General features: G+C 75.1%; 33 protein-coding genes. 24 read left to right on the forward strand and 9 right to left on the reverse strand.

From position 1 onward, the window contains the following. Positions 1-56 precede the first annotated feature (56 nt). The 3 genes from ACFWDO_RS12270 to rfbB form a co-directional block, all read right to left on the reverse strand. A complete protein-coding gene (locus tag ACFWDO_RS12270; protein ID WP_380324504.1) occupies positions 57-1,439 on the reverse strand; it encodes an LCP family protein in 1,383 nt (460 codons plus the stop codon). Positions 1,440-1,452: 13 nt separating this feature from the next. Continuing rightward, entirely contained in the window at positions 1,453-2,793 is a 1,341-nt protein-coding gene (locus tag ACFWDO_RS12275) for an LCP family protein (RefSeq protein WP_380324507.1), read from the reverse strand. A gap of 114 nt (positions 2,794-2,907) precedes the next feature. Next, positions 2,908-3,903, reverse strand: a complete 996-nt coding sequence (gene rfbB, locus ACFWDO_RS12280; protein WP_380324510.1) for a dTDP-glucose 4,6-dehydratase — start codon at positions 3,901-3,903, stop codon at positions 2,908-2,910. A 129-nt stretch (positions 3,904-4,032) separates the two neighbouring features. Between rfbB and ACFWDO_RS12285 the strand changes: the two genes are divergently transcribed. From ACFWDO_RS12285 to ACFWDO_RS12300, 4 genes are read left to right on the forward strand one after another with little or no spacing between them, the layout of a single operon-like run. Then, positions 4,033-5,712 carry a DUF2142 domain-containing protein gene (locus ACFWDO_RS12285; protein ID WP_380324513.1) on the forward strand — a complete coding sequence of 560 codons (1,680 nt, stop codon included), beginning with the start codon at positions 4,033-4,035 and terminating at the stop codon, positions 5,710-5,712. Further along, positions 5,709-6,776 (forward strand): glycosyltransferase family 2 protein, encoded by a 1,068-nt coding sequence (locus ACFWDO_RS12290; protein WP_380324516.1) that lies wholly within the window; start codon positions 5,709-5,711, stop codon positions 6,774-6,776. Before ACFWDO_RS12285 ends, ACFWDO_RS12290 begins: the two co-directional genes overlap by 4 nt. Further along, complete coding sequence (locus ACFWDO_RS12295; RefSeq protein ID WP_380324519.1) at positions 6,773-7,927, forward strand: glycosyltransferase; 1,155 nt, start codon at positions 6,773-6,775, stop codon at positions 7,925-7,927. The genes ACFWDO_RS12290 and ACFWDO_RS12295 overlap by 4 nt, the downstream gene beginning before the upstream one ends. Then, on the forward strand, positions 7,924-8,865 hold the full coding sequence (locus ACFWDO_RS12300; protein ID WP_380324522.1) for a lysylphosphatidylglycerol synthase domain-containing protein: 942 nt from the start codon (positions 7,924-7,926) through the stop codon (positions 8,863-8,865). Before ACFWDO_RS12295 ends, ACFWDO_RS12300 begins: the two co-directional genes overlap by 4 nt. Positions 8,866-8,938: 73 nt before the next feature. On the opposite strand, the gene ACFWDO_RS12305 is transcribed toward ACFWDO_RS12300, so the two are convergent. After that, complete coding sequence (locus ACFWDO_RS12305; protein WP_380324527.1) at positions 8,939-9,556, reverse strand: dTDP-4-dehydrorhamnose 3,5-epimerase family protein; 618 nt, start codon at positions 9,554-9,556, stop codon at positions 8,939-8,941. A 132-nt stretch (positions 9,557-9,688) separates the two neighbouring features. On the opposite strand from ACFWDO_RS12305, the gene rfbD reads away from it, so the two are divergent. Continuing rightward, positions 9,689-10,561 (forward strand): dTDP-4-dehydrorhamnose reductase, encoded by an 873-nt coding sequence (gene rfbD, locus ACFWDO_RS12310; protein WP_380324533.1) that lies wholly within the window; start codon positions 9,689-9,691, stop codon positions 10,559-10,561. A 35-nt stretch (positions 10,562-10,596) separates the two neighbouring features. Further along, a complete protein-coding gene (locus ACFWDO_RS12315) occupies positions 10,597-11,355 on the forward strand; it encodes a class I SAM-dependent methyltransferase (RefSeq protein WP_380324530.1) in 759 nt (252 codons plus the stop codon). A gap of 226 nt (positions 11,356-11,581) precedes the next feature. On the opposite strand, the gene rfbA is transcribed toward ACFWDO_RS12315, so the two are convergent. Together rfbA and ACFWDO_RS12325 are read right to left on the reverse strand one after the other, a co-directional pair. Further along, entirely contained in the window at positions 11,582-12,445 is an 864-nt protein-coding gene (gene rfbA, locus ACFWDO_RS12320) for a glucose-1-phosphate thymidylyltransferase RfbA (protein WP_380317807.1), read from the reverse strand. A 54-nt stretch (positions 12,446-12,499) separates the two neighbouring features. After that, positions 12,500-13,264, reverse strand: a complete 765-nt coding sequence (locus ACFWDO_RS12325) for a TIGR03089 family protein (RefSeq protein WP_380317810.1) — start codon at positions 13,262-13,264, stop codon at positions 12,500-12,502. A gap of 163 nt (positions 13,265-13,427) precedes the next feature. Here ACFWDO_RS12325 and ACFWDO_RS12330 point away from each other — a divergent pair, with 163 nt between their 5' ends. From ACFWDO_RS12330 to ACFWDO_RS12340, 3 genes are all read left to right on the forward strand, one after another. After that, positions 13,428-13,763 (forward strand): WhiB family transcriptional regulator, encoded by a 336-nt coding sequence (locus ACFWDO_RS12330; RefSeq protein ID WP_380244291.1) that lies wholly within the window; start codon positions 13,428-13,430, stop codon positions 13,761-13,763. Positions 13,764-13,966: 203 nt separating this feature from the next. Next, the gene (locus tag ACFWDO_RS12335) at positions 13,967-17,251 is read left to right on the forward strand and encodes a glycosyltransferase (protein ID WP_380317813.1); all 3,285 of its coding nucleotides are present in this window, start codon (positions 13,967-13,969) and stop codon (positions 17,249-17,251) included. A gap of 44 nt (positions 17,252-17,295) precedes the next feature. After that, complete coding sequence (locus tag ACFWDO_RS12340; protein WP_380317816.1) at positions 17,296-18,924, forward strand: DUF5719 family protein; 1,629 nt, start codon at positions 17,296-17,298, stop codon at positions 18,922-18,924. A gap of 62 nt (positions 18,925-18,986) precedes the next feature. Here ACFWDO_RS12340 and ACFWDO_RS12345 read toward each other — a convergent pair whose 3' ends face one another. Continuing rightward, positions 18,987-19,457, reverse strand: a complete 471-nt coding sequence (locus tag ACFWDO_RS12345; protein WP_380317819.1) for a metallopeptidase family protein — start codon at positions 19,455-19,457, stop codon at positions 18,987-18,989. A gap of 162 nt (positions 19,458-19,619) precedes the next feature. Between ACFWDO_RS12345 and ACFWDO_RS12350 the strand changes: the two genes are divergently transcribed. The 5 genes from ACFWDO_RS12350 (at position 19,620) to ACFWDO_RS12370 (ending at position 27,957) form a co-directional block, all read left to right on the forward strand. After that, positions 19,620-19,976, forward strand: a complete 357-nt coding sequence (locus ACFWDO_RS12350; protein WP_380317822.1) for a DUF3499 domain-containing protein — start codon at positions 19,620-19,622, stop codon at positions 19,974-19,976. A 475-nt stretch (positions 19,977-20,451) separates the two neighbouring features. Further along, positions 20,452-22,224, forward strand: coding sequence for a hypothetical protein (locus tag ACFWDO_RS12355; protein ID WP_380317824.1), 1,773 nt, complete (start codon positions 20,452-20,454; stop codon positions 22,222-22,224). Continuing rightward, on the forward strand, positions 22,221-25,184 hold the full coding sequence (locus tag ACFWDO_RS12360) for a polysialyltransferase family glycosyltransferase (RefSeq protein WP_380317827.1): 2,964 nt from the start codon (positions 22,221-22,223) through the stop codon (positions 25,182-25,184). Before ACFWDO_RS12355 ends, ACFWDO_RS12360 begins: the two co-directional genes overlap by 4 nt. Positions 25,185-25,199: 15 nt before the next feature. Then, the gene (locus tag ACFWDO_RS12365; protein ID WP_380317830.1) at positions 25,200-26,702 is read left to right on the forward strand and encodes a polysaccharide pyruvyl transferase family protein; all 1,503 of its coding nucleotides are present in this window, start codon (positions 25,200-25,202) and stop codon (positions 26,700-26,702) included. A 13-nt stretch (positions 26,703-26,715) separates the two neighbouring features. Continuing rightward, the gene (locus ACFWDO_RS12370) at positions 26,716-27,957 is read left to right on the forward strand and encodes an FkbM family methyltransferase (RefSeq protein ID WP_380317833.1); all 1,242 of its coding nucleotides are present in this window, start codon (positions 26,716-26,718) and stop codon (positions 27,955-27,957) included. A 1-nt stretch (position 27,958) separates the two neighbouring features. Here ACFWDO_RS12370 and manA read toward each other — a convergent pair whose 3' ends face one another. Beyond that, positions 27,959-29,167, reverse strand: coding sequence for a mannose-6-phosphate isomerase, class I (manA, locus tag ACFWDO_RS12375; protein ID WP_380317836.1), 1,209 nt, complete (start codon positions 29,165-29,167; stop codon positions 27,959-27,961). A gap of 116 nt (positions 29,168-29,283) precedes the next feature. Between manA and ACFWDO_RS12380 the strand changes: the two genes are divergently transcribed. The 5 genes from ACFWDO_RS12380 to ACFWDO_RS12400 all read left to right on the forward strand — a co-directional run bounded on the left by ACFWDO_RS12380 (position 29,284) and on the right by ACFWDO_RS12400 (position 35,631). Further along, a complete protein-coding gene (locus tag ACFWDO_RS12380) occupies positions 29,284-30,717 on the forward strand; it encodes a phosphomannomutase/phosphoglucomutase (protein WP_380317839.1) in 1,434 nt (477 codons plus the stop codon). Further along, complete coding sequence (locus ACFWDO_RS12385; RefSeq protein WP_380317842.1) at positions 30,714-30,947, forward strand: Trm112 family protein; 234 nt, start codon at positions 30,714-30,716, stop codon at positions 30,945-30,947. The genes ACFWDO_RS12380 and ACFWDO_RS12385 overlap by 4 nt, the downstream gene beginning before the upstream one ends. Before the next feature lie 143 nt (positions 30,948-31,090). Next, positions 31,091-32,527 carry a polysaccharide pyruvyl transferase family protein gene (locus ACFWDO_RS12390; RefSeq protein WP_380317845.1) on the forward strand — a complete coding sequence of 479 codons (1,437 nt, stop codon included), beginning with the start codon at positions 31,091-31,093 and terminating at the stop codon, positions 32,525-32,527. A 58-nt stretch (positions 32,528-32,585) separates the two neighbouring features. Continuing rightward, positions 32,586-34,508 carry a glycosyltransferase gene (locus ACFWDO_RS12395; RefSeq protein WP_380317848.1) on the forward strand — a complete coding sequence of 641 codons (1,923 nt, stop codon included), beginning with the start codon at positions 32,586-32,588 and terminating at the stop codon, positions 34,506-34,508. A gap of 1 nt (position 34,509) precedes the next feature. Then, complete coding sequence (locus ACFWDO_RS12400; RefSeq protein ID WP_380317851.1) at positions 34,510-35,631, forward strand: sulfotransferase domain-containing protein; 1,122 nt, start codon at positions 34,510-34,512, stop codon at positions 35,629-35,631. A 35-nt stretch (positions 35,632-35,666) separates the two neighbouring features. Here the strand turns inward: ACFWDO_RS12400 and ACFWDO_RS12405 are convergent, their stop codons facing one another. After that, the gene (locus ACFWDO_RS12405) at positions 35,667-36,980 is read right to left on the reverse strand and encodes a SpoIID/LytB domain-containing protein (protein ID WP_380317854.1); all 1,314 of its coding nucleotides are present in this window, start codon (positions 36,978-36,980) and stop codon (positions 35,667-35,669) included. Between the two features lie 151 nt (positions 36,981-37,131). Between ACFWDO_RS12405 and ACFWDO_RS12410 the strand changes: the two genes are divergently transcribed. From ACFWDO_RS12410 to glf, 5 genes are all read left to right on the forward strand, one after another. Further along, positions 37,132-39,147 (forward strand): peptidoglycan recognition protein, encoded by a 2,016-nt coding sequence (locus ACFWDO_RS12410; protein ID WP_380317857.1) that lies wholly within the window; start codon positions 37,132-37,134, stop codon positions 39,145-39,147. 133 nt (positions 39,148-39,280) lie between these two features. Continuing rightward, positions 39,281-40,504 carry a hypothetical protein gene (locus tag ACFWDO_RS12415; RefSeq protein ID WP_380317860.1) on the forward strand — a complete coding sequence of 408 codons (1,224 nt, stop codon included), beginning with the start codon at positions 39,281-39,283 and terminating at the stop codon, positions 40,502-40,504. A 9-nt stretch (positions 40,505-40,513) separates the two neighbouring features. Next, the gene (locus ACFWDO_RS12420) at positions 40,514-42,349 is read left to right on the forward strand and encodes a glycosyltransferase (RefSeq protein WP_380317863.1); all 1,836 of its coding nucleotides are present in this window, start codon (positions 40,514-40,516) and stop codon (positions 42,347-42,349) included. Positions 42,350-42,359: 10 nt separating this feature from the next. Continuing rightward, a complete protein-coding gene (locus ACFWDO_RS12425) occupies positions 42,360-44,222 on the forward strand; it encodes a glycosyltransferase (RefSeq protein ID WP_380317866.1) in 1,863 nt (620 codons plus the stop codon). Between the two features lie 25 nt (positions 44,223-44,247). Further along, positions 44,248-45,384: a UDP-galactopyranose mutase gene (gene glf / locus ACFWDO_RS12430; protein ID WP_380317869.1), complete on the forward strand. Its 1,137-nt coding sequence runs from the start codon at positions 44,248-44,250 to the stop codon at positions 45,382-45,384. The last annotated feature ends 114 nt before the right edge of the window (positions 45,385-45,498 follow it).

Genomic DNA, 45,498 nt, shown 5'->3' on the forward strand with positions numbered 1-45,498 from the left:
GGCCTGGACCACTACCTCGGCAGGATCGGGACTACCTCGCGGAGCGGTGCGCGGGCTCAGCCCGGCATGCCGCCGACGGTGCTGCCCGGCTCGAGGTCGCCGTCGCGGACGTCGGCCCAGAACTTGTCGGTCTTGTCGGGGTCGAGCAGCACGGTGGACCCCACGCCGGTGCCCGGGTCGTAGCCGGGGTCTGCGATCGGCGGGGTGCCGGTGACGCCCTCAGGGCCGGTCGCGGCCTTGAAGGCGAGGCCCAGGCGGCCGAGGTCGACGATGCCGGTCTTCTCGTCCACGGTGAGGGCGTCGGTGCCGGCGTTGACCAGCTTGACCTGGTCGACCGGGTTGAGCAGGACGCTCGGCTTGACGACCTTCGCGGCGACGGCGGCGATGACCTGCTGCTGCCGCTCGGCGCGGCCGATGTCGCCCTTGGGGTCCGAGTAGCGCATGCGCGAGAACGCGAGCGCGGTCTCGCCGTCGGCCTGGTGGCAGCCGGCCTCCCAGTGCAGCTCGCTGCGCTTGTCGTCCACGTCCTTCGGGTAGCAGAGCTCGACGCCGCCGACGGCGTCGACGATCTCCTCGACGCTGCCGAACCCGACCTCCGCGTAGTGGTCGACCGTCAGGCCGGTGAGGCCCTCCACGGTCTCGACGAGCAGGGGCGCGCCGCCGAAGGCGTACGCGGCGTTGATCTTGTTCGCCTTGTGCCCCGGGATCTCCGTGTACGTGTCGCGGGGGATCGAGATGAGGGCCGCAGGGCCGCTGCGCGGCTTGTGCAGCACCATGATCGTGTCGGTGCGTGCGCCCGACGTCCCGTCCTCGGGCACCGTGCCGGTGCCGCGCTCGTCCGACCCCGCCAGCAGGTAGGTGGTGCCGGGCGTCCCCGCCGCGCCGGACAGTGCGTCGACGTGCTGGATCTTCCCGTTCGCCCAGAAGATCAGGCCGATCGGCCACGCGAGCAGGAGCACCAGCAGGAGGATGAGGACCAGGCCGGCGACCCGGCCCTTGCGGACGCGGAAGCCGCCGCCCGCGGTCGCCGCAGCGGCGCCACTGGGGCCGGCCGGCGGCGGGGTGCCGCGCCGCGCGGACTGCGCGGTGCGTGCCTGTGCGGGCATGACCCGGGTCCCGGAGCCCTGCCGCGCCTGGGGCGCGCGGGACGCCGGCGCCGAGGACCGCGAGCCGCGCGGCGCGAACGACTGGGGCTTGGGCGCCGCGGCCCCGCGGCGCTCGGGCGGCGTGGTCGGGATCTCCCGGGAGGACTGGCGGCGCACCCGCGGCTCCACGGGGGCGGCGTCGTCGCGCCGGCCCACGCGGCCCCCTGTCGGCGGCGCCGGGGGACGGGCCGAGGCCCCGCCCACGGGGATGGCGTCGCCGGAGCCGGCCGGGCGGTCGGAACGGCCGCCGGACGGCGTGAAGCTCGGCGGGATGCGCTGGTCGTCGTTGCTCATCGTGTCCCCAGGCTCAGCCGCACACCGAGGTCACGTCGGCGCCCGTGAACGCCTCCTTGCCTGCCTCGCGCGTCCGCTTCGGGTCGGGCTCCTCGCTGCTCGTGGCGTCGCTGCCGTCCTTGGCGTCGCCGCCTGCGGTGGCCTCGTCGGTCGCGCCCGCGTCGTCGTTCGACACCGGGGTCGCGTCGGCGTCCTCCGCGCCCGCGTCCTTCTTGCCCGCCTTCTTCTTCTTGTCGGCCTGGATGGCGTCGTTGAGGGGCTTGTCGTGCTTGAGGTTGGACCAGACCTCGTCCGCCTCGTCCGTCAGGACGACGTTCGCCGCGTTGTTCGGGTCGTACATGTACGGGGCGGTCATGAACGAGATGGTCGCAGGGCGCACGTTGCGGGCGCTGTACGCGAGCCCGGCGAGTCCCTGGATGGACGCGAAGTTGCTGCTCATCGTCATCGACCCGGTCACCGCGCCGAGGAACTTCAGGGTCTTGGCCGGGTCGGCGAGCGTGCCGGCACTCATCACTTCGCGGGCGAGGGCGGCCACGAGCTCCTGCTGGCGGCCGATGCGGCCCAGGTCGGAGCCGTCGCCGAGGCCCTGCCCGGTGCGGGCACGGGCGTACTTCAGCGCGGTGTCGCCGTCGAGCTCCTGCATCCCGGCGGACAGCACCAGGTGGTCCGCCTTGGGGGCGTCGATGTCGTTCGGGATGCACAGCTTCACGCCGCCGAGGGCGTCGATCATCTTCTCGAAGCCGGCGAAGTCGACGACGACGAAGCCGTCCATCTGGACGTCGGTGATCGTCTCGATCGTCTTCTGCGCGCACAGCGCGCCCGACTCCACGTCACCGCCCGCGTTGACGCCCTGGGCGAAGGCCGCGTTGAACTTCACGCCGTACTGCGGCGACGTCTCGCCGCCGGACGACGTCGGGCACGAGGGCACGTCGATCGTGGTGTCGCGGGGGATCGACAGCATCTCCACGCGGGACCGGTCGGACGAGATGTGCATGATCATCGTCGTGTCCGAGCGGGCGCCCATCGTGCCGTCGCCGACGATGTCGGCGTTGTCGCCGCCGCGGCTGTCCGAGCCCATCAGCACGATGTTCAGCGGCATGTCCGCGTTGGGGTCCTTCGGCAGGACCTTCTCCGGGCGGTCGTCGCCGAGGAGCTTGTCGGCGTCGACGGAGGTGATGTTGTTCGTGAGCCGGACCGCCGCGGTCGCACCGCCGACGGCGACGAACGCCAGGACGGCGGTCAGACCCATCCCGAGAGTGCGCGCGAGCGTGTGCTGACGCAGGGCGCGCGCGTGCGAGGGCCCCTTGACGGAGTCAGGGCCCGAGGCGACGTGTCGGGGGGCGGTGCGGCTCACGGGAAGCGAGCATAGAGGGTCGCTGTTGCGCCGCTGCGGTGCCCGAGGACCGGGACGGTAGAGGAAATGTGTGGGTCGGTCACCGATCTCTCCTCGCGCCCGTCAGCGGCCCCGTCACTGGCCGGTCCGGGCGTACTTCGCCTCGACGGCGGCCTTCGCCGGGCGCCACCATTCCTCGTGCTCGCGGTACCAGTCGACGGTCGCGGCCAGGCCCGAGCGGAAGTCGGTGAACCGCGGGGTCCAGCCGAGCTCGGTGCGCAGCTTCGTGGCGTCGATGGCGTACCGCAGGTCGTGCCCCGCCCGGTCGGTCACGTGGTCGAAGTCGTCCGCGTCGCGCCCGAACAGCTCGTTCAGGGTGCGGACCACCTGCAGGTTGGACGTCTCGCCGTCCGCGCCGATGAGGTACGTCTCCCCGATGCGGCCGCGGTCGACGATCGCCCACACCGCCGCGTTGTGGTCGGCCACGTGGATCCAGTCGCGCACGTTCGCCCCCGCCCCGTACACGCGAGGCCGCACCCCGTCGATGAGGTTGGTGACCTGCCGCGGGATGAACTTCTCCACGTGCTGGTACGGGCCGTAGTTGTTCGAGCAGTTCGAGATCGTCGCGGCCACCCCGAACGAGCGCACCCACGCGCGCACCAGCAGGTCCGATCCCGCCTTCGACGCCGAGTACGGGCTGGACGGGTTGTACGGCGTGGCCGGGGTGAACTTCGCCGGGTCGTCCAGCGCCAGGTCCCCGTACACCTCGTCAGTGGAGATGTGGTGGTACCGCACCCCGTGACGGCGCACCGCCTCCAGCAGCGTGAACGTGCCCACCAGGTTGGTCTGCACGAACGGCGACGGGTCGGCCAAGGAGTTGTCGTTGTGCGACTCCGCGGCGAAGTGCACCACCACGTCCGCGTCCGCCACCAGGTCGTCGACCAGGTCGGCGTCCGTGACCGAGCCCTCGACGAACCTGATCCGGTCCGCGACCGGCGCCAGCGACGACCGGTCCCCGGCATACGTCAACGCGTCCAGCACCGTCACCACGGCGTCTGGCCGCTCACGCACCGTCTGCTGCACGAAGTTCGCCCCGATGAACCCGGCACCGCCCGTCACGAGAACACGCATGGGCGGCACCCTACCGACGGCCCGCCGGCGCGGGGAGGGGAGCGGAGGGCGAACTCCGCCGCTCACCCGTGCCGTCCGTCCAGTGCCGCCCGCGGCGCCGGCGCGGTGCGCCTCTGGGACACTGTGGTCGTGACGGACACCACGCGGCAGGTACGCCCGGAGCCCGCATCGCCACCCCTCACGAGCGCCCTGCGCCCGGGCCCGCGCGGCTACCGGCGCGCGGTCGTCGTGATCACCCTGGCCGTGGCGGCGTGGGCCGCGCTGTGGGCCGTCGTGACCCCGCCGTTCCAGGCGCCGGACGAGCAGAACCACCTCAACAGCGTGCTCCGGATCGCGTACGGCGGGGGATGGCCGGCCCCCGGCGACGCCTACCTCGCCCCGGGGGTCGTCGACGCCGTCCACGAGTCCGGCTACCCGTCGGACCCGCCCGGCCGGTGGGTGCACCGGTCCGACGTGCGGCAGTTCGTCGACCTCGAGCCCGTGCCGCGCGACGAGCGCCTCCGGCTGGACGCGACGAACGCGCGCGGCGACGCGTCGTCCGGCACGACCGTCGACCAGATGACGCAGCACCCCCCGCTCTACTACGCGCTCGGCGCCGGCTGGCTGCGGGTCACCGGCCTGACGGAGGGGCGCTGGGACCTGCAGATGCTCGCCCTGCGGCTGCTCGACGTCGCGCTGCTGGCCCTGTCCGTGCCGCTCGCCGCGGGCGCCGCCCGCCGGATCACCGGCTCGCCGTCCGCGGGCCTGGTCGCGGCGACGTTCCCCCTGTTCCTGCCGCAGCTGGGGCACATCATGGGCGCGGTGAACAACGACGCCCTCGTGGTGCTCACGTGCGCGGCCGCGACGTACCTGGCGGCCCGCGTGGTCACCGGCGACCTGCGGTGGCGGGTCGCCGTCGCGATCGGGGTCGTCGTCGGGCTCGGCCTGCTGACCAAGGTGATGGCCGCGTTCGTGCTGCCGACCGTCGGGGTCGCCTATCTCCTCGCGCGCGGGAGGCGCTGGCCGGCGCGGCTCGCGCGCCTCGTGGTCGCCGGGGTCGTCGCGCTGGTCGTCGGCGGGTGGTGGTGGGTGCGCAACGTGATCACCCTCGGCGCGGTGCAGCCCGTGGGCCTGCCCCGCGACCCGGCCACCGTCGCACAGGTCGCGGACGAGGACGTGCCCCGCCTCATCGTGGAGAAGCTCCCACAGGCGTTCTTCGGGAACCTGTCGTGGCTGGAGGTGCGGCTCGACGGCACGTGGGTGGTCCTCGGCTCGGTGGCGCTCGTCGCCGTCGTGCTCGCCGCCGTGGTGCTGCCCGGCGCACGACGCGCGTCGCTGGCCCTCGCGCTCCTGCCCGCCGGGCTGGCGTTCGGGGTGGCGTACAACAGCTGGTCCGCGCACGCGGACACGGGCGGGCTCGTCGCCGTCCAGGGGCGGTACGTGTTCGGCGGCATCGCGGCGCTCGCGGCGCTGTTCGCCGTCGCCGTCTGGCAGCTGGTGGGGCGTCGGGACCGGCGCCTCGCGCTCGCGCTGCCGGTGGTCGCGGCCCTCGCGCTGGCCGCGGCCGTCGCCGGCCTCGTCTGGGGGTTCGGCGCGTTCTACCGGGGCCCGGGGGAGACGTTCGGCGACGCCGTCGAGCGCTGGCTCGCGTGGAGCCCGCTCGCGGAGCCCGCCCTCCTGGTGACCGGTTCGGCCTGCGTGCTGGCCCTCGTGGCGGGGCTGGCCGTCGCCGTCGACTGGGCCCGTAGACTCGCGGCGTCTCTCCCGACCGGCTCGGCCACCGGCAGCACGCCGCCGTCGGCCCCCGGTGCCCCGAAGGATGCGCGATGAAGCTCTTCGTCCAGATCCCGTGCCTCGACGAGGCCGGGACCCTCCCGCTCGTGCTCGCGACCGTGCCGCGTGAGGTCGCCGGGTTCGACAGCGTCGAGATCCTCGTCGTCGACGACGGCTCCACCGACGGCACGGCCGAGGTGGCCCGCCGGCTCGGCGTCCACCACGTGCTGCGCCACACCAGCACGATGGGGCTGGCACGGTCGTTCCGCGACGGCGTCGACTACGCACTCGCCCACGGGGCCGACGTCGTGGTGAACACGGACGGCGACAACCAGTACCCGTCGGAGCGCATCGGCGACCTGGTGGCGCCGATCGTCGCCGGCGAGGCCGACATCGTCGTGGCGGACCGGCAGACGGCGACCATCGCGCACTTCTCCCCGTTCAAGAAGCTGATGCAGCGCGTCGGCAGCCGCGTGGTCAGCGCGGCGGCGGGCGCGTCGCTGCCGGACGCCGCGAGCGGGTTCCGGGCGTACTCGCGGGGCGCGCTGCTGCGGCTCAACGTGGTCACCGAGTTCAGCTACACCATGGAGACGATCATCCAGGCGGGCAACAAGCGCCTGCGGATCGCGAGCCTGCCGATCACGACCAACGCGAAGACCCGCGAGTCGCGGCTGTTCTCCAGCATCTGGCAGCACATGGGCCGCTCGGGCCGCGCGATCCTGCGCTCCTGGATCATGTTCCGCCCGCACCTGGTCTTCCTCACGCTGGCCGCGCTGTTCTTCGTGGCCGCGGCCGTGCCCGCCGTGCGGTTCCTCGTCTACCTCGCGCAGGGCGACGCGGGCGGCCACGTGCAGTCCCTCGTCTTCGCGGGGGCGATGCTCGTCGGGGCGCTGCTGTGCCTGGCGCTGCTGGTCATCGCCGACCTGCTGCGCACCAATCGCGCCCTGGCCGAGGAGACGCTCGAGCGGATCAAGGTGCTCCAGTACGGCCGCGGGAGCCGCGCGGCCGGACCCGCGTCCGTCGCCGACGTCGTGCACGAGGTCGTGCCCGACGTCGAGCCCGACGCCCTTCCGGACGACGTGCCCGAGCCCGTGCCCGACGACGAGGACGCGCGCGCGTGATCGTCGCGTTCGGCACGTACGACGCGGCCCGGCACCCGCGCGTCGGCGTCCTGGTGGCGGGGCTGCGGGCGCACGGGTACGCCGTGCACGAGCTCGACCGGCCGCTCGGCCTCAGCACCGCCCAGCGCGTGCGGATGCTGCGCCAGCCGTGGCGGCTCCCCGTCCTCCTGGTGCGTCTGCTGCGGTGCTGGCTCCTGCTCGTGGGCGACGCCGCGGCGCACCGCCGGGCGCACGGTCGCCCCGACGCCGTGCTCGTGGGCTACCTGGGCCACTTCGACGTCGTGCTGGCGCGCCTGGTGTTCGGCCGCCGCACGCCGATCCTGCTCGACCACCTCGTCTTCGCCGGCGACACCGCCACGGACCGGGGCGCCCGCGGCGCCCGCGTCACGCTGCTGCGCGGGCTGGACCGGCTCGCCGTGACGCGCGCCGACGTCGTCCTGCTCGACACGCCCGAGCACGCGCGCATGCTCGCCGACCTCGTGCCGTCGCGCGCCCGGCGCGGCCTCGTGGTGCCGGTCGGCGCGCCGCAGGAGTGGTTCGACGCCGCGCCCGACGGTCCGGACAGCGGCGCCGGCGGGGCGGACGACGAGCGGCCGCTGCGCCTGGTCTTCTTCGGCCTGTTCACGCCGCTGCAGGGCACCGCCGTGCTCGCCGACGCCCTCGCCGACGCGCTGCCCCGCGCGGCCGCCGGCGACGGGCGGCCGCTGAAGGTGACCCTCGTCGGCTCCGGGCAGGACCTGCCCGCCGTCCGTGACCGGCTGCACGGGGTGCCGGGTGTCACCTGGCGCAACTGGGTGGAGCCCGCCGACCTGCCCGCGCTGGTCGCCGCCCACGACGTCTGCCTCGGGATCTTCTCCGCGACCCCCAAGGGGCTGCGCGTGGTGCCGAACAAGGTCTTCCAGGGGCTGGCCGCCGGGTGCGTGGTCGTCACGTCGGACACGGAGCCGCAGCGCCGGCTGCTGGGCGACCACCTCGAGCTCGTCGCGCCGGCCGACCCCGCCGCCCTCGCCGAGCGGCTCCTCGCCCTGCGCGACCCCGCCGCGCTCGCCGCCGCCCGCGCCCGCGCCGCCACCGGGCGCGGCCTCGTCCGCCCCGCCGCCGTCGTCGACCCCCTGGTCGAGCTGCTCGGCGCGCGCGGGGTGCGGCCGTGACGGGCGGGACCGGAGGGACGGGGGTGCTCGCGCGGGCGCTCACCGTGCTGCGCTCACCCTGGGTGCGGTGGGGCTTCCTGGTCCTCGCGATCGGGCTCGCCGTCTACGCCGTCGTCGCCGCCCGCGACGACCTCGCCCGGGCCGCCGCGGAGCTGTCCTGGCAGCGCCTCGCCGTCGCCCTCGTGCTGTCCGTCGCGTTCGTGCTGTGCACCTTCGTGTCGTGGCGGGTCGTCCTCGCCGACCTCGGCGCGCCCGCCGGGTTCCGCGTCGCGCTGCGCGTCTTCGGCCTCAGCCAGCTCGGCAAGTACGTCCCCGGCGGGGTCTGGAACGTGGTCGCCGCGGCCGAGCTCGGCGTCGGGCACGGCATCGCGCGCCGCACCTCGGTCACGACGACGGCGGTCGCCACGCTGGTGGGCGTCGTCTCCGGCGCGGTCGTGGGGGTCGTGGCGCTGCCGTTCGTCGCCACCGGGGCGCTCGGGTCCGCGGGCCCCGTCCTGTGGCTGCTGCCCGCCGTCGCCGTCGTCCTCCTGCCGCCCGTGCTCAACCGGCTCGTCGCGTGGGCGCTGCGCGTCGCCCGCCGGCCCCCGCTGGAGCGGCCCCTGGGCTGGCGCGGCCTGGGCGCCGCGACCCTGTGGTCCGTGGCCGGGTGGCTGCTCGCGGGCACGCAGGTCTGGGTACTGGCCGTCGGCCTCGGCATGCCCGCCGACGCCCGCGGCGTCGCGCTCGCCGTCGGCGGCTACGCCCTCGCCTGGGTGGTCGGGTTCCTCGTCGTCGTGGTGCCCGCCGGCGCGGGCGCGCGCGAGCTGGTGCTGCTCGCCGTCCTCGCCGGGGCGCTGCCGCACGCCGAGGTGCTGCTGCTGGTGCTCGTCAGCCGCGTGCTGGTGACGCTCGCCGACCTGGCGCTCGCGGGCGCCGGCGCCCTCGCCCGGCCGAGGTAGTGGGGATCCTGCCGAGGTAGTGGCCCAGACCACTACCTCGGCAGGCCCGGGCTACTTCGTCAGGCGGGCGGGATCAGGCGCGGAGCGTCGCGAGGTGGTCCTGGACGGCCTGGTGGGTGGGTAGCAGGCCTTGGGCCTTGGCCTGGGTGAGGGTGGGGGCGGTGGTGTCCTTGTCGGACAGCTGCGGTGTGAGGGGGGTGCCGTCGGGGGCGGTGGTGGGCCAGGCGATGCCGATGTCGGGGTCCAGGGGGTGGATGCCGTGCTCGTGGGCGGGGTTGTAGCCGGTGGAGCACAGGTAGAGGACGGTGGAGTTGTCCTGCAGGGACATGAAGGCGTGGCCGAGGCCTTCGCCGAGGTAGATGGCGCGGCGGTGGACGTCGTCGAGCAGGACGGAGTCCCAGCGCCCGAACGTCGGCGACCCGACGCGGAGGTCGACGACGACGTCGAGGACGGCGCCGGTGGCGCAGGTGACGTACTTGGCTTGGCCGGGCGGGACGTCGGCGAAGTGGATGCCGCGCAGGACGCCGGCGGCGGAGACGGAGGCGTTGGCCTGTTGCAGGTCGAGGGAGTGGCCGAGGGTGTCGGTGAAGGGGCCGGCTTTGAACCATTCGAGGAAGACGCCGCGGGGGTCGCCGTGCTGGGTGGGGGTGATCTCGTAGGCGCCGGGCACGGCCAGCTCGCGGAACTGCACTGGTGCTCCTCCAAGGATGGGCAGAGTCGGTGAGCGTGAGCGGACCGGGCCGGCCCGCTCACGCCTAGGATCGCAGGCGTGAGCACCGTCGCCTCCGATGCCGTCCGCGATGTCGCCTCCCACGCCGCCCGCGTGGACGAACCCGCCGGGGCCGCCGCGCCCCGTTGGCTCGTGGTGGGGGCGGGCGGGATGCTCGCTCATGACCTGCTGGCCGTCCTGCGTGGAGCGGGCGTCCCCGTCCGCGCCGCCGGCCGCGCGGAGCTCGACGTCACGGACGCGGCCGCGGTGGCGGCCGCCGTGCGTGACGTGGACGTGGTGGTGAACTGCGCGGCGTGGACGGCGGTGGACGACGCCGAGTCGCACGAGGCGGACGCGTTCGGGGTGAACGCGGTCGGTGCGGCGCACCTGGCGAGGGCGGCGCACGCGGCGGGGGCGCGGCTGGTGCAGGTGTCCACGGACTACGTGTTCGACGGTGCGGCCAGCCAGCCGTACGCGGAGGACGCCCCGATGAGGCCGGTGTCGGCGTACGGGCGGACCAAGGCCGCGGGGGAGTGGGCCGTCCGGGCGGAAGCCCCCGACCACCTGATCGTCCGGACCGCCTGGCTCTACGGCGCGCACGGCGCGTGCTTCCCGAGGACGATGGCGCGCCTCGCCGCCGAGCGCGACGAGCTCACGGTGGTCGACGACCAGGTCGGTCAGCCGACGTGGACGCGTGACCTGGCCGACCTGATCGTCCGTCTGGTGGAGGCGGGCGCCCCGGCGGGGACGTATCACGGCACGGCGTCGGGGCAGACGTCGTGGTTCGGGTTCACGGGCCGGATCCTGGCGTCTGCGGGGCTGAGCACGCCGTTGGAGCCCACGACGTCGGCCGCGTTCGTGCGTCCCGCTCCTCGGCCGGCCTGGTCGGTGCTCGGTCACGACGCCCTGCGGGCCGTCGGGGTCGAGCCGATCGGCGACTGGGCCGCGCGGTGGGACGCCGCCGCGGCCGACGTGCTGGCAGGCTGACCCGCAGCCACCGTCGTCCGGCCGAAGGAGCGCCCGTGCCACCCGTCGCCACCACCCCGCCCCCGCTCACGCTGTACGGCAGCCTGCGGTGGGACGTCGTGGAACCGCTGCTGCCGGGCGCCGCGGGCCGCGTGCTCGAGGTCGGGTGCGGCCAGGGCGCCGTCGGCGTCCGCCTCGCCGCACGCGCCGCCGCGTACACCGGGGTCGAGCTCGACGCAGACAGCGCCCGCGTGGCCGAGCAGCGGCTCGTCGACGCCGGCGTCCCCGGCACCGTCGTGCACGGGCCCCTCGAGGCCCTGCCCGCCGCCGAGCGCTTCGACCTCGTCTGCGCCTTCGAGGTCATCGAGCACATCGACGACGACGCGGCCGCCCTGCGCGAATGGGCCGCGCGGCTGCGCCCCGGCGGCATGCTCCTGCTCTCCACCCCCGCGTGGCAGCGCCGGTTCGGGCCCATGGACGAGGCCGTCGGCCACTTCCGCCGCTACGACCCGGCCGTCCTCGTGGCGCTTCTGCGCGACGCGGGTCTCGTCGACGTCGGCCTGCGCCTGTACGGCGTCCCCCTCGGCTACGCGCTGGAGGCGGCGCGCAACCAGCTCGCCCGCCGCCGCCCCGGGCTGCGCGAGGAGGGCAGCACCGCCGACCGCACCGCGCGCAGCGGCCGGCTCTTCCAGCCGACGACAGGGACGCAGGGCGCCCTGGTGAGTGCTGCGACCTGGCCGTTCCGCGTCGTGCAGCGCGCGTTCCCGCGCACGGGCACAGGTCTCGTCGCTTGGGGGAGGGCACCGCGCGGCTGACCGGGCCCGGCTCGATCCCGACCGAAGGGCCGGGTGGTGGGGATGTCGCGTCGCGAGGCTGGACGGGGCAGGCGGTCGGGGCGGGGTGTCGTGCCCCGAGGCGCGCCATCCGCGCTCTCGTCCCTCGGGTGCTCCCGCCAGGCCCGACCAGCCTCGGGACACGACACCCCGCCCCGCCCGCCTCGTGCGTGGCGCTCGTCGAGCGCGCGGCGGGAGGGGGAGCAGATCAGGAGTCGAGGAGGCCGAGCAGGTAGGAGCCGTAGCCGGACTTCACGAGCTTCTCCGCCCGGACGCGCAGCTCGTCGTCGGTGAGGAACCCGCGGCGCCAGGCCACCTCCTCGGGCGAGCCGATCTTGAGGCCCTGCCGTCGCTCGACCGTGCGGACGTAGTCGGACGCCTCGAGGAGCGAGTCGAAGGTGCCCGTGTCGAGCCAGGCGGTGCCGCGGGGCAGCACTTCGACCTGGAGGGTGCCGCGGCGCAGGTACTCCTTGTTGACGTCGGTGATCTCGTACTCGCCGCGCGCGGACGGCTCCAGGTTCTTGGCGATCTCGACGACGTCATTGTCGTAGAAGTACAGGCCGGGGACGGCGTAGCTGGACCGGGGGTGCGCGGGCTTCTCCTCCAGGGAGAGGGCGCGGCCCTCACCGTCGAACTCGACGACGCCGTACGCCGTCGGGTCGGCGACCCGGTAGGCGAAGACGGCGCCCCCGACCAGGCCGTGGAAGCGGGTGAGCCTCCGGCCCAGCCCGGGGCCGTAGAAGATGTTGTCGCCGAGCACGAGGGCGACCTCGTCCTGCCCGACGAACTCCGCCCCGAGCACGAACGCCTGCGCGAGGCCGTTCGGCTCGGCCTGGACGGCGTACTCGATCGAGACGCCGAACTCGGAGCCGTCGCCGAGGAGTCGGTGGAACTGCGGCGCGTCGTGCGGGGTGGTGATGACCAGGACGTCCCGGATGCCCGCGAGGATCAGCGTCGACAGCGGGTAGTAGATCATCGGCTTGTCGTAGACGGGCACGAGCTGCTTGCTCACGCCGAGCGTGATGGGGTGCAGGCGAGTGCCGCTGCCCCCGGCCAGGATGATGCCGCGCATGGCAGTTCATTGTGCTGCACCCGGGCCGTCCCGGCCGGGTGAACCTGCGGCGCCTCAGAGGTCGGCGGTGACCCGCTCCGTCTCGCGCAGGCGGGCGAGGCGCGCGGGGTCTGCCGCGAGCTCCGCCGCGGTGGCCGCGGACGCGAGCACCACGGAGCCGTCGGCGGCCCAGGTCGCGAGCAGGCCGCGCAGCAGGTCCGCGAGGGGGAGCGCGCCGTCGACGAGGACGCGCTCCGCGGACGGGCGCGGCGCGCCCAGCAGGTCGGCGAACGCGACCGGGTCGGTGCCGGTCGCCTCGAGCGCGATGGTGGCGGGGTCGGTCTCGGGCGCCCAGCCGATGACGTCGCCGTAGGTCATGACCGCTCCCGCGGCGTCGATCGCGCCCGCGGGGAGGTCGCCGTCGAAGGAGCGGGCCAGCGCGGGAAGGGCGACCGCCACGAGGTCGGCCGCGCCGGGACCGGACAGGACGGTGGACCAGGCGTCGGGCCGCGACGTCACGACGACGTCCCCGCCCGCGGCCGGGGCGTCGGCGAGGCGCACCGTCGCGCCGCACCGCCACGCCGCGAGCGCCCAGAGCACCCCGCGCCAGTGCGCGGGGACGTCGAGGACCACGACCGTCCCCGGTGCGACGTCGAACTCCTCGACGAGAAGGTTGACGGTCTTGTTCACCCAGTTCTGCAGGACGGCTCCGGAGAGCTCCACGCGTTCGCCGCCGTCGCCGTACCAGGTGAGCCGCGGGCGTCCCGGCTCCGACAGGACACGATCGAGCATCTGCGAGATCGTCGACGGGGTCCGGTGCGCGGCGGGGAGCGGGTTCACGCAGGTCAGCCTACGAGGGGCCCGGAGGGTCGGCGCCCCGCGCGCATGTGAATGGGCGGTGGAGATCGAGATCACTAGCACATTTCGACTTGACGCCTTCGAAAGACACGCGTGTAATTCCAGGTATGCAGTTTCCCTAAAGAACGGCATGGAGGGGCACGCCATGTGGAACTTGCTCGATGGGGACCGGGGGGTCTTCCCGTCAGACGTCGGTCGTGAGCCCGAGCGCGTAGCGCCGGTGCTGCCGTTGTTCGGTGACGCCACGGTCGACGACGAGACCCTCCTGGGGTGGCAGGAGAGAGCCCTGTGCGCCCAGACCGACCCGGAGGCCTTCTTTCCCGAGAAGGGCGGGTCCACGCGCGAGGCCAAGAAGGTCTGCACGTCCTGTGAGGTCCGGGCCGAGTGCCTGGACTACGCGCTCGCGAACGACGAGCGCTTCGGCATCTGGGGCGGGCTCTCCGAGCGGGAGCGCCGCAAGCTGAAGCGCCGCGCCGTCTGACCCGGCGCTGAACCAGGGTTGAACCGGCGGGGATGTCCGGCCCGACACGCACGGGTCGGATATCCCACGACGGGATCGGGGCCCGTCGCATCATGGCGGGCAGGATGACTGCTCCGCACCCGACCCCAGCCCGCCCCGGCGGAGAGGTCGCACCTCCGGGCGCGACCGCCGCTGTGGCGCCCGTTCCCGCCGCCGGCGACCGCATGGACGGCACCGGTGCCGTCCCGCTCGTGGTCACCGTGACGGCCGTGGTCGTCACCCGTGGCCGCACCCCGTTCCTCGACGCGACGCTCGACGCGCTCGCCCGCCAGGACCGCGCCGCCGACGAGGTCGTCGTCGTGGACGTCGGCGCCTCGGAGACCACCGCCCTGCACCCCGACCTGCGCCTCGGCGGGGCCCGCTTCGTCGCGGCGTCCGGCGTCCGCAGCCTGGGCGAGGCCGTCGACCGGGCGACCGAGGTGGTGGGCGTCCCCGAGACGGGGTGGCTGTGGATCCTGCACGACGACTCCGCCCCCGACCCGGACGCCCTCACCCGGCTGCTGCGCGCGGTGGAGCACTCGAGCGCGGTCGCCGTGGCCGGGTGCAAGCAGCGCCGCTGGCCCGTCGGCGCGGACGGGACGCCGGGCGCCGAGGCCAGCATGCTCGTCGAGGTCGGCAGCACCGTCTCCCCGCTGGGGCGGCGGATGACGGGCATCGACGACACCGAGATCGACCAGGGCCAGCACGACGCCCGCGAGGACGTGCTCGCCGTCGGGCTCGCCGGCGCGCTGGTCCGCGCGCACGTGTGGGCCGAGCTGGGCGGCACGGACCCGGAGCTCGGGCCGTTCGGCGACGGCCTGGACCTGTGCCGGCGGGCGCGGCTCGCGGGCCATCGCGTGGTCGTGGTGCCCGACGCCGTGGTGCGGCACGCGCAGGCGTCGCTGCTCGGCCTGCGCGGCCGCCCCTCCGCCGCGCCCGACCTCGAGGCGTCGCGCTACCCCCGGCGCCGCAGCCAGCTGTACCTGCGCCTCGTCGACGCCCCGCTGCCCCTGCTGCCCTTCGTGTGGCTCGCCACGCTGCTCTGGTCGCCGTTCGCCGCCATGTACCGCCTCGCGCTGAAGCGGCCCGCGCACGCCCGCGACGAGCTGGTCGCGGCGGTGGTGACCACCCTGCGGGTGGTGCCCCTGTACCGGGCCAGGCGGCGCGCAGCCCGGACCCGGCGGCTGCCGCGGCGGGTGCTGACGCCGCTGCTCGGCACGTGGCGGCAGGTGCTCGGCGAGCGTCGCGACGCCCGGTTGGCCCGCGCCGAGGCCCAGCGCGCGCGGTGGGCGCCCAGCGAGCTGGAGCGCGCGGACCTGCGTCGCCTCGCGGGGACCCGGCGCGTCGTGCTGGCCGTGGTGGTGGCGGCGGTCGTGGCGCTCGACGTCGCGCTGTTCGGGCCGTGGCAGGGCGTCCTGGCCGACGGCGGCCGGGTGGTGGGCGGCGGGCTGCTGCCCGCGCCGGGGACGGTCGGCGACGTGTGGCAGGCCGCGACGTCCGGCTGGGTGCGCGACGGGCTCGGCGTCCGCGCGGCGGCCGACCCGTTGCTGCTGCCGCTGACGGCGTTCGCGGCCCTCGCGGGCGGCGGGCTGCAGACGGCCGTGAACGCCCTCGTGCTGGCCGCGTTGCCGCTGGCCGCCCTCGGCGGATGGTTCGCGGCGGGGTCGCTGACCCGCTCGGTCGTGGTGCGCGCCGTCGCCGCCCTGGCCTGGACGGCGGCGCCCGGGTTCCTCGCGTCCCTGGGCTCGGGCCGGCTCGGCGCGGTGCTCGTGCATCTCACCCTCCCGTGGCTGCTCGTCGCCGTGCTGCGCACCGTCGGGGCGCACGCGCGCGACGTCGTGCACACGCCCGCCCGCCGGCGCGGGTCGCTGGGCGCCGCGGGCGCCGCCGGGCTGCTGCTGGCCGTCGCCGTGTGCGCCGCGCCGATCCTGCTGCCGGTGGCGGTGGTGCTCCTCGGCGTCGCGGCCCTCGTCGTGCGGCGGTCGTGGCGGTCGCTGCTGCTCGTGCTGCTGCCGGCCGTCGTCGTCCCGCTGCCCTTCTGGGGCGAGGTGCTCGGCAGCTGGTCGGACGGCGGGTGGCGCCTGCTGGTGGCGGAGCCCGGCGCGCCGCTGGCCGCGCAGGGCACCCCCACCGCGGTGGAGCTGCTCCTGGGCCTGCCGGGGGACACCGTGTGGTTCGAGCCGTGGCTCGGCGCCGACGGCGTGCTCGGCCGCCTCGCGGTGGTCGGGCCCGCGCTGCTGGGCGCGGCCGTCCTCGTGCTCGCGGCCGTCGCCCTGGTGCGGCGCCGGGCGGTGCGCGGGGTGCGGCTCGCCTGGCTCGCCGCGGCCACCGGCCTGTCCGTCGCGGTGGTGGCCGTCGCGACGGTCGTCGCCAGCGGCACCACGGCGGACGACGACGCGGCGAGCGTCACCGGCTGGCCGGGTGTGGGGCTGTCGGTGCTGCTCCTGGCGCTGGGCGCGGCCGCGATCTGCGCGCTCCCGACGACGGGCCGGGTCCCGACGGTGGCTCCGGTCGCCCGGCCCGAGCGAGGTCGGCTGCAGCGCGTCGGGGTCGCGGGGGTCGTGGCCGTCGGCGTGATCGCCCTCGCGCTGCCCGCGGCGCAGCTCGGCTCCTGGGTGCTCGGCTCCACCGGTGGCGGGGCCGTCGGCGACCTGCACGCCGCGGAGCAGCCCGTCGTGCCGGCGGTCGGCACGCAGATGCAGGCGCCGCCGCGCTCCGCGCGCGTCCTGGAGGTCGACCGGGTGCAGCCTGGCGGCGAGGGCGCGACGTCCGGTGCCGCGGTGGTGGACTACGCCCTGCTGCACGCCGACGGCACTCGGCTGGAGGACTCGTCGACGGTCGTGCGGGCCCGGGCCGCCGGGGTCCTCGCCGGCCCGGAGCGCGCGGACACCGCGCTGCTCGACCAGGTCGTGGCCGAGGTGGCGACCGGCCGGTCCACGGACGTGGCCGACCGGCTCGCGGCGCTCGGTATCGGGGCGGTGCAGGTCCCCGTCGGCGGCGACGCCGACCTCGTCACCACGCTCGACCTGGTGCCCGGCCTCGCGCGGGTCACCGAGGAGGGCGCGCTGGTCTGGCGCGTCACGACCGACGGACCCGCGCCCGGCTGGGCGACGGTGCTGCGTGGCGACGCCGGCGGCGAGCCCACGCCGTTCTTCGCGCCGAAGAGCGCCGTGCGGACGGTGCCGTCCGACGGGACCGGCGTGAGCGCGCGGCTGACCCGGGGCGGGCAGGAGCGCACGCTGCGGATTGCCGAGTCGGCGGACCCGGGCTGGCGCGCCACGCTCGACGGGCGGCGGCTGGCCGCGGTCGACGCCGGCGGGACGCAGGCGTTCGCCGTCGGACCCGACGCCGGGCGGGTGCAGGTGGCCTACGAGTCGCCGCACCGCACCGCGTGGCTCGGGCTGGCGGGCGTCGTGCTCCTGGTGCACGTGCTGCTGGCGCTGCCGGTCGGACGGCGGCGCGGGCGATGACGGCGCGGATGACGGCGCGGCGCGACGGAAGGACGGGCGAGGACGTGGCGGACACCCGGGTGCGGCGCGGCGTGCGCGCCACGGCGGCGGCGGTCACCGGTCTGGCGGCCGTGGCGGCGCTGGCCGCCGTGGCCGTCCTCGGCGACCAGTGGGCGCAGTCGTGGACGGGAGCGGAGCAGCGGGCCGTCGCGGCCGGGACGCGGACGGTGGGCGTGCAGCCCGCCGACGTGACGCTCGTGTGCCCGCGGCCGGTCGCGCTGCCGGACGGCGCCGACGTCGGCGACTCCCAGTTCGACGCCACGCCCGTGCCCACCACCAGCCGGCTCGGCGCCGTCGTGCTGGGCGGCGCGACGGGCGACGTGAGCACGACGGGGCTCGACGGGAGGTCCGCGGCACCGTTCGCCGTCGGGGACGCCGGGGCGGCGCAGCAGGCGGACGTGACCGGCACCCGCGTGCTGCGGGCGACGCCGGTCGCGGACGAGCCGTTCCGCGCCGCGGGCACGATGGCGTCCGTGACGACGCAGGGCGACCTGCGCGGGCTGGGCGCCGGGTCGTGCGCCGCGCCGTCGACGTCGGCATGGCTCGTGGGCGGGGGCACCGAGGTGGGCCAGACGGCCACCCTCACCGTGCAGAACCCGTCCGAGCGCCCCGCGACCGTCGCCCTCGACGTGTACGGCCCGAACGGTCCCGTGGCACTGGGCGGCAGCGGCACGTTCACCGTCGCGCCGCACGACCTGGTGACCACCCGCCTCGAGTCCGTGGCCCCGGAGCAGGACCGGCTCGCGGTGAACGTGCGCGCCTCGGGCGCTCGCGTCACCGCGGCGCTGCAGACGCAGGCGATCGACGGGCTGCTGCCCGCCGGCGTCGACCTGCTGACGGCGGGTGCGAGCCCGCGGCAGACCCTCGCCGTGCCCGGCGTGCAGAGCCGCGGCGAGGCGGTCGACGACCCCCACGCCCCGCGGCTGCGCGTCCTCGTGCCGGGCGAGGCCGACGGGACGGCCCGCATCAGCGTGTACGGGCCGTCGGGGCCGGTCGTGCTGCGGGGCGCCGACGAGGTGGAGCTGCCGGCGGGCGTCGTGACGGACGTGCCGCTGGGCGGCCTGCCGGAGGGCGCGTACACCGTGGTGGTCGACGCCGACGTGCCGGTCGTGGGCGCTGCGCGCTCGGACCGGCCGGGCGCGCAGCCCGACGACTCCGTGGTGGACGGCACGCCCTACGACGTGGCGTGGTCCGCCGGGCAGCCGGTCGCCGTCACCGGCGCGGCAGGGGCCGCGGGCCAGCTGGGCGTGCCCGGGGGAGTGGCCACGGGGATCGTGCTGTCGGCGCTGCCCGCGGTGCGCGACCCCGACACCGACCCGGCCGGCGTCGTGCCGGTGACGCTGCGGGCCTACGACGCGTCGGGGGCCGAGATCGGCAGCACGGACGTCGACCTCACCGCCGGGGCCACCTCCTCGGTCGAGCTGGCGGACGTCGTCGACGACGGCGCCGTGCCCGCCGGCGTGAGCGTGGACCGGGGCGACGCGGAGGGCGGCGACGTGGCGGTGACGTGGGCCGCCGTGCTGCGCGCCGACGACGGGACCGCGTCCGCGGGGACCCTCGTCGCGTCGGTCGCGCCCACCCCCGCGGTCACCACCCCCGGCGCCGTCGAGGTGCGCGCCGTCGACGCCGGCTGACGCGACCTGTCAGGGCCACGGTCACGCATACCTTGCCCTGGCCCTGACAGCTCGCGGGCGGGTCAGGAGTCGTAACCGGGGTCGATCTCCTCGGGCGTGCGGGCCAGCAGGTGCGCCACCTGCTCGACGACGACGTCGCGCACGAGGTCGGCGCGGTCGGCGTCGTCGGCGGCGCGGAAGTCCACGGGGCGGCGGTACACCACGACGCGTGCGGACCGGCCGGACTCGGCGGGGAAGCACCGGCCCAGCGGCACGCCGTCGGACTCCCACGGCGCGGGCTCCGACGGCGGCACGTCCTCGACGGCGAACTCCGTCCCCGCGAGCTGCGGGCCCCACCGGCGCTGCAGCGACTCGACGACGTCGAGCACCAGGTCGTCGAACTGTTCGGCGCGGGTGCGGTGCGCCGGCATCCCCGGCGGCAGCAGCGGGCCGCGGACGCCGCGCCCCCGCCGGTCCCGGCGCCGCACGGGGGGCACGGGCGCGGGAGCCGGCACGCGTTCGGGGTCGGGCGAGGGGTCGGCGGCGTGGTGCACCCGACGAGCCTAAGCCGGGTGCGGACCTGGGCGGGGAACCTGGGCGCGGGCCTCGTCGCAGGTCTCGTCGCGGGTCTCGTCGCGGGTCACGGTGCGATCACGAGGGCGCCGGTGCGGCGAGCCCCGCGCGCCGCCCCCCGGCCGCGGCGTATTGTCCCGGACGTGAGATCGGTGAGGCAGTGCTCGCGCACGGCATGCACGCATGCCGCCGTCGCGACGCTCACGTACGTGTACGCGGACTCCACGGCCGTGCTGGGTCCGCTCGCGCAGCACGCCGAGCCGCACAGCTACGACCTGTGCGCCCAGCATGCGGAGGGGCTGACCGCTCCCCGCGGGTGGGAGGTCGTGCGCCTCACGCCCGCGTTCGAGGAACCCGCGCCGTCCCCCGACGACCTGTCCGCGCTCGCGGAGGCCGTCCGCGAGGCCGGACGCGTGCGCCAGGAGCCGGCGAGCGAGCCCTCGTCGGTCACCGAGACCGCCCGCCGCGGCCACCTGCGCGTGCTGCGCGAGGCCGACTGACCGGTCGCGGCCCACGCCGCCCCTGCCGCCTCTCCGCCCGCCCTTCCTCCGCCCTCCTGCGGCGCTCGTCCCTCGCCGCCGTCGTGCGCCGTCGCGCGCCGACGTCGTGCGCCGTCGCGCGCCGACGTCGTGCTGCCACCGACGTCGTGCTGCCACCGACGTCGTTCGGCGGCCGGCGCGGCGGGCGAGGCGAACCCCGTGCGCCGGACGGCGAACTCCGCGGTGCGCGCGGGGCCCGGGGGCGGGCCCGGCACGCCCCCGGGTGAACGCCGCGGGGCCGCGCGATGAACTCTTGGAACGTTCCGTCGACGTTCTCGCGAAGACGCCCGGACGGGCCCCCGGGCGTGCCTAGTCTCCTGGCAGGTCACTGGGAGCGCGGCTCCCGCAGGAGCAGGGAGCGGGCCCCGTCGGGGCCGGGAAGGGCGGGCCGGTGGAGGCTCTGAGCCGACTGGACGTGACGCGGCCGGTGGTCCTCGTGACCGCGCGCGTGTCGCTGGAGGAGATCGACTACGCGAGCCTCCCGGCCGGCGCGTACGTGTTCCGCGAGGGGGACGTCGCCGCGGAGGACCACTTCTGGTTCGGCCGCGAGATCGCCGCGTGGTTCGTGCCGCCCCGGCAGGCCGCCCTGGCGAAGGTGCGGGCCACCGTCTACCGCGGCGACTACGAGATCGGCGCGGTGCTCACCGACCTGCGCCGCGCCGAGCAGCTCGTGGCGCACACCCTCGAGGGCATGGTCCGCGACGGGCAGCTCGAGGACTGGGCGGACTACCTCGTGCGCACGCCGGCCACGGCGGCGGTCCTCGCGGACCCGCACCCGCCGAGCATGCTCACCGCGATGCTCGCGACGGCGCTGTCGCTCGGCTTCGAGCAGGTGGTGGTGCTGGACGGCCAGACCGACGGCACGTACGTGGGCAAGGTGCGCCGCTCGATCCTCACCGAGGACGCGGTCACGGCCGGGCTGCGCTCGTCGAGCCGGGTCGCGTACTCCTACGAGCTGGGTCACCTCAAGCGGCTGCGCGACGCGTTCCCCGGGGCCGCCATCGTCGACGGGGCCGCGAGCGAGCCGCTCAAGCAGTTCGTCTCCCACGCCCCGGCCGTGGCGGGGGCCCGCATGACGCCGGAGGCGAAGCCCGGCGCCGACCTCGCGACGCACCGGCTCGCGGCGACGCGGCAGACGCCCTCGGGCGAGCGGCGGGTGGCGTACGTGACCTACTTCGACGACGACGGGTACTTCTGGGGCGCGCTGGCCATGGCGCGGTCGTTGGCGGCGGTCTCGTCCTACCCGCTCCTGGCCCTCGTCCCGGCGGGCTACCGGATCCCGGACGTGCCGTTCCTCCCGGAGAACCTCACGATCGTGCGTGCCCCGCGCATCCGCAACGAGCTCTTCGGCGGCAGGCACCAGGGGCGGTTCGAGTTCACGTTCTCCAAGCTCGGCGTCTTCGCGCTGACGTTCCTCGACCGCGGCGTCTACCTCGACGCGGACACCGTGGTGCTCGACGGGCTCGACGAGCTGTTCGACGGCGACGGGTTCGCCGCGGCGCCCGACTTCGGCTTCACGCTGCACCGCGAGATCTTCAACAGCGGCGTCTTCGCCTTCACGCCGGACGCCGACGTCTTCCGCGACATGATGGCGAAGAACGGCACGCTCGAGTCGTACGACGGCGGCGACCAGGGCTTCCTGAACAGCTACTTCCCGGACGTCGCCTGGCTGGACAGCTCCTACAACACGCTGTGGCGGATGCTCGAGTCGAACCCCGGCGTCGTCGGGCTCGGCGACGTCAAGGTGCTGCACTTCGTCGGCCCCAAGCCGTGGAACCGCGCCCCGGAGCTGCCCGAGTCGCTCGTCGGCCTCTGGCTCGACCGCCTCGGCCCCGACTACCTGGGCTACCTCACCCTCTGGCAGCTCGGGCGCGAGCGGGCCCGGCGCGACGCCGAGGCCGCCGAGGCCGCGGCGGACGGGCCGGGCGGCGCGGGTGGCGCCGCGTCTCCGGGTCTGCCGGCGGGGGTGCTCGGCGGGGTCACGACCAGCAAGCGCTGGCTCGTGGCGCGCGAGCTCATGGACTCCGGCCGGCTCGACGAGGCCGAGCAGGTGGCGCTGCACAACCTCGAGCGGTGGCCCGGGTCGGTGCGCAACCTGCGGGTGCTCGCGCAGGTGCAGCGCCGCCGTGGCCAGCGGCGCGCGTCCGCCGGCACGTACGCGCGGCTGTGGTCGGCGGCGGGCCGGCGCGCGGTGGGGATCCGCGCATGACCACCCTGCACCTGGTCACGGGCCTGTACTCGGCGGTCAACTCGTTCGCGTCCCGGTACGTGGGGCCCGAGGACGACCATCACGTCGTCGTCCTCTTCTCCGACCCGGCGGACGAGCCGGTGCTGGCCGAGCGGATCCGCCGCCTGCGGGGCGTGCGGAGCGTCGCCTTACTCCCCGAGCCCGCGGAGTACCTCGAGATCCTCGCGGACCCCGAGCGGATGACCGCCCTGTGCGGCGGGAGGACGCCCGGGCAGCTGCGGATGTTCCTGTCGCACTCGCACTGGCTGCTCGACGCCCTCGCCGGGGCGTTCCCCGACGCCGGGGTGAGCCTGTTCGAGGAGGGGATGGCCGGGCTCTACCCGGACAACCTGCGAGCCCTGACGTTCCTGGACCGGGTGGTGCGCGTCGAGTACCACCACTACCTCGGCGCGTTCGCCCCGCTGTCCGCCCTCGACCGCCCGGAGCTGTTCGAGGAGATCGACGCGACCGCGTTCACGGGCGCGCTGGAGCGGGCCTGCGGCCGGCACGACGCCGGCCTCACCCCCGACACGGTGGTGCTGGTGGAGCAGTACTTCGACCGCAAGGGCGACGCGGTCTCCACCGACGAGCTCGTCGACGTCTACCGCGACGCCGTCGAGGCGCTGCTGGCCAAGGGCTACCGCGTCGCCTACAAGCCGCACCCCCGGCACGCGTCGGCCGTGCACGACCGGATCGCCGCGGCGCTGCCGGCGGACGCGGCGGCGGGCCTGAGCCTCATGTCGGGCCGCGACCTGCCCCTCGAGGTGCTGATCGCGACGTCGCGGCCGGCCGCCGTCGTCGCCGTGAGCTCGACGCTGCTGCTCACCGCACCGCACCTGCTCGGGGTGCCGTCGTTCCGGGTGGACGTCGACTTCGGGCTGCGGATGTCGGCGAGCCTGGGCGCCGAGCGCACCGGGCAGCTCGCCACCTACCTGGCCCTGCGGGACCGGGTGCCCGCGCTCGACCGGCTCCCCGCCGCCGACGTGGGGGTCGACCCCTGGACGGTGCTGGAGCGCCAGTTCGACGCGGTGCCGCCGACCACCCAGGACCCGCTGCTCGCCGCGGTGCGCGGCGTCGGTGGGGCGGTCACCTCCGCGCTGCCGGCCGCGTTCCGCACCGTGCTCGCGACGCCGGCCCGGCACGTCTCGTTCGACGTGTTCGACACCCTGGTGACGCGGCCGGCGGGCCGGGCGGCGGACCTGGTGAGCGTGCTCGACCGCGAGCTCGCGCCGGACCTGCCGCCCATGGCGCGCTACAGCAACGCGCGCAACGCGGCCGTGAGCACCCTGCGCGCGGCCGACCGGGCCTCTGGCACGGAGCGGGACGAGTACCCGATCGAGGCCGTGGCCGACCAGACGGCGCGGCTGCTGGGCGGCGTCCCCGACGGCAAGACCCTGCTCGCGGCCGAGGTCGCGCTCGAGGAGCGGCACCTCGCGCCGCGCGCCCTCGGGGCGGCGCTCATGCTGTTCGCGCACCGGCTCGGCAAGCGGGTCGGCCTCGTCTCCGACACCTTCTACTCCGCCGCCGAGCTGCTCGAGCTGGTGGGGCCGCACCTGCCGGTCGAGCCGCGGTTCGTCGTCGCGTCGGCCGACGCGGACGCGACCAAGGCGTCCGGCGCGCTGTTCGACGTCGTCCTGCGCGAGCTCGGCACCGACGCCGGCGACCTGCTGCACGTCGGCGACAACCGGGTCTCCGACGTCGAGCGCGCCGCCGAGCGCGGCATCGAGACCCTGCACGTGCCCGCGGCCGCCGACGCCGCCCGGCGCACGCACGCGCTCGGCGGGCTGTGGCGGGGGTGCCGCGAGGAGAAGGGCCTGTCCCTCGTCAAGGGGGTCGTCGCGCAGCGGTTCTTCGACAACCCGTTCGTCGCCTTCCCGAAGGGCGCCGTCACCCTCGGCACCCCCTACGCGCTCGGGTACGCGGTGGCGGGCCCCGCCCTGCTCGGCTGGACCCTCTGGGTGGCGCGCCAGGCGCGCGACCTCGGGTACGACGACGTGTCGTTCCTGGCCCGCGACGGGTACGTGCCGCACCGCGTCTACGAGCGGCTGCGCGCCACGGACCCCGACCTGCCGCCGGGGCGCTACCTGCTGGCGTCGCGGCGCGCCGCCTTCCAGGTGTTCTCCGGCGACCCCGCGCACGTCGCCGCGACGCAGTTCGTGCACGGGCTCAACCCCGCGAACACGCCGCGCACGCTCCTCACCACCCGGTTCGGGGCGGGCGTCGTCGGGCTGCTGGAGCCCGCCCTCGCGCGCGCCGGGATCGCGGAGCTCGACGCGCCGCTCGGCCGGGACCGCGCGGCCGCCCTGACGGCCGTGCTCGTGGAGCACGCCGAGCAGGTCGCGGCGGCGTGCGCCGGGCGCAGCGCCGCAGCCCGCCGGCACTACGCCGAGCGGCTCGGCACGGCCGAGCGGCCCGTCGTCGTCGACCTCGGGTACTCGGGGTCGTCGCAGCGGGCGATCATGACGAGCCTCGGGCGGCGCGTCGACGGCCTGTACTTCACCGGCATGGAGCACGCCCTGGAGTACGCCGTGATCACCGGCGCCCGGTTCGAGCCCTGGTCGCAGGACCGCACCTTCTTCCGGTACGGCACGGTGCTGGAGTACCTGCTGACGCCCGTCGGCCTGCCCGAGTGCCACGGCTTCGGGCCCGACGGGCGGCCCGTCCTCGCCCCGACCGTGGCGGTGGACCGGCGCAACGCCGAGATCCAGCGGGGCGTGGCCGACTTCGTCGACGACGTGTTCGCCCGCTTCGGCGAGCGCGTGCCGCTGCTGGCGATGCGCCCCGACTCCGCCACCTGGGCGCTGTCGCGCCTCCTCGAGGCGCCGACGGCCGCCGACGCCCGCATGCTGGCGGGCGCGCTCCAGGACGACGCGACCGGGTCCGGCACCACCGGCCTCATGGACGCCTGGCAGCCGGGGCGCGACGCGCTCGCGGCGGCCTGAGACGAGAGGAACCTCATGACGACGCCGGCCACCCCCGCACGGCTGTTCTCCTGGCAGTACTACACGCACAACAACTACGGCGACGCGCTGCTGGCGGAGGCCGTGCGCTACCTCTTCCACTCGTTCGGCGGGCAGCGCTGCTTCCGCGTGGAGGACGGCGCGGACAGCCGATACCCCGTCGGTCCGCGGCTCGTGGAGAAGGCGAACACGTACGACGCCGGCCTGATCGCGGGCGGCGGCGTCATCATCCCGCGCAACCACGACCTGTCCGGATGGGCGTTCCGGTCGAGCGTCGCGACGGCCCGGAAGATGCGGCGCACGATCGTCTTCGCGGTCGGCTTCAACCTCTACCGCAACCACCGGGGGCTCTCCCCGAAGTTCACCGAGCACTTCGAGGCGGTCATCGAGAACTCGCCGTTCGTGGGGCTGCGCAACCACGGCTCCATCGAGCGGCTCAAGGAGGTCGTGGACCGGCGGTTCCACGACCGCATCGTGTTCCAGCCCTGCCCGACGACGTTCCTGCGCCACCTCGTGGACGGCGCCGGCGACCCGGACGCCGTGCCCGAGCGCTCGCGGCGCGTGACCCTGCAGGTGACCCGCTCGCCGTCCGAGCAGGACGACCGCGTCGCCGACGAGGTGCTGCGGGCCTGCCGGTCCCTCCGGCAGGCGGGGTACGAGATCGAGCTCGCGTCGTTCTTCGCCAAGTTCGACACCCCGGTCGTCGACCACCTGCGCGCGCACGGCTTCGACGACTTCACGTTCGTCGAGATGAACACCCAGGGGCGGGACATGCTCCTCGGCCCGCGCCACTTCTCGCAAGTGCCGGTCGTGGTCTCCACGCGGGGCCACGGGGCCATGGTGCCGTTCGGCGCCGGCTCGCTCGTGGTGCCGATCGACACCTCCCCGAAGATGGTCTACTTCGCCCGCGAGGTGGGCGTCGACGACCTCCTGATCGACGTGGACGACCCGGACCTCGGCGCGCGGATCGTCGCCAACGTCGAGCGGTGCCACGACGAGTACGCCGCCCGGCAGGACCGCGCCCGCGCCGAGCGCGAGCGGCTCTACGACGTCTCGCTCGAGAACCTCTCGCGGATCTACCACGCGCTCACCGGCCGGGTGCCGTCCGAGCGCGAGTGCCTGCCGCTCGGCGAGCTCGAGGTGTGGCTGTCCAGCCGCCTGCACGCGAAGTCCATGGCGCTCGAGGGCCGGACCCGCGGCGAGGCCGCCCAGGCGGCACAGGCAGCCCAGGCGGCACAGGCGGCGCAGGCCGCGCAGGCGGCCGCCGCCGCGCCGGCGCCCGTGTCGGCCCCCCGGTCGGACCTGGACCGCGCCGACGTCGCGCGCGCGTGGCTCCGCGAGCGGCGCGAGGAGCTGTACGCCGACGGGGACGTGGCGCGCGCCACGCAGGTGCGCCGCGCGCTCGAGGTGGTGTCGGACCCCACGGCCCCGGCGACGACCGCCGGGCGCGGCGCGCGGTACGTGCGCCGCCGGCTGGGCCTGGGGCGGGAGAGCCGCTGACGAGGAGGACGCGATGGGCGGGACCACGGGAGAGGACCGGGGCGACCGGCGCGGGGGAGCGCGCCGCAGGCTGCTGAGGTGGGCCGACGCGCTCGCCGGCGACGAGCTCCGCCGGCTCGTCGACGCGCGCGTCGCCCGCGCCCTGGCGGAGCGCGGTGGGTCCGCGCCGCCCGTCGCCCCGGCCCCGAGGCCCCCGGCGGCCCGGCCCGCGCCCCCGCGGCCCGCCCGGGCGGCGATCGACGCGCACGCCGCGCGCCCGTGGCTGGCGGACGGCCGCTCCGTGCCGACGCGGGTGCAGTCTCCCGAGCTGCGCGCCCTGCGCCGCGCCCACCCGTACACCGGGCCCGTGCTGGTCCAGGCGGGCGGGAGCCGCCCGGCCTGGATGTGGTTCGACGACGACGACCTCGTCGCGGCCGTGTCGTTCTGGTTCGGCCCCAACGCCTACGAGTCGCTCTCGACCGCCGTGTTCTCCGCGCTGGCGGCGCGCGCCGACCACGTGCTCGACGTCGGGGCGCACACCGGCGTCTTCGCGCTGGTCGCCGGGGCGTCGTCGCCCGACGTCGTCGTGCACGCCTTTGAGGTGCTGGACCGCATCGCCCGGCGGGCGACCACCAACGTGCGGCTCTCCGGGCTCGCGGGCCGCGTGCACGTGCACGCCGTCGGCGTCTCCGCCGAGCCGGGCACGCTGACGCTGCACCACAACGCGTCGGCGCGCCTCGCCACCGGGTCGTCGTTCGAGGCGATCGCCGAACGCGGCGCGGCCCGCGGGGCCACGACGACCGACGTCGAGGTCACCACGCTCGACGCCTGGTGGGACGGGGAGGGGCGGCCCCGGGTCGACCTCGTGAAGCTCGACGTCGAGCGGCACGAGCGCCACGTCCTCGCCGGGGCGCGGGGCCTGCTGGACGCCGAGCGGCCCGTACTCCTGGCCGAGGTGCTCTCCCGCGAGGACTTCGCCACGATCTACGACCTGCTCGGCCGGCGCGGCTACACGCGCGCCTGGGTGGTCGACGACGACAACCGCCGCGCCGTGCCCGTGCGGCCGGACCTCACCTACCCCTCGGGCGTCGGGTACACCTACACCCGGTACCACAACGTGCTGTTCGCGCCGGAGCGGCGGGCCGCGGACGTCGTCGCCGCGCTGGAGGGTCTCGGCGCCGCCGCGGACGCCCCCGCTGCCGCGGACGCCCCCGCTGCCGCGGACGCCCCCGCCGCCGCGGACGCCCCCGCTGCCGCGGACGCTCCCGCCGGGTGACTCAGGGCACCCAGGCGCACACGGCGTGCCCGGCTCCGGACAGCCGCAGCGGGCCGGCGTCGTGCGGGACGAAGACGGAGGCGCCGCGGCCGAGCGTCGCGGGCGCGGGGCACCCCTCGGCGCGGGCCTCGAGCTCGCCCGACAGGCACAGCACGATCCGCGGCCCCTGGTCGGGCAGCTCGACCTTCTCGTCCGGGCCGACGTCCGCCACCGTCAGCGCGAACTCCCGCACCGGCGCCCGGTAGGTGGTGACCTGGCCCCGCCCGCCCGCGGCGTGGGTGCGCGGCGGCTGCGGCGGGCGCGGCACGAACGACGCGCACTCCAGGAGCGCCGCCTCGTCGACCAGCTTGGTGGTGAGGCCGGCGCGGAGCACGTTGTCCGACGACGCCATGATCTCCACGCCCAGGCCCGACAGGTAGGCGTGCACCTCCCCGGCGGGCAGGAACAGCCCCTGGCCCGGGTCGAGGGTGACACGGTTGAGGAGCAGGGAGGCGAGCGCGCCCGGGTCGCCGGGGTGCTGGTCGGCCAGCTGCAGCACCGTCGCGTCGGCCCGGGACGACGGCGAGCCCGCCGCGAGCCGCGCGGTCACCGCGGCGACCGTGGCCGCGACGTCCGCCGCGGTGCCCGGGTCGCGCCGCGCCGCCACGAGGCGCGTGAACGCGGCCCGTACGCCGCCCGGCGACCGGTCGGCGGCCAGCAGCGCGCGCACGTCGCCCACCAGGTCGCCGTCGAGGCCGTGGAGCAGGTCGAGCACCGCGCGGGGGGCGCGGAACCCGGCCAGGCCCTCGAACTCGGTGAGTGCGACCACCATCTCGGGCTTGTGCTGGTCGTCGTGGAACGAGCGGCCCGGGTCGCCGGGGGCCAGCCCCTTCCGGTTCTCGCGGTTGAAGCCCGCGCGGGCCGCGTGCGGCTTCGGGTGCACCTGCAGGGAGAGCGCCCGGTCGGCGGCGAGCACCTTGAGCAGGTAGGGCAGGCGGGGGCCGTACTCGTCGGCGACGCGGCGGCCGAGCATTGCGTCCGGCGCCGAGCGCACCAGCTCCAGCAGGGAGCCGTCGCCGCCCACCACGGACGGCGCGCTCGGGTGGGCGCCGAGCCAGAGCTCCGCGGCCGGGTCGCCGTCGGGGGCGGTGCCGAGCAGGTCGTGCAGCCGCGTGCGCGAGCCCCAGTCGTAGTGCTGGACGGTGTTCTCCAGCGGGTAGAGCTCGGGCACGGACACCACCCTTCCACATGGGCCGCGGTCCGGGCCCGCGGCCCGTGGCAGAACCACCCGGCGGCCCACCCGCGAGGCCCCCGCCCGGACGGGCGCAGGCACGTACGCTGTGGGACGTGACGATCGACCTGGCCACCATCATCAAGGCGTACGACGTGCGCGGCACCGTGCCGGACCAGCTCTCGCCGGCCGTGGCCCGCGCGATCGGGGCGGCGTTCGCCCGCGTGGTCGCGGCGCCCGAGGGGGCGACCCGGGTCGTCGTCGGGCACGACATGCGCGACTCCGGGCCCGAGCTCGTCGAGGCGTTCACCGCGGGCGTCGCCGCCGCCGGGCTCGACGTCGTGCGGATCGGCCTGTGCTCGACCGACGGGCTGTACCACGCGTCGGGCGCCCTGGACGCGCCGGGCGCGATGTTCACCGCGTCGCACAACCCCGCCGTCTACAACGGCATCAAGCTGTGCCGCGCCGGCGCCCGCCCGGTCGGGCAGGACACCGGGTTGGCCGACGTGCGCGAGCTGGCGCAGCGGCTCCTCGACGACCCGGCCGCCGCCGAGGCGGCACCCGTCGCGGGAGAGGTGACCGACGCCGACACCCTCGCCGACTACGCCGCGTTCCTGCGCGGCCTGGTGGACGTCTCCGGCATCCGGCCGCTCAAGGTCGTGGTGGACGCCGGCAACGGCATGGCCGGGCACACCGTGCCCGCGGTGCTCGGCACGGCCGCCGGGCTGCCCGCCCTCCCGCTGGACGTGGTGCCCCTGTACTTCGAGCTGGACGGCAGCTTCCCGAACCACGAGGCCAACCCGCTGGACCCGAAGAACCTCGAGGACCTGCGGGCCGCCGTCGTGGAGCACGACGCCGACCTCGGCCTCGCGTTCGACGGCGACGCCGACCGCTGCTTCGTCGTCGACGAGCACGGCGACCCGGTCTCGCCGTCGGCCGTCACGGCGCTCGTCGGGCTGCGCGAGGTGGCCAAGGAGCTCGAGGCGGGCCGCACGCCCACGGTGATCCACAACCTCATCACGTCCCGCGCCGTGCCCGACCTCCTGCAGGCCGCCGGCGCGACCACGGTGCGTACCCGGGTGGGGCACTCGTTCATCAAGGCGCAGATGGCGCAGCACGACGCGGTGTTCGGGGGCGAGCACAGCGCGCACTACTACTTCCGCGACTTCTTCTTCGCCGACACCGGCATGCTGGCCGCGCTGCACGTGCTGGCCGCCCTGGGCGGGCAGCCGCACCCGCTGTCCGTGCTGGCGGAGATGTACTCGCCGTACGTGGCGTCGGGGGAGATCAACTCGACGGTGCCGGACGCCGCCGCCGCGACGCAGCGGGTGCGCGAGGCCTACGCCGCCGCCTACCCGCAGGCCGACGTCGACGAGCTCGACGGGCTCACCGTGGCCCACTGGGACGGCCACCCGCAGTGGTGGTTCAACCTGCGCGCGTCGAACACCGAGCCGCTGCTGCGGCTCAACGTCGAGGCCGCGGACGAGGACATCATGGTCAAGGTGCGCGACGACGTCCTGTCGCTCGTGCGGCGGACGGAGGACGCATGAGCGACGGCACGACCGACGGCACGACCGACACCGGCGCGCCCGCGACGCCGACGATCGACCCGTGGGTGCGCGGCATCCTGCGCTGCCCCGTGACGGGCGCGGAGCTGGTGGACGGCGTCGGCCCCGACGGCGAGCCCGAGCTGCGCTCGACCGACCCGGAGCGCCCGCTCGCGTACCCCGTGCGCGACGGCATCCCGGTGCTCCTGGAGAGCGACGCGCGCCCCCTCTGACCGGCCCGCCGACGGCCCTCCCGCGGGCCCTCGGCGAACTCCCACGGAGCGCACCGTGGCGCGCAGATGAACTCTCGATGAGCAGCCGGTGATCCCGCCGGTTTCCGGCCTTGCGCCGGCCATCCGGTGCCTACGCTCGCGCCGTGCCGACTCACGCCGCCGCCGCGCGCCCCGCCCCACCGGGGCGCCGCCTGCGCCTGTTCCACTTCGACATCAAGACGTACGGGAACTACGGCGACACCCTCCTGTTCGAGGCCGTCCGGGAGACCTTCGAGGGGTTCGCCGGCGGGGCGTGCTTCGAGGTCGCCGGCAGCCGGTCCCTGCGCGACCCGGTGGGGCCGAAGCTGGTGGACCACATCAACGAGCACTTCGACGCGGTGGTCGTGGGCGGCGGCGGGCTGTTCCTGCGCGACACCAACGCCAACGCGCGCTCCGGGTGGCAGTGGAACATCTCCTTGGAGCAGCTGCGCCGGCTCAAGGTGCCGATCGTCGTCTTCGCCGTCGGGAACAACCGGTTCATCGACCAGGAGGACTTCGCGGAGCCGTTCCGCGAGCACCTCAACCTGACGCTCGACAAGTCCGTGTTCTTCGGGCTGCGCAACCACGGCTCGGTCCGCACCATCCGCGAGTACGTGGACCACGACCCGGAGCGCGTCGAGTACCAGCCGTGCCCGACGACGATCTCGTCGATCCTGTTCCCCGACCTGTACCGCGAGCGCCTCGAGGTCGGTGACGGCAGGGTGCTCGCCGTCGAGTCGATCGTCGGCAAGCGGCAGGTCGCCGCGGGGTTCGACCCCGGGCGCATCTACGCCGACCAGGCGGACGTGCTCGCCCGGCTGCGCGGCGAGGGGTGGCGGCTGGTGAGCGTGCCGCACGCGCGCGCCGACATGCGGTTCCACGACCTGCTGGCCGAGCGCGGGCTCGTCGACTCCGAGCGGGTGCTGTGGGGCCGCCGGGACGTGCTGTTCCAGGGGCTGGAGGCGTTCGCCGACCTCCCGGTGATCCTCGGCACCCGCGGCCACGCGCAGATGGTGCCGTTCGGGATGGGCACCGTCCCCCTGTCCCTGCACGTGCACCACAAGACGCGGTACTTCGCGACCGACATCGGGCACGCGGAGTGGGCGCTCGACCCGCGGGCCGCCACGTTCACCGACGACCTCTACCGCACGGTGCACGACGTCACCGAGCGGCAGGGGGAGCTGCGTGACGAGCTCGCCGTCACGCGCCGCGGCCTCTACGACGCGACGCTGGTGAACCTCGCCACGATCTACGAGCGCCTCACGGGGGTGGCGGTCGCGCCGTCGTTCACGCCGCTGACGCCGAAGGAGCGGCGCCTCGCCGCCCGCACGTACGACGCCGCCGTCGAGAAGGCCAAGGCCGAGCAGCGCCTCCGCGCCAAGGAGCAGGAGCTCGGCGCCACGGAGCGCGAGCTCGGGGCGAAGGACGCCGAGCTGCGCACCCTCGGCGCGGAGATCGAGCAGGTGCGCGCCACCCTGCGGGCCGCGCGGGCGTCCGTCGCCCGCGGGTCGCTGGTGTCGCGCGCCGCGCGCCGCGCCCGCCGTCTCGTGCGTCCGCGCTGACCCCGAGCCCGCCCGCCCCCGCCCAGCACCGACCGGAACGACCCAGACAGGAGCACCGATGCCCACCATGCGGAGCGTCCCGCTCGGCCGCGAGCCGGGCGACGCGGAGATCGCCTCGTTCGCCGGCCTCACCGACCGGCCGCTGCTCGTGGTCGGCAACGGCCCGTCGTCGGCGATGCCGCCGTACCACCGCATCCCCGCCGACGTCGTGGTCTTCCGGATGAACTGGTTCTTCCTGGAGAGCAACTACCACTTCGGCGACCGCGTCGACGCGTGGTTCAGCGCCGTCCCGCACGAGCGGCTCGAGAAGCTGCTGCAGGACGAGATCCGGTCGGGCCGCTACGACGTGCGCCGCCTGGCATCCCCCATGCGGCACGCCGCGCACCGCGACGGCGACCGGTACGGGCTCGAGCCGCTCACCGACGTCGCCGAGCTGGACTCGTGGGCCGTGCCCGCGCGCACCCCGCGCCTCGCGCGCCACTTCATGAGCCGCCCCGGCCTGCCCACCACCGGGATGCAGGCGCTCGCGTTCGGGCTGGGCGTCGGGTTCCGCGAGGTCTACCTGGCCGGCATCGACCTGTACGAGTCGAAGGACGTGCGCTACGGGTACACGATGCCGCAGGTCGCCGAGCTCGGGCTGGAGGCCAAGGACGCGACGCCCGGCTACGAGGCGGCGCACGGGCTCGACACCGACCTCGCATTCCTGCGCTCCTGCCTCGCCGCGTACCCGGACGCCACGGTCCGCTCCGTGAGCCAGTCGGAGCTGCTGCACCTGTACGTGCCGCCGGCCGACGACCTGCCCGCCGACCGCCCGGCCCTCGCCCCGGGGGAGGGGTCGGTCGTCGGGGCCACCAAGGACACGGTCGAGATCGAGCTGCCCGCCGCCGGGGGCGTCCAGGCGCTCACCGTGCCGAGGGTGGACGGCCCGGCGTGGAAGGACGTCGACGGGCGGCGGTGCGCCTACGTCACCGTCGTCTCCGGCTCCTACCACCACGGCGCGCGGGCGCTCGCGAACTCGCTGCGCCGCGTCACCGACGTGCCCCTGGTCGCGCTGTGCACGCCCGACGCCGACAAGGCGGCGCTCGCCGCCAGCGGGATCCGCACCCTCGACGTCCCGCCGATCGCCAACCCCGTCCTGCGGGCGGGCCGGGCGGGCGGCACCGACCAGAAGGTGCAGGAGCGGTTCGCGGCGACCTACACGAAGCTGCACGTCTTCCGGCTCGACTTCCTCGACCGCGCCGTCTACGTCGACAGCGACGCCGTGGTGAAGCAGAACGTCGACGACCTGTTCGCCGGCGACGACTTCGCCGCCGTCCCGGACGCCGGCCTCGACGCGCCGAACCCCGGCGTCTTCAACTCCGGCGTCTTTGCCTTCACCCCGTCGCAGGCGACGTTCGAGGCGATGATGTCGCGCCTGGCGCACACCCCGTCGTACGACGGCGGCGACCAGGGCTTCCTCAACGTGTTCTTCGAGTCGTGGCGCGCGCTGCCGCCGGAGGACAACACGACCAAGCGGATCTTCTCCCACCACCCGGCGCTGTTCCACGACGAGGACGTGCGGGTGCTGCACTACGTGGGCAAGAAGCCGTGGGAGCCCGCGGGCGGCGACGACCGGTACGACACCCTCGACCTCGAGTGGCTCGGCTACCTGGCCGACGCCGAGAAGAACGAGCTGATCCGCGACCTGCGCCGCCAGACCGACCTGTCGACCACCGCCGCCCAGGCGCCTGCCGACGTGCTGCGGGCCGTGAAGGCGCACCTGGCGGAGGGGCGGACCGAGCAGGCCGCGCGGCTCCTCGCCGAGACCGGCCGCAAGCGGCGCCTCACCACCGCGGAGCAGCGCCGGCTCGCGATCGCGTCCATGCGGCTCGGCCGGCGCCGCGACGCGCTGCGCACCCTCGAGCGGGCCCGGGGCCCGGTCGCGACCGTCGCCGTCGGCAGCGGCATCCTCTCCCAGTACTACCGGAACCGGAGGAAGTGACATGGCTCGGGACCTGGCCCGGGACACGGCCCGCTGGCTCACCCCCACGAGGGTGGCGCGCCGGGCGCGCGCCGCCGCCGAGGAGCGGCTGCCCCCGCACCTGGGGCCGGCCCTCCTGACCCGCGACTGGGACGCCCTCGCCGCGGGGGCGGGGACCACGTCGAAGGACGCGCGGCTCGCGGGCGCGCTCACGGGCCTGCGCGCCGGCGAGGACGCGGCCGTGCTCGCGGCGCTGCCCGAGGAGCCGGGGGAGGCGCTGCGCTACCTGGGCGACGTCGCCCGCTGGCGGCTCGGGACGCTCGCCGACGAGCGCGGCACCGCGTTCGCGGACGCGTTCGGCCGCCTGCACCGCGCCGACGTCGTGACCGTGGCGACGATCCAGAAGTCCGGCACCCACTGGATGCGGTTCTTCCTCACCAACTACGCGCGGGCCCTCGCGGACCCGCAGGTGCGCGTGCCGATCTCCTACCCGCAGCTGCAGCAGGAGTACTACGGCAACAACCGCTGGCAGGTGTTCCGGGAGGCGGAGCCCTACCGGCCGCCGTCCGGCCTGCTCGCCCGGCACGGGGTGTCCGACGTGACCATGCAGCACTTCCGGCACGACGTCGACCCGTTCGTCTTCTCCCCGGGCCGCAAGATCATGCTGTACCGCAACCCGCTCGACTACGTCGTGTCGCTGTACCACTACACGATCAAGCAGCGGCCGCAGCACCGGGACAAGGCGGAGCACCCGCGCGACGTCATCGAGACGATGCTCGACACGTACGCCCGGCACTACCTGACCCTGGACAGCTACCGCGGCGACCCCGACGTGCACGTGGCCTCCTACGAGGCGCTCAAGGAGGACCCGGGCCGGCGGTTCCGCGAGGTGGTGCGGTTCCTCGCCCTGCCGCTGGACGACGACGCCGTCGAGGTCGCGCTCGCGCTCTCGGACATCACCACCGTGCGCGCCATGGAGGAGCGGACCGGGCGGTCGATGGTCGTGAAGCTGGACGGCTACTTCACCCGCGACGGCTCGATCGGGCAGTGGAAGCAGTACTTCGACGACGACGACGTCGAGCGCGCCCGCGCCGTGCTCGCCGGGCACGGGATCGACCTCGACTCGTTCACGGTCGACGGCTGAGCGCCGCTGAGCCGCTGACCGGCTGAGCGGCGCGGCTACGCCACAGCGGTGATCCGGGTGATCCACGCGGCGGGCATCGAGCCGGCCGTCGTGCGGGCGCCGACCTTGGCGCGCATCACGTCGGCCTTGCCGGTGACGGTGGCGGTCTTCCCGGTCGACGACGTCGCGACCAGCGTGCGCAGCTGCCCGCTGGACCACTTCGCGGTGACCTTGATCGACTTCACGTCCCCGAGCCCGAACAGCGTGCGGGCCTGCGCCTGCGTGATCGTGCGCGTCCACGAGGCGTAGGAGTTGCCGGGGGCGGCCTTGCTGTACGGGTCGGCGACGGACCGCTCGTACGGGATCACGGCGGCCCAGACGTCCTCCGAGTTGGCCGTCCGCCCGCCGCTGGAGGAGTAGTAGTGCGCCGCGACCGGCGCGCCTGCGTACGTGAGCACGCGCGCCTCCGTGGCGCTCCGCACGGACGCCCGGACCGCGGACGTCCAGACCTTGCCGTACTTCGCGTCCGTGCCCTCGCTCTCCTTCTTCCAGCCGGAGTAGTACTGGTCGCGCACGTCGTCGACGACGTTGCAGCGGCACCCGGCCCGCAGCGACGGCTTCGACATGGCGTAGGAGCGGGCGGTGATCGCCTGGGCCGAGAGCGCGTAGAAGCCGCCGTTCAGGCCCCACGACGACGGCATCTCGGCGATCCCGTACAGGTACTCCGTGTTGAGCAGCACGTCGTTGGTGAGGTTGGTCCAGCCCTGCTGGACCGTCGCCGTCAGCCGGCCGTTGCGGTAGGAACCGTGCGTGCCCGCGACGGTCGCCACCGCCTTCTTGCCCGTCGGCTTGTAGTAGCGCGTGCCCGACCAGTGGATGCGCAGCAGCGCGCCCTCGTACGACTTCGTCCCGACGGTGACGCGCGTCCGTGCCGCGGCGGTCGCGGCCACCTTGAGGGTGGTGGTCCCGGTCCCGGAGGCCAGGGTGGTGCCCGCCGCGCTGCGGAGCCGCCAGTCGCCGCCCGTGACCGTGACCGTGGTCGACGCCTTGCGGTCGCCGTACGCCGTCGAGCCGCCCGGGTCCGGGCCGAAGACCTGCACCAGCACGTCCTTGGGGGTCGTCTTCCACGACACCGCGGCGCCCGGGTAGTAGTACCGCAGGATGTCGCGGCCGAGGTTGCCCTGCCGCGACATCTGGTACGCGCCGTACTGCGGCATCCCGACGCCGTGGCCGAACCCCGAGCCGGTGAGGGTGAACGACCTCGGCACCGCGGCCTGCGCCGACGTCGCCGCCACCGTCCCGCCCGCGAGCGTCACCAGTGCCGCCACCGCCCCCGCGACCGCGCGGCGCGCCCAGCGTCCCTTGCTCATCGTGACCACCCCCTCTTGCACTGTGCCCCAGGGGCGGGGGCCCAGCATCCGGAACGGGGCGGCGCTCTCGGCGTGCCTGTGCGCCCGGCACTCCTTATCGTCGGGCGGGTCAGATGCCCGGCGCGACCATGACGGACGAGCGGAGACGAGCATGACGACCACCACCACGAGCCCGGACGACGGGACGCCCGGGAAGCAGGCCGGGACGCAGGCCCGGTCGAGGGCCAGGGCGGCGGCGCGGACGGGCGTCACCACGACGACGGTGCTGGCGCTGGCGCTCGCCGGGGTCGTCCTCCCGACGGTCTCCCTCCCGGTGCCGGAGGCGCACGCCGTGGCCCCGGACGTGGAGCACGTCCCCGTGCGCGGCGTCGACACCGACGCCCGCCACCAGAAGGGCGCGCTGGACGCCGCCGTGGGGGAGGAGCACGAGGCGCCCTCCGCGGCCGAGACCGCGAAGAAGGTGGCTCCCGGCGGCGGCACGACGGCCCTCCCGCACGAGGAGCCCGATGACGGAGCGCTCGCCGCGCTGAGCGAGCGCACCACGACGCAGGACTTCCTCGTCGCGGGCGTCACCTGGGACTCCGCCACGCCCAGCGAGGTCACCGAGGTCGCCGTGCGGCTGCGCGAGGACGGCCGCTGGAGCGCGTGGCAGGCGCTGGGCCTGGACGGCGTCACCGTCGACGGCGGGCGCGCCGGCACCGAACCGATCGTCTCCACCGGCGCCGACGGGGTCCAGGCCCGCGTGCGGACCGCGGACGGCAGATCGCCGCGCGGGCTGCAGGTGGACGTCGTCGACCCGGGGACGTCGCGCGCCGACGCCCTGGTCGGCGACGACGGAGCGCCTCCGTCGTCCGCGAGCGCCGGCACGGGCTTCGAGATCCGCCCCAAGATCGTGACGCGCGCCGGCTGGGGCGCCGACGAGTCGCTGGCGGGCAGCTGGCCCGAGACCTCCAGGGCGCTCAAGGCGATCTACGTGCACCACACGGCGGGCACCAACAGCTACTCCGAGAGCCAGTCGGCGGCGCTCGTGCGGGGCATCTACGCGTACCACACGAAGTCCCGCGGGTGGCCGGACATCGGCTACCAGTTCCTCGTGGACCGCTACGGCAACGTCTTCCAGGGCCGCAAGGACGCGCGCACCGACAACCCGATCGGCGCGCAGGCCGGCGGCTACAACACGGGCACGATCGGGGTGTCCGCGATGGGCAACTTCGACACGGCGCAGCCCACCAGCGCCCTGCTCACCGCGCTGTCCAAGGTGATCGGCTGGAAGGCGTACCAGTACAAGCTCAACGCCAAGGGCACCACCACGCTGGTCACGGGCAGCAGCACCGGGTCGGGCACGCGGGCGAGACCCGGCAGCACGGTGAAGGTGCCCATCGTCCTCATGCACAAGACCACGAACCAGACCGCCTGCCCCGGGCGCTACCTGGCCGCGAAGATGGGCAGCCTGCGCAGCTCGGCGGAGGCGCGGCGGCAGGCGGCGATCAAGAAGTACGGGGCCATCCGGTGGGCGGTCGCGGCGCCGAAGCGGTACGCGCCGTCCGCGTCGCAGTCGCCCGTGCAGTGGTCCACGAAGGCCACCTACCGGTGGAAGGCGGTGTCCGGCGCGCGCTACTACCAGGTGCTGTACCGCGAGGCGCACTGGAGCTCCGACATGCCGTCCACCAACTACTGGCGGGTGCTCAAGGCCACGACGGCGACGTCGGTCACCGTGAACCTCAAGCGCGGCACGGCACGCCAGCTCGCGGTGCGCGCCGTCGGGCAGAAGTACCACCGCGGGCCCATGACCACCCTGGTGTGGACCACCACCACGATCCTGCCGAGGTCGTGGTCGTTCTCGAGCGGCTGGAGCAAGGTGCACCATCCGGTGTACTACGGCGACTACGCCTACCAGACCTCCAAGGGCGGGGCGACGATCAGCCTCAAGAGCGCCAACGAGGTGCACCGCGTCGTGGTGCGCGGGGCCACGGCGCCCGGTGACGGCAAGCTCCAGGTGCTCGTCGGGGGCGCGGTGCGCGGCACCTTCGACTTCAACAAGCCGTCGGACGGCGACCGGATCTTCTCTCTCGTCCTCTCCGGGCACCAGGACGGCACCGTGACCCTCCGCAAGGTGAAGGACGGGAAGAAGGTGCGGGTCAGCCACATCTCCCTGGCGCGCTGGTAGCCTCGCGGTCGTCGCAAGGGGGACCCGGCCGGGCGTCGCGACGGAGCGCACAGCCTGCGTGCAGGGACGCCGGTTACCTTCGGCGCGACGAACCGGTGTCGAGGGGGGACCAGACGGTCCTGGAGGAGATGGGATGTCGACCAGCGCGGGCCAGTCCGAGTCGCTGCAGCTGCCCGAGCGGGCCCTGCTGCTGCACATCGGGCTGATGAAGACCGGGACCACGAGCCTGCAGAACGCCGCCGCGGCGCTGCGGCCAGAGCTGCTCGCCCGCGGGGTCCGCTACCCGGGGAGCACCTTCAACCACCGCAGCGCGGTGAACGACTTCATGGGCCACCACTGGGGCTGGGACACCACCCCCGTCGAGGGGGCTTGGCGCAAGCTGCGCGCCGAGATCGACCGGGACACCGACAACCGGATCTGGATCGGGCACGAGTTCGGCGCGAACGCCGACGACGCGACGGCCGCCCGGTGGCGCGAGGAGCTGGGCGAGCGCGCGCACGTCGTCGTGACGCTCCGCAACTACGCCTCCATCCTCCCCTCGCTGTGGCAGCAGATGACCAAGGAGGGCGAGACGGCCACCTTCCAGAAGTGGCTCGAGGGCGTGATGTCGGACGATCCGGCGTCCGCCCTGAGCTCCTTCCGCGACCGGATCGACCAGGGCCGGGTCGTGACGCGGTGGGCGGAGGCCTTCGGCCCGGAGAACGTCACGGTCGTCGTCGTGGACAAGTCCACGCCCGCGCTGCTGTTCGACGCGTTCGAGTCGATGCTCGGGATCGAGCACGGGCTCCTGGGCACCGCGAAGCTGGACGGCAGGTCGAGCAACCGCGGCCTGTCCCTCGAGGAGGCGGAGCTCTTCCGGGCGCTCAACAAGCGCCTCCGCAAGCAGCTCACGTGGCTCGAGTACTGCAAGTGGCTGCGCGACAGCGCGTCCGTCTCCGTCCTCACCCGCCGCAAGCCGGGCAAGCACGACACCAAGCTCGTCCTGCCCACGTGGGCCGCCGACGTGGCGCACGAACGGGCGGCGCGGTCCGTCTCGCAGATCCGGGAGTCCGGCGTCCGGGTGGTCGGAGACCTGGACCTCCTGACCGCCGAGGTGCCGTCGAGCGACGATGCGCCGCTGAGCAGCGCCGTCGTGCCGATCGACGCCGCCGTCGAGGCGATCCTCGGGGTGACCCGGCAGGGGCGCCGCGACGAGGACCGGCTGGCCACCGCCCGCGAGGAGGTCGCCCGCCTGGAGGAGGAGAACGCCGCGCTCCGCGGCGAGCTGACGAGGAGCAAGGCGCTCGCGGACGCGAGCGGCCGCGAGCTCGTCCGGGCGCTCGGCTCGCGCGCCAAGCGGCGCGTGCAGCGCGGCTAGGCTCACCCGGTGCATCTCGCGCAACAGCTGATCCTGTCCACCCCCGCCGACCGCCGCGCCCTGGTCGTGGAGGACGGCCCCGCCGCCGTCGAGCACGGCACCGTCCGCGTGCCGGCCGGATCCACCCAGGGGTTCGCCACCTACTTCTCCGCGTTCCCGGCGTCGTACTGGGTGCGGTGGGCCGGCGTCGCGGCCGTGCGGCTGGAGGTCGACGCCTCCGGACCCGGCGAGGTGCGCCTGGTCCGCTCGGACGCGAGCGGCGCCGCGAGCGCGGTCGCGGCCGCGCAGGTGGCGCCCGATGGCGGCACGGTCGCGCTCGACGCGGACGTCGCCGGTGCGGCCGACGGCGGCTGGCTCTGGTTCGAGGTCGACGCGGGCGACGACGCGGTGGTCGTCACCGGAGCGCGCTGGCTGGTCGACGTGGCCCCGCGCCGCACCGGCGACGTGTGCCTGTCGATCACCACGATGGACAAGCCGGAGTTCTGCGTCGCCACGCTGGAGCGGATCGCCGGCTCCGCCGCGCTCGCGGAGGCCGTCGGCACGGTGCTGGTGGTCGACCAGGGCTCGCGCCGCGTCGCCGACCACCCGGGGTACGCCGAGGCAGCGGCCGCGCTCGGCGACCGGCTGACCGTCATCGAGCAGCGCAACCTGGGCGGGTCGGGCGGCTTCTCGCGCGGCATGCTCGAGGCGCTGGACCGGCCCGCGGCGGACGCCGTCCTCATCCTCGACGACGACGTGGAGGTGGAGCCCGAGGCGCTGCTGCGCGCGATCCGGTTCCACCGCGCCGCGCGCACGCCCGTCGTCGTCGGCGGGCACATGCTCGACCTGCACCGCCCCACCGTGCTCAACTCCTTCAGCGAGGTGGTGCACGAGCGCAGCTTCAACTGGGGGCCGCCCGAGGCGGACCAGCAGTGGCACGACCTCGCCGCCGGCACCCTGCGCGACACCCCCTGGCTGCACGCCCGCGGCCAGAGCGACTTCAACGGCTGGTGGATGTGCCTCATCCCGACGGACGTCCTGCGCGCCGTCGGGCTGTCCCTGCCGCTGTTCCTCAAGTGGGACGACGCCGAGTTCGGCCTGCGGGCCCGCGACGCCGGCCGGGCCACCGTCTCGTTCCCGGGCGCCGCGCTGTGGCACGTCGCGTGGACGGAGAAGGACGACACCGTCGAGTGGCAGGCCTACCTGCACGTGCGCAACCGCGTGGCCGCCGCGCTGCTGCGCGCACGCCGGCCGCGGGCCGGGCTGCTGCTGCCGCTGCTGCTCGCGAACGACCTCAAGCTGCTGCTCGGGATGCGGTACTACGCCGTCGACCTGCACGTCCGCGCCCTGCGCGACGTGCTCGCCGGGCCCGGCGACCTGCACGCCGACCTCGAGCGCGTGGTTCCTGCCGCGCGGGCGGTCGGCGCCGCGTACCCGGAGACGACGGTGCACCGCGCCGGCGACCCCGCCTTCGACGCCGCGGCGGGGCGGGCCCGGGCGGGCGGGCCGGGGGAGAAGCCGACGTCGGCGGCGCTGGCGCGCTTCGCGGCCGCCGGGCTGCTGCGCCAGCTCCGGCCCGCGCGCGGCGGGTCCGTCCCCGCGTCCGTGCTGACCCGCGAGCAGGCGACCTGGTGGGAGACGCCCCGCCACGACTCGGTGCTCGTGCTGGCCGGCGACGGCGCCTCGGGGACCTGGCTGCGGCGCGACCCGCGGCGGTTCTGGCGGCTGCTCGGGGCCACGGTCGCCACGCACGTGCGCCTCGCGCTGCGGTGGGGACCCGTGTCCGCGCGGTGGCGCGCCGCCGCGCCCGCGCTCGTCGACCCCGAGACCTGGCGGGCGACCTTCGCACCCCGGGCGCCCCACTAGGATGACCAGGATGTCCACCCCCTCCGTCGTCGCGGTCGTCGTGTCGTACAACAGGTCCGCGCTGCTCGGCGCGGCCCTCGACGCGCTGGCCGCCCAGACCCGGCCCGTCGACCGGGTGCTCGTGGTCGACAACGCGTCCACCGACGACGCGCTCGACGTCGCCCGGTCCCACCCCAGCGCCCCCGAGGTCGTCGCGCTCAAGCGCAACACCGGCGGCGCGGGCGGCTTCGCCGTCGGCATCGCGACCGCCGTCGCCGACCTGGACGCCGACCTCGTATGGCTCATGGACGACGACACCGTCCCCACCGAGACGGCGCTCGAGGCGCTCCTCGGCGCGCGCGACGCCTACGCCGGCGACGTCACCGCCATGGCGAGCCGCGTCGTGTGGACCGACGGCAGCGACCACCCGATGAACACGCCGCGCACCCGCCCCGGCGCGTCGCCCGCGGAGCTGAACCGCGCGCGGGCCGCCGGAGCCGTGCCGGTCCGGTCGATGTCGTTCGTGTCGATGATGGTGGACGCGCGCGCCGTGCGGCAGCACGGGCTGCCCGTCAGCGACTACTTCATCTGGAACGACGACTTCGAGTACTCCACGCGCATGCTGCGCCGCGGCACCGGCCTGTACGTGCCGGGCAGCGTCGTCGAGCACCGCACGGCCCGCCTCGTCGGCACCGACCACGACCCGGGCCCGCGCTTCTACTACGAGGTGCGCAACAAGGTCTGGATGTTCACGCGCTCGTCCGCGCTCGGCCTGTCCGAGCGGGTCCTGTACGGCGGGTCCACCCTGCGGCGCTGGGCCCGCACCGTGGCGCGCTCCTCCGACCGCGGCACCCTCCTCAAGGCCGGCGGGCGCGGGTTGTGGCACGGCGTCGTGCGCCGCCCCCGCGCCGACACCGAGGTGCTCGCCGGCGTCGGGCCCGCCGCGCTCAGCGTCGCGCGGGTCGAGCTGGGGCGGGCCGAGCGGCAGGAGTCCGTGCCGCGGCCGGCGGCGGGCCCCGCCGCGGCCCCCCGTGCCGCGGCCGCGCCCGGCGCGCTCGACGACCACCGGTTCTCCGTGCTCCTGCCCGTGTACGCGGGCGACGACGCGGCCCACCTCGAACGCGGCTTCCTGTCCGTGACGCGCGACCAGACGCTGCGGCCGGACGAGGTGGTCGTCGTGCGCGACGGGCCCGTGGGCGCCGACATCTCCGCCGTCCTCGGCCGCCTGCACGAGCTCACCGACGTGCCCGTCACCCTGGTGCCGCTCGAGCGCAACGTCGGCCTCGCCCGCGCTCTCGAGGCGGGGCTGGAGGCCTGCAAGCACGAGATCGTCGCGCGCGCCGACGCCGACGACATCTCCCGCCCCGAGCGGTTCGCCGTGCAGGTGCCGCTGGTCGCGGCGGGCTGCGACATCGTCGGCTCCGCGATCCAGGAGTTCGACGACGACGAGCACGACCCGGGCATGGTCCGCGTGCCGCCGACCGGCGCCGACATCGCGACCACCGCCCGGTTCCGCGACCCGTTCAACCACCCGTCCGTCGTGTACCGGCGCTCCGCCGTCGCGGCCGCGGGCGGGTACGAGCACCTCGACCTCATGGAGGACTACCTCCTGTTCGCGCGCATGATCGCGGGCGGCGCCGACGCGCAGAACGTCGTCGAGCCGCTGGTCCTGTACCGCGTCGGCGCGGGCGCCTACGCGCGCCGCGGCGGCCGCCGGCTGCTCGCGTCCGAGCTCGCGCTGCAGCGCACCCTGCACTCCGAGGGGTTCCTCACCGGGCCGCAGATGGTGCGCAACGTCGTGGTGCGCGCCGGCTACCGCGTGGTGCCGGAGGCCGTCCGCAAGGCCGGGTACCGCGCGTACACCCGCCTGCGCGGCGGGTACGAGCCCGACTGACCACCCCCGACCTGGAGGCAGCAGCATGACCGACCTCGTCGTCGTCGGCACCGGGCTCTTCGGCCTGACCGTCGCCGAGCGGATGGCCGACCGCGGGCGCAAGGTGCTCATGATCGACCGTCGTGACCACCTCGGCGGCAACGCGTACAGCGAGACGGACCCGGACACGGGGATCGAGGTGCACCGGTACGGGGCGCACCTGTTCCACACCTCGAACGAGCGGGTGTGGGAGTACGTGAACCGGTTCACGGCGTTCACGTCGTACGTGCACCGCGTGTACACCACGCACCGTGGTGAGGTCTTCCCGATGCCGATCAACCTCGGCACGATCAACCAGTTCTTCCGGTCGGCGCACGGCCCCGACGCGGCGCGGGCGCTGGTGCGCGAGCAGGCCGCGGAGCTGGGGGACAAGCGGCCGTCGAACCTGGACGAGCAGGGCGTGTCCCTCATCGGGCGGCCCCTGTACGAGGCGTTCATCCAGGGGTACACGGCCAAGCAGTGGCAGACCGACCCGCGCGAGCTGCCGGCGTCGATCATCTCGCGCCTTCCGGTGCGGTACACGTACGACAACCGGTACTTCAACGACACGCACGAGGGCCTGCCGACCGGCGGGTACACGGCGTGGCTGGAGCGGATGGCCGACCACCCGAACATCGAGGTGCGGCTGTCCACCGACTTCTTCGACGACGCGCAGCCGGTGAGCAAGAAGGCCGTCGTGGGGCAGGTGCCGGTCGTGTACACGGGCCCGGTGGACCGGTACTTCGACGACGCCGAGGGGTCGCTGTCCTGGCGCACGCTCGACTTCGAGCGCGAGGTGCTGCCGGTGGGCGACTTCCAGGGCACGCCGGTGATGAACTACGCCGACACCGAGGTGCCGTACACGCGCATCCTGGAGTTCCGCCACTTCCACCCCGAGCGGGAGTACGCGAGCGACAAGACCGTCATCGTGCGCGAGTACTCCCGCTTCGCCGAGCGCGGCGACGAGCCGTACTACCCGGTGAACACCCCCGCCGACCGTGAGCGGCTCAAGCGCTACCGCGAGCTGATGGCCGACGAGCCCGACGTGCACTTCGGCGGCCGCCTGGGCACGTACCAGTACCTCGACATGCACATGGCCATCGGCTCCGCCCTCTCCATGGTGGACAACAAGCTCACCGCCTGACAGTGATGATGTAGTCGAGCCCTCCGGGGGGTGCCGAACAGGCAGTTGACAGATGTAGACGTTCATGCCGCCCGCGTCGCCGGTGCCGGGCTGGTGCAGCGGGGAGGTGTGCAC

The sequence above is a fragment of the Isoptericola sp. NPDC060185 genome, from assembly GCF_042728595.1.
In the GTDB taxonomy this organism is placed as follows: Bacteria; Actinomycetota; Actinomycetes; order Actinomycetales; family Cellulomonadaceae; genus Isoptericola.

Bases quoted from the DNA above. Each gene is read 5' to 3' on its own strand.
- ACFWDO_RS12270 (WP_380324504.1), bottom strand. From the start codon at position 1,439: ATGAGCAACGACGACCAGCGCATCCCGCCGAGCTTCACGCCGTCCGGC.
- rfbB (WP_380324510.1), bottom strand. From the start codon at position 3,903: ATGCGTGTTCTCGTGACGGGCGGTGCCGGGTTCATCGGGGCGAACTTC.
- ACFWDO_RS12290 (WP_380324516.1), top strand. From the start codon at position 5,709: ATGAAGCTCTTCGTCCAGATCCCGTGCCTCGACGAGGCCGGGACCCTC.
- rfbA (WP_380317807.1), bottom strand. From the start codon at position 12,445: ATGCGCGGCATCATCCTGGCCGGGGGCAGCGGCACTCGCCTGCACCCC.
- ACFWDO_RS12330 (WP_380244291.1), top strand. From the start codon at position 13,428: ATGTGGAACTTGCTCGATGGGGACCGGGGGGTCTTCCCGTCAGACGTC.
- ACFWDO_RS12335 (WP_380317813.1), top strand. From the start codon at position 13,967: ATGGACGGCACCGGTGCCGTCCCGCTCGTGGTCACCGTGACGGCCGTG.
- ACFWDO_RS12360 (WP_380317827.1), top strand. From the start codon at position 22,221: ATGACCACCCTGCACCTGGTCACGGGCCTGTACTCGGCGGTCAACTCG.
- ACFWDO_RS12365 (WP_380317830.1), top strand. From the start codon at position 25,200: ATGACGACGCCGGCCACCCCCGCACGGCTGTTCTCCTGGCAGTACTAC.
- ACFWDO_RS12370 (WP_380317833.1), top strand. From the start codon at position 26,716: ATGGGCGGGACCACGGGAGAGGACCGGGGCGACCGGCGCGGGGGAGCG.
- ACFWDO_RS12385 (WP_380317842.1), top strand. From the start codon at position 30,714: ATGAGCGACGGCACGACCGACGGCACGACCGACACCGGCGCGCCCGCG.
- ACFWDO_RS12395 (WP_380317848.1), top strand. From the start codon at position 32,586: ATGCCCACCATGCGGAGCGTCCCGCTCGGCCGCGAGCCGGGCGACGCG.
- ACFWDO_RS12400 (WP_380317851.1), top strand. From the start codon at position 34,510: ATGGCTCGGGACCTGGCCCGGGACACGGCCCGCTGGCTCACCCCCACG.
- ACFWDO_RS12405 (WP_380317854.1), bottom strand. From the start codon at position 36,980: ATGAGCAAGGGACGCTGGGCGCGCCGCGCGGTCGCGGGGGCGGTGGCG.
- ACFWDO_RS12410 (WP_380317857.1), top strand. From the start codon at position 37,132: ATGACGACCACCACCACGAGCCCGGACGACGGGACGCCCGGGAAGCAG.
- ACFWDO_RS12415 (WP_380317860.1), top strand. From the start codon at position 39,281: ATGTCGACCAGCGCGGGCCAGTCCGAGTCGCTGCAGCTGCCCGAGCGG.
- ACFWDO_RS12425 (WP_380317866.1), top strand. From the start codon at position 42,360: ATGTCCACCCCCTCCGTCGTCGCGGTCGTCGTGTCGTACAACAGGTCC.
- glf (WP_380317869.1), top strand. From the start codon at position 44,248: ATGACCGACCTCGTCGTCGTCGGCACCGGGCTCTTCGGCCTGACCGTC.